Origin of the sequence: Streptomyces sp. NPDC091649 (assembly GCF_044756785.1) — a bacterium.
Taxonomy (GTDB): domain Bacteria; phylum Actinomycetota; class Actinomycetes; order Streptomycetales; family Streptomycetaceae; genus Streptomyces.
Genome location: NZ_JBIVTR010000006.1, coordinates 14,637 through 72,307 on the forward strand (window position 1 = coordinate 14,637; position 57,671 = coordinate 72,307).

20 protein-coding genes and 3 pseudogenes (1 of these 23 only partly in view) are annotated in these 57,671 nt (G+C 73.4%); 5 read left to right on the forward strand and 18 right to left on the reverse strand.

The annotated features are described in order from the left end of the window. Positions 1-122 precede the first annotated feature (122 nt). The 10 genes and pseudogenes from ACIQMU_RS13275 to ACIQMU_RS13320 all read right to left on the reverse strand — a co-directional run bounded on the left by ACIQMU_RS13275 (position 123) and on the right by ACIQMU_RS13320 (position 45,521). Positions 123-1,235, reverse strand: coding sequence for a MupA/Atu3671 family FMN-dependent luciferase-like monooxygenase (locus ACIQMU_RS13275; protein WP_402688876.1), 1,113 nt, complete (start codon positions 1,233-1,235; stop codon positions 123-125). Continuing rightward, positions 1,232-15,676, reverse strand: coding sequence for an SDR family NAD(P)-dependent oxidoreductase (locus tag ACIQMU_RS13280; RefSeq protein ID WP_402688877.1), 14,445 nt, complete (start codon positions 15,674-15,676; stop codon positions 1,232-1,234). The genes ACIQMU_RS13275 and ACIQMU_RS13280 overlap by 4 nt, the downstream gene beginning before the upstream one ends. Continuing rightward, positions 15,673-26,019: an SDR family NAD(P)-dependent oxidoreductase gene (locus tag ACIQMU_RS13285; RefSeq protein WP_402688878.1), complete on the reverse strand. Its 10,347-nt coding sequence runs from the start codon at positions 26,017-26,019 to the stop codon at positions 15,673-15,675. The genes ACIQMU_RS13280 and ACIQMU_RS13285 overlap by 4 nt, the downstream gene beginning before the upstream one ends. Positions 26,020-26,021: 2 nt before the next feature. Beyond that, on the reverse strand, positions 26,022-39,104 hold the full coding sequence (locus tag ACIQMU_RS13290; protein ID WP_402688879.1) for an SDR family NAD(P)-dependent oxidoreductase: 13,083 nt from the start codon (positions 39,102-39,104) through the stop codon (positions 26,022-26,024). A 29-nt stretch (positions 39,105-39,133) separates the two neighbouring features. Then, positions 39,134-40,000: an ACP S-malonyltransferase gene (fabD, locus tag ACIQMU_RS13295; RefSeq protein ID WP_352243413.1), complete on the reverse strand. Its 867-nt coding sequence runs from the start codon at positions 39,998-40,000 to the stop codon at positions 39,134-39,136. 46 nt (positions 40,001-40,046) lie between these two features. Further along, on the reverse strand, positions 40,047-41,468 hold the full coding sequence (locus ACIQMU_RS13300; protein ID WP_402688880.1) for a PfaD family polyunsaturated fatty acid/polyketide biosynthesis protein: 1,422 nt from the start codon (positions 41,466-41,468) through the stop codon (positions 40,047-40,049). Positions 41,469-41,551: 83 nt separating this feature from the next. Further along, the gene (locus ACIQMU_RS13305; RefSeq protein WP_352243415.1) at positions 41,552-42,295 is read right to left on the reverse strand and encodes a 4'-phosphopantetheinyl transferase superfamily protein; all 744 of its coding nucleotides are present in this window, start codon (positions 42,293-42,295) and stop codon (positions 41,552-41,554) included. 134 nt (positions 42,296-42,429) lie between these two features. Beyond that, complete coding sequence (locus ACIQMU_RS13310) at positions 42,430-42,945, reverse strand: hypothetical protein (RefSeq protein ID WP_352243416.1); 516 nt, start codon at positions 42,943-42,945, stop codon at positions 42,430-42,432. A gap of 251 nt (positions 42,946-43,196) precedes the next feature. Continuing rightward, positions 43,197-43,944, reverse strand: a pseudogene (locus ACIQMU_RS13315) (transposase family protein); the annotation flags it as partial. 218 nt (positions 43,945-44,162) lie between these two features. Further along, positions 44,163-45,521 (reverse strand): hypothetical protein, encoded by a 1,359-nt coding sequence (locus tag ACIQMU_RS13320; protein ID WP_402688881.1) that lies wholly within the window; start codon positions 45,519-45,521, stop codon positions 44,163-44,165. A 197-nt stretch (positions 45,522-45,718) separates the two neighbouring features. On the opposite strand from ACIQMU_RS13320, the pseudogene ACIQMU_RS13325 reads away from it, so the two are divergent. Next, positions 45,719-45,869 (forward strand): annotated as a pseudogene (locus ACIQMU_RS13325) (IS5/IS1182 family transposase); the annotation flags it as partial. Between the two features lie 6 nt (positions 45,870-45,875). Here the strand turns inward: ACIQMU_RS13325 and ACIQMU_RS13330 are convergent. After that, positions 45,876-46,691 (reverse strand): annotated as a pseudogene (locus ACIQMU_RS13330) (IS5 family transposase). A gap of 408 nt (positions 46,692-47,099) precedes the next feature. Here ACIQMU_RS13330 and ACIQMU_RS13335 point away from each other — a divergent pair. After that, a complete protein-coding gene (locus ACIQMU_RS13335; protein WP_352243432.1) occupies positions 47,100-48,878 on the forward strand; it encodes an FG-GAP-like repeat-containing protein in 1,779 nt (592 codons plus the stop codon). 164 nt (positions 48,879-49,042) lie between these two features. Then, the gene (locus ACIQMU_RS13340; RefSeq protein WP_402688882.1) at positions 49,043-49,198 is read left to right on the forward strand and encodes a hypothetical protein; all 156 of its coding nucleotides are present in this window, start codon (positions 49,043-49,045) and stop codon (positions 49,196-49,198) included. A 68-nt stretch (positions 49,199-49,266) separates the two neighbouring features. Here ACIQMU_RS13340 and ACIQMU_RS13345 read toward each other — a convergent pair whose 3' ends face one another. Next, positions 49,267-49,938 carry a hypothetical protein gene (locus ACIQMU_RS13345; RefSeq protein WP_352243418.1) on the reverse strand — a complete coding sequence of 224 codons (672 nt, stop codon included), beginning with the start codon at positions 49,936-49,938 and terminating at the stop codon, positions 49,267-49,269. Positions 49,939-50,139: 201 nt separating this feature from the next. On the opposite strand from ACIQMU_RS13345, the gene ACIQMU_RS13350 reads away from it, so the two are divergent. Then, a complete protein-coding gene (locus ACIQMU_RS13350; protein ID WP_352243419.1) occupies positions 50,140-50,649 on the forward strand; it encodes a hypothetical protein in 510 nt (169 codons plus the stop codon). 55 nt (positions 50,650-50,704) lie between these two features. On the opposite strand, the gene ACIQMU_RS13355 is transcribed toward ACIQMU_RS13350, so the two are convergent. The 6 genes from ACIQMU_RS13355 to ACIQMU_RS13380 form a co-directional block, all read right to left on the reverse strand. Beyond that, complete coding sequence (locus ACIQMU_RS13355; protein WP_402688883.1) at positions 50,705-52,066, reverse strand: TfuA-like protein; 1,362 nt, start codon at positions 52,064-52,066, stop codon at positions 50,705-50,707. Then, on the reverse strand, positions 52,063-53,241 hold the full coding sequence (locus ACIQMU_RS13360) for a YcaO-like family protein (RefSeq protein ID WP_352243421.1): 1,179 nt from the start codon (positions 53,239-53,241) through the stop codon (positions 52,063-52,065). The genes ACIQMU_RS13355 and ACIQMU_RS13360 overlap by 4 nt, the downstream gene beginning before the upstream one ends. 139 nt (positions 53,242-53,380) lie before the next feature. Then, positions 53,381-54,277, reverse strand: a complete 897-nt coding sequence (locus tag ACIQMU_RS13365; RefSeq protein WP_352243422.1) for a hypothetical protein — start codon at positions 54,275-54,277, stop codon at positions 53,381-53,383. A gap of 114 nt (positions 54,278-54,391) precedes the next feature. Beyond that, entirely contained in the window at positions 54,392-55,480 is a 1,089-nt protein-coding gene (locus ACIQMU_RS13370; protein WP_352243423.1) for a trypsin-like peptidase domain-containing protein, read from the reverse strand. Positions 55,481-55,554: 74 nt separating this feature from the next. Further along, positions 55,555-56,247 (reverse strand): methyltransferase domain-containing protein, encoded by a 693-nt coding sequence (locus ACIQMU_RS13375; protein WP_352243433.1) that lies wholly within the window; start codon positions 56,245-56,247, stop codon positions 55,555-55,557. 98 nt (positions 56,248-56,345) lie between these two features. After that, positions 56,346-56,945: a DUF3043 domain-containing protein gene (locus tag ACIQMU_RS13380; RefSeq protein ID WP_352243424.1), complete on the reverse strand. Its 600-nt coding sequence runs from the start codon at positions 56,943-56,945 to the stop codon at positions 56,346-56,348. A gap of 318 nt (positions 56,946-57,263) precedes the next feature. On the opposite strand from ACIQMU_RS13380, the gene ACIQMU_RS13385 reads away from it, so the two are divergent. Beyond that, positions 57,264-57,671 carry the 5' portion of a PspA/IM30 family protein gene (locus tag ACIQMU_RS13385; RefSeq protein WP_103531870.1) on the forward strand. The gene runs 378 nt beyond the window's last position, so only the first 408 of its 786 coding nucleotides appear in the window; the start codon lies at positions 57,264-57,266; its stop codon lies off the right edge, out of view.

Genomic DNA, 57,671 nt, shown 5'->3' on the forward strand with positions numbered 1-57,671 from the left:
GGGGGGGGCGGGGCCCCGCCCCGGGGGGGCGGGGGGGGGGGGGGGGGGGGGGGGGGCCCCCCGGGGGGGGGGGGGGGGGGGGGGGGGGCCCCCCCCCCCCCGCCACCACGGACCGGCGGACGTCAGGTGCGGGCGTAGTACCAGGACAGCGCGGGATCGGCGGTCTCCGGAGGGGCGGTGGAGACGTGTCCGCTGACCGCGGATGTCGCGAAGCGCGCGCGCAGTTCGTCGAGCTTCGGCAGCATACCGAGGACCGTGTCGAAGGGGACGCCGAAGTCGACGAGACAGGCGATCTCGCTCACGCCGATGTCGCTGAGCCGCTGGACCACCCTGGCGCACTTGTCCGGTGTGCCGAGCAGGGAACGCCGCTGGTAGAAGTCCTCCGCCGCGATGTCGACGAGAGCCTTCTGCTCCGCGTCGCTCATCGACGAGGACTCGCCGTCCACGGCGGCGTCGTTGCGCTTCTGGGTGACGAAGGAGGAGAGGTAGTTGCGGACCGGGTCGTGCACGATGCCCTTCACCTCCGCCTCGTCGTCACCGACGAACGTGTGCAGGCCGACCGTGACGGTCCCGCCGGCGGGGTCGAGCCCGGCCCCGGCGCGCGCGGCCCGGTAGGCGGAGATGTTCTCCTCCAGGCGCTCCCAGCTGTCCAGGAGCGTGAGGACGTTGAGCCCGGCCTGCCCGGCCTGTGTCCACGTCTGCGGGTTGGAGGTGTGGACGAGCCACAGCGGCAGCTCCGGCTGCCGCGGACGCGGATAGGTGCGTACGCTGAGCGGCTCGCCGTCCGGGCCGGGGAACTCGACCTGCTCGCCGCGCCACAGCGACCGCAGCGTCTCGATGTGCCCGAAGGTGTACTCCCGGCGGGCGTCGAAGAGATCCGGGTGGAAGACGAAGTCGCCCTTGTGCCAGCCCGTGGCCAGGCAGATGCCCACCCGGCCGTCGGACAGCTGGTCGACCAGGGCCCACTCCTCGACCACGCGCACCGGGTGGTGGTGCGGCAGCACGACGCTGCCGGCCCGCAGGTGCAGATTGCTCGTGGCGACGGCCAGGGCGGCGCTCAGCACCGACGGGTTGGGGAAGCTGCCGCCGAACTCCTGGAAGTGCCGCTCGGGGGTCCAGATGGCGCTGAAGCCCTTGTCGTCGATGTAGCGGGCGACGTCGAGGATGAAGCGGTAGCGGTCCCCGAAGCCGTTGTCGTCGTTGGAGGAGAAGAAGTAGACGCTGAAGTCGGTCATGAGCGCGGTCCGTTCGGCGTGAGGGCGGGCAGGGTACGGGTCACGACCTCGGCGATGGCACGGAGGTTGTCCTCCAGGACGATCGTGAAGTGGTCGGCGTCGAGGGCGTGGACGGTCACGTCGTCGCCGGCGAAGGTGCCGAGGCCGTTGGTGGTGTCGGAGTCGTCCCGGCCGATGGCGGGCATGCCGTAGGGGTTCTCGGCGGCCGAGAAGCCGTTCGTGGCGTGGAAGACGGTCGTCTGTACGGGGCGGGCGAACGGCCGGGCCTCGTAGTCGAGCAGCAGCTTGCCGTTGAGGTCGAGCAGTGCGAAGCGGGTACGGATCAGGCGGTGCACCTCGTCGGGCGACAGCTGCGCCGGGGAGCCCTCGACGACGTGCCGGGTGATGTGGTCGATGGCCTCGTCCGGGGTCAGGCCCGTCAGTTCGTCGATGCTCAGGCTCGGGTCGGCCTTCCAGAGCTGGGAGGCCGAGTTGCCGATGAGCATCAGCGTCACCGCGTCCTGGTTCTCCTCCGTGATCACGGAGTTGTCGACGCCGCTCCAGGCGCCGGTGCCGGGCAGCAGCGCGTCGACGAGGTAGAGGTGCGAGACCTCCTCGCCCGCCTCGACCAGCTGGCGTGCCATCTCGAAGGCCAGGATGCCGCCGAAGGAGGCGCCGCCCAGGATGTAGGGGCCGTCGGGGTGCTCCTGGCGGATCTCCGCGACGTAGCGGGCCGCCATGGCCTCGATCGAGGCGAACTCCGTGAACCGGAGGTCGGAGTCCAGCTGCTCCAGGCCGTAGAACGGGTGGTCCATCCCGAGGTAGCGGGAGAGGTAGATGCAGTAGCTGACGTCGCCGAAGAGGTGGTGCACCCAGAACGAGGGCGCCTTGTCACCGCTGCGGTTGATCGGGACCAGGAAGCGGCGGTCCTCCGCCGGGGCCGTGCGGATCTCCCGGTCGGTGATCACCAGGGGGGCGGGGGCGGAGCGGGCCGTCCCGTCGGCGCGCGCGGCGAGTTCGGCGGCTCCGGCGGGGGAGACGGTGCCGCCCGCGGCGGTCACCGGGGCCAGGATCGCCGGCGGGGGCACCAGGGCGCGGTCCCACGACGTGGCGTCGGAGGTGGCCAGGACCGTGGTGCCGCCCGCGAGCGCCAGCGGCCGCACGGCCGTGTCACCCGCGGCCCGGCGCAGCGCACCGCGCCAGTCGGCGGCCGAGGCGAGGAGCCCCGCGAGGTCGGCGCCCCGCACCGGGGTGCCCGGAAGGGCCGACAGAAGGTCCGCGGCCGAGCGCAGTGCCGTCTCGCGGTCCCGCCGGCCCCCCGCCGGAGCGAGCTGGGCTCCCGTCCACACGGTGGCGAACTGCTCGGCCACCGCGCGTACATCGGTCGCGTCGTCCTCGGTGTGGGTGGCGTCCGGTTCCGGTGCGTCGAGAAGGACCAGCTGGGTGACCTCGTGGCCCGCGTCGGTGAGGATGCGCGCGGTCTCCACCGCCAGACGTGCCGCGACCGAGTGCCCGGCCAGCCGGTAGGGGCCCTGCGGGCGGTCCGCGAGGACGGCCTCGGCGCAGGCGCGGGCGAGCTCGGTCAGACCGTGGCCGTTGTTGGTGCCGCGCGGCGCGGCAGAGGTGAACTCCACGCCGCGCACCGGTCCCTCGACGCCGAACCAGGTACGCAGGTGCAGCAGCCAGGTCAGCTCACCGGTGGCCCCGGGCAGACCGTGCAGCGGCACGCCCGGGCCGTCGTCCCCGAAAGGGACGGTGACGGCCTTCGGGGCCGCGGTCCCCGTACCGGCCGCGGGGGCGGCCGGCTCCGGCCTGCCCGCGGGCGCGGTCCCGGCCGGGCCGGCGGGCGAGGAGGTGTTGCCGTCGGGGGAGACGCCGTACTCGTCGACCAGGTGCTGCACGAGGCTGTTGAGCGTCGTGCACTCGAAGATCGCCGCCATCGGGATGTGGTCGCCGAACGCGGCCTGCAGCCGCTGCATGATCCGCAGTGCGGAGATCGAGTCGACGCCGTAGGCCGTGAGGTCCCGCTCGGGGTCCACGGAGTCGGGCGCCAGACCGATGCCCTCGGCGAGCAGGACCCGGACCTGGGCGGCGAGCCCGTCCCCCGAGGGGGCGGCCTCGGCGGCTCGGCCGCCGTTCCGCGGCGCCGCGTCGGGTGCGGTCGCCGCCGTGGGCGGGGCCGGGGCGGCGGCCGTCTTCGGCTTGGCGCCGGATCCGTTCAGCGGCGTGGTGGTCACCGGGGCGCCGATGGGCGGCGTCGAACGGGACACCGGGGGCTTCGGAGCGGCGGGCGCCTTCGCGGTGGGCCGGACGGCAGGGGCGGAGGGAGCCGGGGCGAGGGCGGGGGCCGGAGCGGGCGCCGCCGGAGCCGCGACCGCCTTCGGGGCGGGCACCGGCGGCAGCCAGTACCGCTCCCGCGCGAACGGATACGTGGGCAGCCCCGCCACCCGCCGCAGCGGTGCGCCGCGGTGGAGTTCGGCCCAGTCGATGTCCACTCCGCGCACCCACAGGGCCGCGGCCTTGTCGAGGTCACCGCCACGGGCGAGTTCCAGCACCCGCACGCGGTCGTCCTCGTCGAGCAGCCCCGCGGCCGTGCGGTCGGCCTCGGCCGGCGTGGTGTGCAGCGGCGTGTCGCACGCCTCGCCGGCGGCGAACGAGCGCAGTGCGCCGGCCAGCTGGGCGGCCGAGTCGGCCACCACGGCCAGCCTGCGCTTCAGGGCGCCACGGCCGCTCTGCAGGGTGCGGGCCACCTCGGCCGCGTCGAGCCGGCCGTCGGGGCCACGGAGCGCGGCCCGGTCCAGGTGCTCGGCCAGCTGCCCGGCGTAGGTCCTCAGCTGGTCGTCGGAGTGGGCGCTCAGCACGAACAGCTGGGCCCCGCCGGAGGCCGGTGCGATCGGGCGCGGGTCGGCGAACTCCTCCACGACCACATGGGCGTTGACGCCGCCGAAGCCGAAGGAGCTGATCCCGGCGAGGCGCGGCGCCTCGGTGCCGGACGCCGTGCGCGGGCGGTCCCACGGGCGGGCCGAGTCCACCAGGTGGAAGGGGCTGTCCGCCAGGTCGAGGAGCGGGTTGGGGCGCTCCACGTGCAGGGTCGGCGGAAGCATCCGGTTGCGGATCGACAGCACGGTCTTGATGAGACCGGCCACGCCCGCGGCCGTCTCCAGGTGCCCGACATTGGTCTTGACGCTGCCGAGGCCGATGAACTGCCGCTTGTCCTCGGGCACTCCGAGCTCGCGGAAGGCCCGCGTGAGGCCGTTGAGCTCGACCGGGTCGCCCAGCGCGGTGCCGGTGCCGTGGGCCTCGACGTAGCCGACGAGCGAGGCGTCGGTACCGCCCCGCCGGTGGGCCGCCGTGATGACGGCCGCCTGGGACTCGGAGTTGGGCGCGGTCAGGGAAGCGGCGCGCCCGCCGTGGTTGATCGCGGTGCCGCGCACCAGGGCGTACACCGTGTCGCCGTCGCGCAGCGCCGCGGAGAGCGGCTTGAGGAGCACGGCGCCGACCCCCTCGCCGCGGACGTAGCCGTCGGCGCGGTGGTCGAAGGTCTTGCAGCGGCCGTCGGCGGCGAGCATCCCGGACTTGCCGAAGGCAAGGTAGCCGGTCGGCGTGAGGGTGAGGTTGACGCCGCCCGCGAGGGCGGCCGTGCACTCGCCGTCGTGGATGGCGCGCACCGCGCGGTGGACGGCGACCAGGCTGGAGGAGCAGGCGGTGTCCACGGGCTCGCTCGGGCCGCGGAGGTCGAGGAGGTAGGAGACGCGGTTGGCGAGGATGCTGTGCGCGTTGCCGCTGGCGAGCTGGCCGTCGATCTCGGCGCCCGACTCCAGGAGCAGCGACGCGTACTCTGTGGAGCCGCAGCCGACGAACACCCCCGTGTCGCTGCCCGCGAGGGAGGCCGGGTCGTGGCCGGCGTCCTCGATGGTGCGCCACGCCGTCTGCAGGAACAGCCGGTGCTGGGGGTCCATGAGCCGTGCCTCGCGCGGCGAGATGCGGAAGAAGGACGGATCGAACAGGTCGGCGTCCGCCAGGAAGCCTCCCCAGCGCGACGGCACCTTCTCCGGGTCGGTCTTCGGGTCGCCGTAGATCTCCCGCCAGTCGAACCGCTCGGCCGGGATCTCCCCGACGAGGTCGCGTCCCGACAGGAGGTTCGTCCAGTACGTCTCCACATCCGGGGAACCGGGGAACGCGCCGGCCATGCCCACGATGGCGATCGGCTCGTGCCGCCCGTCGGCCGGCGGCGTGACGGCCGCCGGAGCGGGCGCGGCCGACGGCGCCGGAGGCGCGGGCGGGGCGGGCGGTGTGACGGCCGGGGCCGGAGCGGCGGCCACCGCGGGCTTCCGCTCGTCGGCGAGAGCGGCGATCAGCGCCGCCACATTGCGGAAGCCGTACAGGTCGGCCGGGTTGAGGTGGGTGGCCAGTTCGGCGTTGACGCGGTCGGTGAGGTCCACGACGGTGACCGAGTCGAACCCGAAGTCGCTCAGGTGCTCGTCGAGGCCGATGTCGCCGGGCAGCACCCCGAGGACCGCGGCGACGGCGTCCACCACGGTCGCGCGTATGTGCTCGACGGCCTCGGGGGAGGGGCGTCCGCTGGTCTGTGACACGTCGTTCTCCTCGGTGTGGGAGGGCTGCTGGAGGTGGGATTCGGGCCCCGGGGACGCCGGCGCGACGCCCGCGGCCCCGGTCGCGGTGCCCGCGGGGAGCCGGTGCGGGATGCGTGCGAAGGGGTAGCCGGGCAGTGAGACGATCCGCCCGTCGGGCCGGCCCAGCGCCGCGTCGGCACCGGACAGCTCGGCTCCGCCGGCCCAGGCCGCGGCCGCCTCGCCGAGGGATGCCGCGCCGGGGGGCGCCGTCAGGACGTGGGCGGCCGCCTCGTCCGCCCCGACCCGGCCCGCGTGGACCGCGGAGGCGTTCTCGCCCGCCAGGTGGCGGTCCAGGGCGCGGACCAGATCCGGCACGTCGTGCGCGACCACGGCCAGTCGCCGGGCAAGCGGCTCCCGGCCGTCGGCCAGCGTCCGCGCGACGTCCGCCAGATGCGGTGCGTCGTCCCCGAGCTGTGCCAGGTGGTCCCTCAACCGGACCGCGTGGTCACGCAGTTGCTCCTCGCGGCGGGCCGACAGGAGCACGAGCCGGGGCTCGTCCCGAGGCCGTGTCACCCGGTCCGGTGCGGGCGGCCCCGCCACCACGACATGGGCGTTGGCGCCGCCCGCTCCGAACGAGCTGACGGCGGCGATCCGCTCCGGCGCCGCTGCACCGGCGGGCCACGGAGCGCGCTCGGCCACCAGGCGCAGCGTACGGCCGTCGAACGCGCCGACAGGACGGTCGCAGTCCAGCGTGGCGGCCAGCTCGCCGTGGCGGAGCTGGAGCAGCACCTTGGACAGCTGCGCCATCCCGGAGGCCGCCTCCAGGTGCCCCAGGGAGGGCTTGACGGAGCCGACCGCCGTGCCGCGCCCCCCGAAGACCCGCGCGAGCGCCTCGGCCTCCACCGGGTCGGCCAGCGGGGAGCCGGTCGCCTGCGCCTCCACGTACTGCACCGCCTCGGCGGTGACGCCCGACCGGGCCAGTGCCCGGCGGATCAGCTCCTCCTGGGCGTCGGCACTCGGCGTGACCATGCTGGTGGTCGCGCCGTTGGAGTTGACCGCCGAACCGAGGACCAGGCCGTGCACACGGTCGCCGTCGCGCCGTGCCGCCGACAGCGGCTTGAGCACCACGGCGCCCACGCCCTCCCCGGGCACCATGCCGTCGGCGTCCTGGGCGAAGGAGCGGCTGACGCCGTCCGGGGAGAGCATGTTCATCGCCGACAGAGCGGTGTGGTGCGAGGGTTCCAGGATCAGGTTGACGCCACCGACGACGGCCGCGCCGCAGTCGCCGCGCCGGATGGCCTCGCACGCCAGGTGCAGCGCCGTCAGCGACGACGAGCAGGCGGTGTCCACGGCCAGGCTCGGTCCGGTGAAACCGAAGGTGTACGAGGTGCGGTTCGCCGCCGACCAGTGCGAGGAGTGGGCCTGTGCCTCGGAACCCGCACCCCTCAGCTCGGCGGCGAGCACCTGGTAGGGGCTGTGCATCAGGCCCACGAACACCCCGACGCCGGCTCCGCCGGTCCGCCGGGCCGCGCGCTCCAGCGCGCGCCGGGTCGCCCCGGCGTCCTCCAGGGCCGTCCACACGGCCTCCAGGAAGAGGCGCTCCTGCGGGTCGGTGCGCTCGGCGTCACGGGGGGACATACGGAACACCAGCGGGTCGAACGCCTCCACGTCCTCCAGGAAGGCGCCCCAGCGGGCGGCGGGCACCGCGCCTGCCGGGTCCCAGCGCTCGTCGGGGATCTCGGAGACGGCTCGCCGTCCCTCACGCAGGTGCTCCCACAGGGCGTCGATTCCGTCCGCACCGGGGAAGCGGCCGGAGATCCCGACGACGGCGATCGGCTCGTCGGCCGGCGCGGGAACGTCCGCCCCCGAGGCCACGGTCGCGGCCGGCGCCACCGCCGGTGGGTCCACCGGCGCCGGCGCGCTCGCGGCCGGTGGCTTCGCCGGTGCCGGCGCGGTCGCGGCCGTGGTCGCCGTACGACGACGCAGGGGAACCGTCGGCGTGCTCCGGTCGACCAGACGCGCCAACGGCTGGGCCGGGTCGTCCAGCAGCGAGGCGACGACGCCGCTCAGGGAGGTGGACTCGTAGGGAATGGTGCGGGGAATGGGCCCGAGGTCGGCCTCGATCCGGTCCACGACCTCCATGCTGACCAGGGAGTCGCAGCCGTAGGCGGCCAGGGGGGAGTGCGGGTCCAGCTCGCCCTCGTCCAGCTTGAGCACGTCGCTGAAGATCCGCGTCAGGTAGGCGAGCGCGACCTTTGCCGGCTCAGGACCCGTCTCCGTGGCCGCTTCTCGCGGAACCTCCGCGGAGACGGGCCGCACGCCGGCGAAGCGGGCGAACGCCTCGGAGTGCGACGCCAGGAGCGCCTCGACCACGCCGTTCAGCGAGGTCGACTCGAAGGGAACATCGCGTGGCGCGGACCCCAGGTCGGCCTCGATCCGGTCGGCGGCCTCCATGCTGACCAGGGAGTCGCAGCCGTAGGCGGCCAGGGGGGAGTGCGGGTCCAGCTCGCCCTCGTCGAGCTTGAGCACGTCGTTGAAGACCCCGGTCAGATAGGCGGTCGCCTCCTGGTCGAGGGCGGGAGCCGAGTCGAGGGCGGGAGCCGAAGCGGCCCGCACGCTCGCCGGTGTCTCCGCCGGCGTCTCCGCCGGTGTCTCCGCCTCCGGCTCCGCCGCCCGGACGGGCTCCGCCCGCACCCGGCGGGTGGGCACCGGCCAGCCGTCCCGCTCGGCCAGCAGCACGTGCTGTCCGGCGGCCGCGTCGTCGGGCCCCGCCGTACCCACCACGCGTACGCCGCGCAGCCCGGAGTCCAGGAGGACGGACCGCCACGTGCCCGGGGTGAGCAGCGGGGAGAACGGCTGCCGCAGTTCCCCGTCGTCGTAGGCCCACCAGCCCTCGGTGAGACCGAAGACCATGGTCACGGCGTCCAGGACGCGCGTGCCCTCGTTGATCAGGAGCAGCCCACCGGGCCGCAGCAGCCGCGCCGCCGCACGCACGTTGTGGCGCACGTCGGGCGTCGCGTGCAGCACGTTCGCCGCCAGGACCACGTCGTACGACCCCTCGGAGAAGCCCTGCTCCTCCGGGTCCCGCGCGATGTCCAGAACCGAGAAGCGCGCCTGCCGGTACGTCTCGGAGAACCGCTCGCGGGCCTTGCGGACCAAACCGGGGGACAGGTCGGTGAAGGCGTAGTCGAGCCGGTCGCCCAGCGGCTTCAGGGCGTCGAGCACCGGCCGGCTCGTCCCTCCGGTGCCGGCGCCGACCTCCACGATCCGCAGCCGCCCGCCGTCCACGGCGGCATGCCGCGTCGCGTACGCCGCGACGGCCTTCGCGCTCACGGCGTTGAAGTGCTCCGAGCGCGGGTCGTCGTGGTACAGCGGCGCCAGCTTGTGGTCGCTGCCTCCCGGGAAGAGCACCGACAGGCCGTTGCGGCGGCCGCACAGCACGTCCGGCAGGACCTCGGTGCACTCGCGCAGCAGGTCGGCGAGCGCACCGGCGTGGGGGTACGCGCCGACGAGCCGTTCGCGCATCGCGGCGGACGCCTCCGGGTCCGGTACCTCGGCCTCGTCCGCCGGAACGCTGAGCGTGCCGTCCGCGTGCGTGACGATGTGGCCGCCGCGGGCCAGGGCGAACAGCGCCGCGTCGAAGAGGCGTTCCTGCGCGGGCAGTACCCCCAGACGTCCGGCGAGTTCGCCGCGGGAGACGGTGGTGCCGGGCGTCGGCCAGGCGCCGTGGCCGAGGAACGCGTCGCGCAGCAGGACCCGCGCGTACGGTTCCAGGGTGTCGAAGAACTCCGCGCCGGTGAGCCGGGCGTCGTCGGCGGTCCGCACCCGGGCCGCCGCCTCGGCCGCTCGCACCGCGGCGGAGCGCGCCTCGGACGTGGCCTGCGGGCGGTCGGCGGCCTCGTCGTCGGCGCCGGTCAGGCGGACCGGGGCGACCTGTACGACGGGGCCGGCCAGGACGCGGCGGAAGGCGTCGAGGCCCGCGGTGTCGCTGATCGGCTCGACGCCGAGCCGCGCGGAGACCCGGGTGCGGTAGTCGTCGGTGGCGACCGAACCGCTCTCGCCCCACAGGCCCCAGTTGAAGACCTTGACCGGGCGCCGCAGGCGGGCCGCGAGGAACCGCCCGTAGGCGTCCTGGAGTGTGGAGGCCGCCGCGTAGTTGGCCTGGCCCGCGTTGCCGTTGTGCGAGATCGCCGAGGAGAAGACGGCGAAGAAGTCCAGCGGCTCGTCCGCGAGGACGCGTTGCAGCACCACGGTGCCGTATGCCTTCGGGCCGAAGGAGGAGCGCAGAGTCCGCTCGTCCATCCGGGACAGCGTGCGGTCGTTGAGGACGAACGCGGAGTGCACGACGCCGTCGACGCCGCCCCAGTCGTGGCGCATACCGGCGACGACGGAGCGCAGTGCGGCCTCGTCGGTGACATCGGCGGAGGCGTACGTCAGTCGTTCCGGCAGTTCGGCCAGCAACGACCGTATGGTGCCGGGCAGTTCGCTCTCCTCCCGGCGGCCGACCAGCCGGACTCGGGCACCGTGCTCCCGCGCGAGATACGCGCCGACGGTGACGCCCAGGCCGCCCGCTCCACCGGTGATCAGATAGCGTCCGCCCTCCCGCAGCGGCAGTGCGTCGTCGGGGCCGGACAGATCGACCCGCTCCAGGCTGCGGGCGTAGCGCACCCCGCCCGAGAGTGCCACCGAGTGCGCCGGGCGCGCGGGCGGCTCCGCCGCCAACTGCCCGATCAGACCGGAGTAGTCGCCTGCGCGGGCCGCGTTCAGCAGGTCGTCCCGGGTGACGTCGGCACAGCTGACGGAGAGGAACCCCAGCTCACGCGATGCCGAGGCGGCGAGCCCCGGAAGGCCGCCGGCGAAGGGGTTGCGGGCCGCGAGGGCCTCGTCGGTCTGCTGGACCCCCGAGGTGACCACGTGCAGCCGTACGCCGCCGTGGGGGCGTCGCGTGTCCAGCGCCTTGAGCAGGTGGAACAGCGCCACCGGCCCCTCGTCGACCGCCAGGTCGAGCTGTCGCAGGTCGTCCGCCGAGTAGAGCCGCTCCTCGACGCCGCCCAGGAACCAGATCTCGGCGGGCTGCCGGGCGGTCCCCAGGAGTGTGTCGAACTCCTCGGCGCCGGAGGCGATGTCCTCCAGGAGGGCGTGGTGGACCGGGCGTCCGGCCGCGTGGTGGTGTGCGGCCAGGGCGGCGCCCAGGCCGTGGTCGTGGCCGGTGCTCAGGACGAGGACCGGCCCCTCCGCGGCCGGCGCCGGGTCCTCCAGCGGCGCGGGACGCCATACCGAGCGGTAGAGCGGCACGCCCTGTCCCGTCTGCTCCGTCTGCTCCGCCTGTTCCGCCTGTCCCGTCTGCTCCTTCGGCTCCTTCGGCTCCTTCGGCTCCGTCTGGTCCGGGTCCGGGGAGGAGGGGCGGGCGATGCGCAGCCCCTCGAAGCGGACCAGGACCGTGCCGTCGGCGGCGGCCAGTTCGACGTCGGCGCGGGCCGTGCCGCGTACGGAGTCGAGCGAGACCAGCCTGACGTGGGCGTGGCGCGCCTCCCGGGCGGAACCGTTGACCGTGATGCGGGCCACCGAGGCGGGCAGCGCGGTGCGCGAGTCGTCCTCGGGCAGCACCCCCTGAACGGCGTGCAGGGCGCTGTCCGTCATCGCGGCCTCGACGGCCCACTCGGGGGCGTCCGCGGCCGGCCTGGCCAGTTCGGCCAGCGCCTCGCCGTCCCCGCGATGGAGCACGGTGAGGCCGCGGTAGAGCGGGCCGTAGCGCAGCCCGGCGGCCTCCGCCGTGGCGTACACCTCGTCGGCTCCCGACCGGTGTGCGCAGCGGGCGCGCACCGCGTCGGCGTCGATGCGGCCGAGCGGCCGCCCCGTACCGGCGCCGAGCGCGCCGGTGGAGTGCACGGTGCCGGTCCCGGCGTCACGGAGCTCGTACGAGGACCCCTCCTCGTCGAAGTCGACGGACACCTCCAGCGTGTCGTCCCCGACCTCCAGGGGCACGCGCCAGCGGACGTCCTCGAACACCACAGGGGTGCCGGGGCGCAGCGACGCGGCGGCCTCGCGGGCCAGCGCGAGATGCACGACGCCCGCGACGACGGCACGGTCCCGCACCAGGTGATCGCCGATCACGGTGTCGGTGCGGCGCAGCAGGGAGGAGGGGCGGCCGGCGGACTGCGACGCCGCCGTCCGGTCGGTCTCGTCGGTGAGTTCCACCCAGTAGCGCTTGGTGCTGAAGGGGTAGGCGGGCAAGGGCGCCGGAAGCGGCCGAGGGCCGTCGCGGAAGACCTCGTGCCACGGGACGCGGGCGCCGCGGACCCAGGCGTCGGCGAGCTCGTCGAGACGGCCCTCGGTCAGCGACGCGCCGACGTCAGCAGCCGGTTCGGCCTGGTCCGCGCGTCCGGACCGGACCGTCGGAGCCGGGGCGCCGTCCAGGTGGGCGCGGAGCGCGCTCACGAGCTCCGCCGTCGTGGCGGCGACCACCGCGAGTCGGTGGTCCCACTCCTCACGGCCGGTCAGCAGGGTGAAGGCGATGTCTCGCAGCGGGGGCGCGCCCTCGCGGTCGAGGTCGTCGGCCAGGCGCCGCGCGGTCTGCTCCAGCTGCTCGGGCGTGCGGGCCGACAGACCGGCCACGTGGGGGCGGCCGTCGTCGGGAGCCACCTCCTGGCGGGGCCACTCCTCAAGGACCACATGGCCGTTGGCGCCGCCGGCGCCGAAGGAGCTCACGGCCGCACGCCGGGGCGCACCGTCCACGGACGCCCACGGCTCGGCCGTGCGCTGCGGGTAGAAGGGGGTCGACGCCAGGTTCAGCTTGGGGTTGACCGGCTCGCTGTGCAGCGTCGGCACCAGCGTGCGGTGCGCGAACTGCAATACCACCTTGGTGATGCCGCAGACCCCCGCCGCCGCCTCCAGATGGCCGAGGTTGGACTTCACCGAGCCCAGCGCGCAGAAGCCGGTGGCGTCGGTGTGCTCGGCGAACGCCCGCTTGAGGCCCTCGACCTCGACCGGATCGCCCAGCGAGGTGCCGGTGCCGTGAGCCTCGACGTAACTCACCGAGCGGGCGTCGACGCGGGCCGCGCGCAACGCGTCGGCGACGACGGCGCCCTGGGCGCGGGGGGTCGGCACGGTGTAGCCGTTGCTGCGGCCGCCGTGGTTGACGGCGGTGCCCCGCACCACCGCGTGGATGCGGTCACCGTCGGCGATCGCGTCCGAGAGCCGCTTCAGGATCAGCGCGCCCGCCCCCTCGCCGGGCACGAAACCGTCCCCGCCCTCGCCGAACGCGCGGCAGCGGCCGTCGGAGGCCAGCAGCCGCATGTCGGTGAGCGTCGCGTACTTGATGGGGTGGATGTTGACGTTGACGCCACCGGCGACGGCCACCTTCGACTCGCCGGACAGCAGGCTGCGGCACGCGAGGTGCAGCGCGGTCAGCGAACCGGAGCAGGCCGTGTCCAGGACCATGCTGGGGCCGTGCACGTCCAGGACGTAGGAGAGCCGGTTGGCGATCGAGTAGTCCATGGAGTGCGCGAACACCTTGTTGCCGCGGCCCCACTGCTCGGCGCCCACCAGGCCGTACTGCGATCCCGTGACGCCGACGAAGACGCCGACGGCGTGGGTGTCGCCGGTACGGCTGGTCTCGTGCAGCTTGCGCCGCGAGTAGCCGGCGTGCTCCAGGGCCGACCAGGCGACCTCCAGGAAGATCCGCTCATTGGGGTCGAGCTTGGCCGCCTCACCGGGGGAGATGGCGAAGAACAACGGGTCGAACCGGGCGACGTCGTCGAGGAAGCCGCCCCAGCGGCCGGTGATCGCCCCGGGCTCGCCGCGCTCGGCGGCCAGGTGACGGGCGTTGTCCCAGCGGTCCCGGGGGACCTCGGTGATCAGATCGGCTCCGCCGCGCAGGGACTCCCAGAAGCGGGTGAGGTCGGAGCCCCCCGGATAGCGGCCGCCGATGCCGACGATCGCGACAGCCTCGTCGTGGGGCAGGCCGCCTTCGAGCTCGGCGGCGGAGGGGGAGGCGGACGGGGACGCGGCCCGGGGGGCGCGGGACGCCCCGGTCGCCTCGGCCGGAGCCGGGGCGGCGTCCGGGGACCCGTCGAGCCCCAGCACCCGACGGAGAGCCTCGGCGTGCTCGTCGGCCAGATGCCGGGCGAGCTCGCCGACGGTCCGGTACTCGAAGAACAGCGTGACGGGCAGCTCCCCGAGTCGGTCCTGGAGCTGTGCGGTGAGCTTCTTGATCAGGATCGAGTCGACGCCGAACGTGGAGAACTCCTGGTCGCCGCGGAGCCTCCCCTCCGGAAGCCTCGCGGTGGCGGTGACCAGGTCGAGGAGGTACGTCTCCGTCGCGGCCACCAGGTCCTCGCCGGCGACGGGCGCGCCCGCCCCGACGGGCTCCTGGACGGGGGCGGACGCCTCGGCGGACAGCTGGGACACCCAGGGCCCGATGCGCCCGGCGTCCCCGTGCACGACCACGGTCTCGGGGTCGCCGGACGCGATCGCGTCCGCCAGGGCCCGCAGGCCCGTTTCGGTGGGCATGGGGACCATGCCCTGCATCTCCTTGAGCACCGAGCGGTTCTCGACGGATATCTCCATGCCGCCCTCGGCCCACAGGGGCCAGGCGACGGCGACCGACGCACCGCTGCGCGAACCGGCCGCCACCCGCCGGGAGCGGGTGTCCGCGAGCGCCCCGAGGGCCCGGTTGGCGGCGGCGTAGTCGGCCTGCCCCGCGGCACCGAAGTACGCCGACGTGGACGAGAACAGCACGAAGAAGTCGAGCGGCACATCGGACGTGGCCCGGTCCAGGTGCGCGGCGCCGTCGAGCTTCACCGACAGCACCCTGCGGGCCGATTCGGCCTCCTTGTTGACCAGGTAGGCGTCCTCGTTGAGCCCCGCGGAGTGCAGCACCCCGTCCAGCCCGCCGAACTCGCGCCCGGCGACGGCGACCGCCTCCAGGGCGTCCTCGTAGCGGGTGATGTCGCCGCGGACGTACACGACCCGCGCACCGCCCCGCTCCATGTCCCGGAACTCCGCGAGCTGCCCGGCGTCCGCCTCGGAACGGCCGGTGAGCAGGAGGCGGGCCCGGTGGTCGCGGGCCAGGAGCGCCGCGATCCGCAGCCCGATGCCCTTGCCGCCGCCCGTGATGAGATAGCGGCCGCCCTCGCGGAACACCGGGGCGGACGGCGCGTCCGGCGTACGTTCCCGGGGGCGCAGTACGCGCACTTCGCGGCCGGCCGTGCCGTGGCGCACTTCGGCGAGGCCCGGGCGGGCGGCGGACAGCTCGGCCAGCGCCACCTGAAGGGGCCCCTCCGCCCAGGCGGGAACCTCGTCGACCTGGACGGACACGGCCCGCAGCCGCCGGTCCTCGCATGCCGCGACCTGAGCGAACGCACCGAGCGCGGGGGCCAGTTCGGGGCGCGCCCGGCCGGTCACGAGGAACGCGACCGGCAGCGGACCCGCCGTCTCCCGGTCGGCGATGAGCGCGCGCACGGCCGGAAGGGCCAGTTCCACGGCGCTCTGCGGGCGCGTCGTGCCCGCGGGAAGGTCGAAGACCAGTGCGCGCGGGTGGATGCCGCGGGCGCGGAGGTCCGCCAGATACGCGGTCCAGGACGCGGCGTCGCCCGCCAGGTCGTGGCCGACCCGCGCCACCCGGACTCCGGTGGGGACCCAGGCCCGGCCGGTGTCGTCGGCGGCCACGACGAGCAGCACGTCGCGGGCGGTGACCGCGGCACGGCCGGCGGGGCGGGCGGCGGCCGGTTCCCAGACGGGGGCGAAGGAGACGAGCTCGCCCGGCAGCGCGGCGGCAGAGGTCTCGGTGGTGCGGGCGAGCAGCTGGGCGGCGGCGGCCGGGTCGAGCTGCCCGTTGCGGACACGCTCCAGGACCAGGCGGCGGACCGTTTCGGTGTTCGGTGTCATCGTTCCATCCCGTCGTTTCGGACCAGTCGCAGGTCCACGTCGTCAACGGTCAGTTCGCCCCTGCTCAGTGCTTCGAGCTGGTCGACCAGTTGCTGTGTCCCGTCGTCCCCGGTGGCCGGGGCTGCGGGTCCGTCGGTGGCGTCGGCGTCGGCCTCGGCCCAGTAGCGGTCGGGTGCGAAGGGGTAGCCGGGCAGGCCCACCCGGCGGGCGCCGGACCCGGAGGCCAGGGCGTCGAGCGCCGCAGGTCCGGCCTGGCCCTTCGTCCATCGGCGGGCGAGCGCGCGCGGATCGCCGGTGGGCGCGGCGGCGGCCGGTGTGCCCGACGCGCGCCCGGTGAACAGGCCGTCCACGGTGTTCCCGCGGACGTACGAGCGCAACGCCGCCACCAGCCGGGGCAAGTCCTCCGCGACCACGGCCAGGCGCCATTCCATCGCGTCGCGCCCGGTGCGCAGGGTGTGCGCCACGTCGGCCGCGGTGAGGGCGGGGTCACCCTCGATGTGGTCCGCCAGGGCCCGGGCGGCCTCCTTCAGACGCTCGGGGCCGCGGGCGGACAGCACGTACAGCTCGTCCCGCTCCGTCGTGTCCCCGGCCGCGGTGGCCGGGGCGTGCGGCGGGTACTCCTCCAGGATCACGTGCGCGTTGGAACCGCCGAATCCCATGGCGCTGACCGCCGCCCGGCGCGGCAGCCGGTCGCCCCGCTCATCGACGGGCGGCGCCCAGTCGCGGAGCCGGCCGGCGACCTCGAAGGGGCTGCCGTCGAGGTCCAGGAGCGGGTTGGCCTCCCGGAAGTTGATGCTCGGCGGGATCACGCCGTGGCGCAGCGCGAGCACCGCCTTGGCGACGCCCGCGAGGCCGGCGGCCGCTTCCAGATGGCCCATGTTGGACTTGATCGAGCCGACCGCGCACCAGGCTTCTACGGGCCGCTCCTCCGGAACACCGCTGACCTCCGCGAACGCCTTGCGCAGGCCGCGCAGTTCGATCGGGTCGCCCACCTCCGTGCCGGTGCCGTGGGCCTCCACATAGCCGATGGTGCGCGGGTCGGTGCCGGAGTGGCGCAGCACCTGGGAGATGAGCGTGGCCTGCGCCGTCGGATTGGGAACCGGCAGCGACTGGGCGCGACCGCCGTGGTTGACGCCGCTGCCGCGCACCAGCGCGTGCACGGTGTCGCCGTCGGCCAGCGCCCGCGACAGGGGCTTCAGGTAGAGGGCGATGACGCCCTCGCCACGGCTGAAGCCGTTCGCCTCGCGGTCGAAGGCATGGCACTTGCCGTCCGGGGACAGTGCCCCCATCTGGCCGAGGGCCACGTACATGTTGGGGTTGAGCAGCAGGTGCACACCGCCCGCGACGGCGGTGGCGCACTCGCCGTCCTGGATGGCCCGCACCGCGCGGTGCAGTGCCGTCAGCGAGCTGGAGCACGCGGTGTCGACGGCCTCGCTGGGGCCGTGCACCCCGAGTTCGAAGGAGATGCGGTTGGCGAGGACCGTCTTGGCGTTGCCGTTGACGGCGTACGGGTCGCGATAGCGGCCGACCTCCGCCAGATGCGCGGTGTAGTCGTGCGAGGTGGCGCCGATGAAGACGCCGGTGTCGCCGCCGTGCAGGGACGACGGGGCGTGCCCGGAGTCCTCGACGGCGTGCCAGGCGGTCTGGAGCATCAGGCGCTGCTGCGGGTCCATCGACTCGGCCTCGCGCCCGGAGATGCCGAAGAACTCGGCGTCGAACTCCGTGACTCCGTCGACGAAGGCGCCCCACTTGCTGTTGGTCTTCCCCTCCTCGCGGTGCGGATCGCCGAACAGCGGCCGCCAGTCCCAGCGTTCCTCCGGGATCTCCGTCATGTGGTCGGTACCGGCCAGGAGGTTGTGCCACAGCTCGCCGCTCGTCCGGGCGCCCGGCATCCGCACGGCCATGCCGACGATCGCGACCGGGTCGTGCCCCCGGGCGGCCGGGGCGGGGTCGGCGGCGGGCTGCGGCCCGGGCTCCGGCACCGCCTCGCCGGCCAGGTCGGCGCACGCCCGGGGGGCCCGGACGGCGAGGTCCTGGGCCAGCGCGGCGACCGTGCCGGCCTCGTACAGCAGGACCTTCGGGAGCTTGCCGAAGTCGTGCTCCAGCTCCCGCACCAACTGGATGGTGCCGAGGGAGTCGACACCGAGATCGGTGAAGGAGGCGTCGTCGTCCACGCTGTCGGCGGGCACGGAGAGGAACGAGGCGACGACCTCGCGCAGATGCGCGCGTACGGCCGCGTCGGTGTCCAGGACTTCGCCCGAGGCCGTGGCCGACGGCGCCGGTGTCCGTTCCCCGGGTGCGGGGACCGCGGCGGCCGCGTTGCGGCCCGAGGGTCCGGCCGTGCCGTCGGCGCGTGCCACGATCACGCACTGGTCGTCCTCGCCCGCCACGCCGTTGTCGTGGGCCTGGACCCAGCTCGCCGCGAACTCCGCGCGCCCCAGCACCTCCTGCCACCGTGAGGGGGCGAGCAGCGGGGCGCCCGGCAGTCGCTCGCCGTCCTTGCACGTCCACCAGCTGGGGATCATCGCGAACAGCAGGAACTGGTAGTCGATGTTCGAGGTGATCTCGTTGAGCAGGAGCAGTCCGCCGTCGGACAGCAGGCGGCGCAGATGGGCGGCCGAGGTGGTGATGTTCTCCGTCGCGTGCACCACGTTCGACGCGATGAGCAGGTCGTACGCGCCCGTCTCGATGCCCTGGCCGGCGGGGTCGTGCTCCAGGTTGAAGGGAGTGAAGACCATGGGCACGCCCGCCGCGGCGAACGTCCGCTTGGCCTGGCGGAAGTAGGAGGCGGAGATGTCGGTGAACGTGTATTCCAGCCGCTGCCCGTAGGGGGCGAGCCGCTGGAGCACCGGGCCGGTCGTGCCGCCGGTTCCCGCGCCCACCTCCAGGATCCGTACGGGCTTCCCGGGACGCTCGGCGAGGCGGTCACGGATGTAGCCGTCCGCGAGGTGCGCGACCACGGCGTTGTAGTGGTCGGCGATGGCGTTGCCGGTGTAGATGCGGCTGAGCAGCTCGTCGATCTCCCCGCCGAAGTACAGCTCCAGGGCCGAGGAGCCGCCGGTGACGACGTCCGGGATGTTCGGGATCACGGCCCTGGCCAGCGCCACGTGGTCGGCCACCTCCGGGTGGTCGGCGGCGAGCTGGGCGAACTCCCGCTCGATCTCCCGTCGTTCGGCCCCGGCGTCCGGCAGGGGGCGGGGAGCGCCGGTCACCACGTCGGCGAGCCGGGTGACGAAGCGCCCGTAGGGCTCGACCGCCGGCAGCCCGCTGAGGACGTCGGCGCCGGACAGTTCCCCGGTGACTCCGAGGTGCTCGCGCACCGCGAGCGCCGCCAGCCGGGACCCGACCACGCCGAGCCGCTCCAGGCCGCGCCGTACGCCGGTCGCGTCGTAGGCCGACGCGTCCATGAAGGAGCGGGCGGCTGTCAGGGCGCCGGCCGCCGGACCCGCGGCGTCCACGGCCGGGGCGGGCAGAGGCGCGGAGGCCGGGGCGGGCAGTGGCGTGGACACCGGTGCGGAGGCCGGGGCGGGCCCCCGCTCCGGCTCGGCCTCACGGAGCCAGAAGCGCTCGCCCCGGAAGGGAAGCCCGGGCAGGTTCAGCCGGGAGACACCCCCCGGGGAGGTCCGGTCGAGGTCGCCGCCCGCGGCCCAGCGGCGGGCGGACGCCAGGGTCCGGGCATTCGATCCCGCCGCCGCGCGGACGGTGCCGGGGGCCACGGCTCCGGCGAGGAGCGCGTCGAGCTCGGAGCAGAGTTCACCGGCGGTGCGCGCGACGACGGCGACCCGCGCGGAGTGGTCCTCACGGCCGTGCTGGAGCGTCACGGCCACTGCCGCGAGCGAGGAGGCTCCGGTGAGCACGGCGCGGTGGCGGCGCAGGACCTCGGGCAGCCCCTCGGCGGACGGGGCGGAGAACGGCACGACCAGGCTGCCGTCGTCGGCGCGCTCGGGGCGGGCCGGCCGCGGGGCCTCTTCGAGCACGATGTGCGCGCCCGCACCGCCGAACCCGAACGAGCTCACCCCGGCCCGGCGTACGGAACCGGCCCTGGGCCGCCACTCCTGCGTGGCGGGCGGAACGGCCAGGAAGCCGCTGTCCAGGCCGAGGTAGGGGTTCTCGCGGGTGAAGCCCGGCATCGCGGGGACCAGACCGGTCTCCAGCGAGAGGATCGCCTTGATGACACCGACCACACCCGCAGCGCCCTCCGCGTGGCCCAGGTGGGCCTTCGCGGTGCCGAGAGCGACCGGCGGCAGTCCGGCCGGGCTGCCCGTCATGGCGCCGCGCAGGCCGTCCACCTCGATCGGGTCGCCGAGCTTGGTGCCCGTGCCGTGCGCCTCCAGGAGGCCCATGGTGTGCACGGGGACCCCCGCGTCCCGCCAGGCCCGCTCGATGAGCCCGGACTGCCGCCCGGGGCTGGGAGCGGTCACGGCGCCCGCGTGCCCGCCGTGGCCGACCGCGGCGCCCTTGATGACGGCACGGATCGGGTCGCCGTCGGCGAGAGCCGCCCGGAGCGGCTTGAGCAGCACCGCTGCGACCGCCTCGGCCGGCACGTACCCGTCGGCGCTCGCGTCGAAGGCGTGGCAGCGGCCGGTGGGCGACAGGGCGCCGGTGCCTGAGAGGGAGAGGTAGTGGCGGGGGCCGAGCATCAGGTTGGCGCCCGCGGCGAACGCCATCGAGCACTCGCCGCGGCGCAGCGACTCCACCGCCAGCTGGAGGGCGTACAGGGAGGAGGAGCACGCCGTGTCGACGGTCAGGCTCGGACCGGACAGGTCGAAGTAGTGCGAGGGCCGGTTGGCCGCCATCGTGGTGGCGATCCCCGTGGCGTCGTACGGACCCGGCTCGCGGCCCCGGGCGATCATCTCGCCCTCGTAGTCGCGGAAGCACTCCCCGACGAAGACGCCGGTGTCCGAACCGCGCAGCCCGGGCAGCACGGCCGCGTCCTCGGCGGTCTCGTACAACACCTCCATCAGCAGCCGCAGTTGCGGGTCCATGGCCTCGGCCTCGGCGCGCGGGATGCCGAAGAAGGCGGCGTCGAACCGGCTCACGTCGTCGAGGAAGCCGCCCGCCGGGCACTCGGTGGTCCCGGCCGCGCCGTCCGCGTCCAGGAAGCGGGAGTGGTCCCAGCGGTCGCCGGGGACGTCGCGGACCAGGTCGCGCCCGGCGACGAGCGCCTCCCACAGCTCCCGGACGCCGGCGGCGCCGGGAAAGCGCCCCGCGAGCCCGATGACGGCGATGTCGCGCTCCGCCGCCGGCTCGGCGCTCACAGGCTCCGGAGCCGTCGCCCCCCGAGCGGCCGGAGGGCTCGCCGGCTCGGCGGTGAACGAGGCGTACCAGGCGCTCACCGCCCCACCGTTCTCCCGGGCGAGGTGAGCCGCGAGCTCCGGGACGCGTGTGCAGCGGAAGAAGAGGGTGGGCAGGATCTCGACGCCGAGCTGAGCGCCCAGCACCTCACCGAGCGCGACCACGTCGACCGACGTGAGCCCCAGCTCCATGAAGGTCCAGGTGAACAGCTCCTCGGAGAGGCCCGCCGTCTGCGGAAGCATCCCCGTCACCGTCTCGGCGATCATCGCCTCCAGCTCGGCCGCCGCGTCCGCGCCGACGGAACCGGCCGGTTCCGGCTCCGGTTCCGGCTCCGGTACGGCTGCGGGCAGTCGGGTGCGTGCGCGCTCCGGCCAGATCACCGCGAGGAGCCGCTCGATCCTCGTCCGGTCGCCCTCGAACACCGCGAGCTGCGGGCCGTCGTGGGCCAGGCCCGCCTCCAGCGCGGCCAGGCCGTGCGCGGTCTTGAGCGGCACCAGGCCGGTGCTCTGGAGGACCTGCGCCTCCACGGCCGGGTTGATGCGCATACCGCCGTCGTCCCACAGGGGCCAGTTCACCGAGACGCAGCGGCCCCGGCGTTCGCCGCGCGCGGCCAGGTCCCCGCGCCATGCGGCGAAGGCGTCCAGGTAGGCGTTGGCCGCGGTGTAGTCGGTCGTGCCGATGGAGCCGAGCACGGCCGAAGTGGACGAGAACAGCACCAGGTAGTCCAGCGGCCGGTCAGCGGTGGCCAGATCGAGATTGCGGGCGCCGTCGAGCTTGGGGGCGAGGACACGGCGGATCGAATCGGGCTTCTTGTTGATCAGCAGGCCGTCCTCGACCACACCCGCCGTGTGGATCACGCCGGTGACGGTGCCGAAGCGCTCCTCCGCGCTCGCGACCAGACGCCGTACGTCCGCGAGCCGGGTCACATCGGCCTGGACGTACGCGGCACGCGAGCCCAGCTCCGCCAGCTCGGCCAGGAACTCCCGCTGCCCCGCGCCCTCGGGCGAGCGCCCGAAGAGCACGATGTCCGGCTGCGCGGCGAGCGCCATGCGGCGGGCCACATGGCGGGCGATGCCTCCCGTCCCACCGCTGATGAGATACGTCCCGCCCGCGCGGGCCAGCGGCGTGCCGGAGGGCAGCGGGGCGGCCGGGGCGAAGCCGCGTACCTCCCGCAGACCCGTCGCCGTGTAGCGGACCTCCAGGTCACCGGGGCTGCCGGCCTCCGCGAGGAGCAGCTCCGCCGCTTGTACGGGGTCACTCTGAGCGGCGGCGAACCGGATCGTGCTGAGCGGCAGTTTGGGCTGCTCCAGGCGCAGACCCCGGGCGAGGCCGCCCACCGAGGCGTCCGGCGGGCACTCCACGGGCGCGTGGTAGGCGTGCACCACGGGCAGCGAGGTGCGGCGGCCCATGGCCCATGCCTGGCACAGCGAATACACCGAGAGGAGACCGGTGGGCTCCTCCGGGGGGCCCGCCGGATCGGCGCCGTCGAGGTGCCACAGATGCAGCACCGCGCTCGGCACCAGGCCCTCCGCCCGCAGGGTCTTGCGCAGCTCCTCGTGGTCCGCGGGGGACTCGGGGGCGACGGTGAAGTGCTCGGCGGAAAGCCGTGCGAAGCCCGACCCGGGCGTCACGAGCACGGCGGCGGTACGCGCGCGGATCGCCCGGAACCGCTCCTCACCGGTGTCGAGCACCAGGACCGGGCCGCTGTCGAAGCCCACCGTCGGGGCGGGCGCGGCGCGGGGCGCCCAGGCCGGCTCGTACAGCATCACCCGCTCCAGGTCGGCGAGCGGCACGGTCCCCCGGCCGGGGACGGTGTCCACGGCCCCGGGCAGCGGAGGGGCCGCGGGGGCCGCCTCCGGTGCGGCGGAGGCCGCCGCGGGCGAGGTCACCCAGTGCCGGTCTCCGGCGAACGGATAGGTGGGCAGGGCGATCCGCCGTCCGCCGGGCACCGGCGCAAGGGCGTTGACCGTGCCGTCCGCCCACGTCCCGGCGATCGCGTCCGGGGTGGCCGACGGCGACGCGAAGGCCGTCGAACCGGCCGCCGCCCGCCGCGCCGCAGCCCGGAAGTGAGGCACGGCGGGGGTGCGGCCGGCCGCGAAGTCCTGGAGCGCGTCCACGAGTTCGGCGGTGGACGCGACGACGAGGGCGAGCCGCTCGCCCAGATGCCTGCGCCCCACCGCGAGGGTGTGCGCCACATCGGTGAGCCGCGTGCCGGGCTCGGCGCGCAGGGCGCCCGCGAGGTCGCTCGCCCGCCGCGTCAGCTGCTCGCCGGTGCGGGCGGACAGAGCGACGACCCGGTGGGCGGGCGGATCAGGGGCGGTGCCGTTCTGCGTGGGCACGTATTCCTCCAGGACGACATGGGCGTTGGCGCCGCCGAACCCGAAGGCGCTGACCGCCGCGCGCAGGGGGAGGGGCCGGCCGGTCCCCGGATCGGTGAGCGGGGCCCACGGCTCCTCGGCTGCCGGCAGCCGGAACGGCGACGCGGCGAAGTCGATGTCCGGGTTGGGGCGTTCGGAGTGCGGCGTCGGCACGAGCGTGCGGTGGCGCAGGCACAGCAGGATCTTGGTGAGCGAGGCGAGGCCCGCGGCGGCCTCGGTGTGGCCGATGTTCGCCTTCACCGAGCCGATCGCGCAGAAGCCGCGGGCGTCGGTCTCCTTGCGGAAGGTGCGCGTCAGCGCGTCGACCTCCAGCCGGTCGCCCAGCGCGGTCGCCGCGCCGTGCGCCTCCAGGAGCGTCACGGTCGAGGCCGGGACCCCGGCCTGGGCCAGGGCGTCCTCGACGACGCGGCTCTGCGCGTCGGGGCTCGTGATGGTGTAGCCGGGAGTGCGGCCCGTGTGGTTCACGGCCGAGCCCCGGACGACGGCCAGGATCCGGTCGCCGTCCGCCTCGGCGTCGGCCAGCGGCCGCACGATCAGCGCGCCGACGCCGTCCGCCGGCACGTAGCCGGACGCGCCGTCGCCGAAGGGCCGGCTCGTACCGTCCTTCGACAGCAGGCCGTTGGCCGCCGAGCGTACGTACTTGTACGGGTGCAGCGACAGGCTCGCCCCGCCCACCAGGGCCGCGCGGCACTCGCCGCGCCGGATGGACTCGCACGCCTGGTGCAGGGCGGTCAGCGAGGACGAGCAGGCGGTGTCCACCAGAACGCTGGGACCACGGAAGTCGAAGGCGTGGCTGGCCCGGTTGGGTATGCCGCCGAGCCAGCTCAGCGCCACATCCGCCCCGCCGCCCCGGACGCTCTCCAGGCCGTGCAGGTGATAGTCGGCCCACATGGACCCGGCGAACACCCCGACCGGGCCGCGGGCCGCCGAGGAGAGCGACTCCGGCGTGTACCCGGCGTCCTCCAGCGCCGACCAGGCGACCTCCAGGAACTGCCGCTCGTGGGGGTCCATCAGCTTCGCCTGCTGCGGGGGGATGTTGAAGAACAGTGAGTCGAAGCGGTCCACGCCGTCGATGAAGCCGCCGCGCTTGAGATACGTACGCCCGGGAACGCCCGGCTCCGGCGCGTACCAGTCGTCCGCGTCCCAACGGTCCTCCGGGACCTCGTCCAGACAGTCGCGTCCGGAGCGCAGCACGTCCCAGAACTCCTGGAGGTCGCGGGCGCCGGGGTAGCGGCCCGCCACACCGACGATCGCCATCGGGGCGTCGGCGGGGGCCGGCGCGGGTGCGGGGGTGGTCACGGGGGCGACTGCGGGTGTGACTGCGGGCGTGGGCGTGGGCGCGGGCGTGGGTGTGGTTGTGGTGGTGGGGGCGTGGATGCCTTCTTCGTGGAGGTGGGTGACGAGTTGGCTGATGGTGGGGTGTTCGAAGAGGAGGGTGGGGTAGAGCTCGGTGTTCAGTGCGGTTTCGAGTCGGCCGGCGATGTTGAGGAGGTCGACGGAGGTGAGGCCGAGTTCGTCGTAGAAGCCTTGGTCGGGGTGGATGGTGGTGGTGGGGTTGCCGGTCTGGTCGGCGATGAGTCCGGTGATGAGCGCGGTGAGGTCACCGGCCGGTGCGGACGCCACGGCAGGAGCAGGGGCCGGGACTGTCGCCGGAGCCGGAGCCGGAGCCGGAGCCGGAGCCGGAGCCGGAGCGGAAAGGGGCGTGGTGGGAAGTGACCGTGCCGCCTTCGCGGCCGCGAGCCGCTGCCCTTCCTCCGCGTGCTTGCGGATGTCCTCCGTGGTCCGCACCCGCTTGGCCCGGTAGCCGCTCAGCCGCACCGCGACCTCACCGTCCGGCGTGCACAGGTCGATGTCGGCGACGACCGCCTGGGTGGTGTCGTCCACGTGGAGATCCGCCAGCTGCGGCGAGTGCACCAGTGTGCGGGCCTCCAGCGATCTGCGGGCCCGGAAGGAGTCGACGTAGATCGGGATGAACGGCTGGACGATGCCGCGCCGCACCGGCTCAGGGAACTGCAGGAACGGCACCAGGACGGAGAAGTCCATGAACACGGGGTGCACGAAGAAGTGGCCGAGCTGCTCGACCGCGCTCGGGTCGAGGTTCACGTCCGCGACCGAGAAGTCGGCGCCCGCGCCGACCCGGCCCTGCACCTTCATGAAGGGGCCGTGCTCGATGTCGAGCTGACGGGCGAGGCCGTACAGGTCGTCCGCGTCCAGGGAGTCCGGGCCCGACGCCACGTCCAGCCGGCCGGCGGGCACCGGCAGCGGCTCCCAGGGGCCCGACGCGTGGATCTCCGCCCGGAAGTTGGTCTGCCACTCCTCGTCGGCGACCTCGCCGCCGAGCAGGGGGCGGCTGCGCACCGTCACGGGGACCGCGCCGCGCTCGCCCCGCTCGCCGACCGTCACCTGCAGTTGGCGGTCCAGGTCGCCCACGGCGATCAGGGGTCGGATGAAGACGCAGCGCTTCAGCTCCACCACGGACGGGTCGACTCCGAGGTGGCGCACCAGGCGCAGCACCAGGTCGAGGTGGAAGACGCCGGGCAGAACGGGCGTGTGGTGGACGAGGTGGTCGCGTACCGAGGCGTCCTGCGCGGTCACCCGGGTGGCGAAACGGTGGCCGCTGAGAGACCGCAGCACGGCCTCCGCGTCAAAGGACCGATGAATGTCGGACATCGTCAGTTCAGCTCCTCGAGCGGCAGGATCGGGCGGCCGGCGGCGATGCGCTCGGCGGGTGCGGGGGAGAGGGAAGGGGCCGAGGCGGGGGAGAGGGCGAGCGGGGGAGGCGCGGGGACGGGCGCGGGCCGCTGTGCGTCCCGGTCCACCCAGTGCCGGGTACGGCGGAAGACCGCGGGCGGCAGGCTCGGGCGCTCGCCCGGACGCACGGCGAGCTCCGCCGCGCTGGGCTCGCGCAGGATCGCGTGGCAGTTGACGCCACCGAAGCCGAAGGCGCTGACACCGGCCCTCCGGACCCCGTCGATGGGCGCGAAGTCACGCAGCTCGGTGTTGGGGTAGAACGGCGAACGGTCGAAGTTGAAACGGGGGTTGGGCGTCTCGCAGTGCAGGGTCGGCGGGATCCGGCGGTGCCGGAGCGCCAGCACGACCTTGTGCAGCCCGGCCATGCCCGCGGCCATCAACGTATGACCGATGTTGGACTTGACGCTGCCGACCGCGCAGTACCCGCGGCGGTCGCCGGCCGATCCGAACGCCCGCGTCAGAGCGCGCAGTTCCATCGGATCGCCGATCATCGTGCCGGTGCCGTGGGCCTCGACGTACCCGATGCCCGAGGGCGCGACCCCGGCCAGTTCCTGTGCGCGGCGGACCACTTCCTCCTGCGCGTCCGGGTTCGGAGTGGTCAGGCCCATGGTGCGGCCGTCGTTGTTGACCGCCGCCGACTCCAGGACCGCGTACACCCGGTCGCCGTCGGCGAGCGCCCTGTCCAGGGGCTTGAGGAGGAGGGCTCCCGCGCCCTCGCCGAGCACGAGGCCGGCCGCGCGGGAGTCGAAGACCCGGCACCGGTCTTCGGGGGAGAGGGCCCCGGAAGCGCTCAGCTTCAGATACGGCATCTCGTCGAGCAACAGGTCCGCCGCCGCGACCAGCGCCGTGTCGCACTCGCCGAGGCGCAGCGACTGCTCGGCCATGGCCAGGGCTGCCAGCGACGACGAGCAGGCCGTGTCGAGAACGAAGTGCGGGCCGCGCAGGTCGTAGACCTGGGCGAGGTGGGCGGCGAGGAAGTTCTGGTTCAGGCCCGTGACGGTGTTGCGGTGCGGAACGCGGATGCGGGAGGCGTACGAACCCGTCTGCGCGGCCGCGAACACCCCTGTGCGGGTGCCGGCCAGCGCGGAGCGCTCGTAGCCGGCGTCCCGGAAGGTCTGCTCGGCGCACTCCAGGACGAGCCTGATCAGCGGGTCGACATGGGCGGCGTCCTCCGGAGCGATCCCGAAGGGCTCCGGATCGAAGTCCTCGATCCCGTCGAGGAACCCGCCCCACCGGGACAGTGAACGGCCCGGCCGCTGATCCGGCGCGTACAGGTCCGCCGTGTTCCAGCGGGACGCCGGCACCTCGCGGATCGCGCTGCGGCCCTCCGCCAGGAGCTTCCAGTAGGCGTCCGTGTCCGGCGCCCCCGGGAAACGGCTCGCCATCCCGATCACGGCGAGCGGACGCGGGCCGGGGGGCGGCCCCGTGTCCCCGGCGGGGCGGGGACGGGGCGCCACGAGCGGCTCGACGGCCGGTTCGGGCGTACGGCCGACGCCCTGGCCCGCGGCCCACCGTTCGACCCCCTCGGGGAACGCGTCCGTCAGGAAGCCGGCGAGCCGTGCGGCCGTCGGGTTCTCCAGGACGACCGACGGGTCGAGCGGGGCGCTCGTCAGCTCTTCGAGCCTGCCCACCATCCCGGCGATCAGGATGGAGTCGACGCCCAGATCCGCGAAGGAGGCGTCGGCGGTCACCGCGTCCTTCGCGAGCATCAGCTCCTGTGCCATGAGGTCGAGGAGGAATTCCTCGACCGCCGTCCTGACGGCAGCGCCGTGGGCGCCGTCGGAGGTCGTCACCTGGTGCTCCTTCTGCTCATCGGTCCGGCCCCTCGGGGGGTCCGGAATGTCGTCGGTGCCGCGTTCGCCGCACGGCGTGCCGGCCGGGCCCCGGGACGGACCCGGTGCGGCGTCCGGTCCTGCGCCCGGTCCTGCGTCCGGTGCGGGCGGGAAGTCCTCGGGGCGTACGGCGGCCGCGACGGCCCCCTCGATCCGCCCTTCGATCACCCGCTCCAGCAGGCCGAGCCCGCCTTCGCGGGTCAGTGCGCCGAAGCCGGCCGTGCGGTAGGCGCCCGCCGTGACCTCCCCCATCCCGAGGCCGGTCCAGCTGCCCCAGGCGACGGAGAGGTAGCGGGTGCCCTCCGGGCCCTCGGCGGCGTTGCGCTCGGCCGCGTACGCCTCCAGATGGGCGTTGGCCCCGGCGTAGTCGCCGAGTCCGACCCCCAGGTGCGGCAGCACCGCGGAGACCGACGAGTACAGGACGAAGAAGTCCGGCCGGTCGGCCCCGACGAGATCGTCGAGGACGCGCAGCCCGGAGATCTTCGGCTCCCAGGTGTCGGCGACCGCCTCGGGAGAGCGGCGCACGAACGCCGGGTGCCGGCGGTCGACCGACCCGGCGCAGTGCAACACCCCTGCCACCGGGCCCAGGTCCGAGCGCACGCGCCCCAGGAAGGCGTCCAGCGCGGCGCGGTCCGTGAGGGCGCCGGCGTGGATCTCCACGCGTACGCCCAGGGCTTCCAGGGCGGTGACGGCGCGCACCAGTTCGGCGGTCCTCGGGTCCGCGGGGCTCCCGGAGGCGTCCGAGGAGGCGGCGATCGCCGCCCACCGGTCGCGCGGAGGCACGGGGCGCAGGCCGAGCAACGCCAGTCTGCGTGCGCCCAGGTCGGCCAGGCGCCGGGCCGCAGCGAGGCCGAGGCCCGCGGTGCCGCCGGTCACCAGATAGGTGCGGTCAGGGTCCAGGGAGGGACGCGCGGACCCTGCCGCGACGGTGCGCAGCGGGCCGGGGACGTAGCGTTCGGTGCCGCGCAGGCACACGTCCGCCGGCGCCCCCGATGCCGCCGCCAGCTCCTCGCGCAGGGACGCGAGCACCTCCTCCGGGGAGGTGGTGAGCGGATCCAGGTCGACCGACGCGGCGCGCACCGCCTTGTACTCGGCGCCGACCGCGCGGATCAGTCCCGCCATCGCCGCGCCCCGGGCCCGTGGCCCGGAGTTCCCCAGCCGCTGCCGTCCGCGTGTCACCTGCAGCACACCGAGCTCGTGGCCCGCCGCGGTGGAGCGGCGGATCAGTTCCTGGAGCAGGCCGATGCGGGCGGCCTCGCGGGCCAGCGGGGCCCCGGCCTCGTCGGCCGAGCCCTCCGAGATGTCCGTCAGGTCGACCACGGCGTCCAACTGGCCATATCGCGCACACAGTTGCTCGGCGAGCAGCCGCCCTGCCGCGTGATCCGCGAGGTCCATGTCGTACTCGTCGGGACCCAGGCGCGGCAACAGGCTCCGCTCCCGCACCAGGACCCAGCCGCTCTTGTCCGCACCCGAGGCGTGGGCGGCGGCCTCGGCGAACCCGAGCGTGTCCCGGGTGCCGACGATGAGCACCCCGAGCATCCTGCGGGCGGGGCCGGACGGTGCGGGCAGAGGCGCGCGCGCCCAGTCGCGGGTCAGCAGGGCCGGGACCGCGTCGTCCCCGCCGGCCGACGGCTCGGTCGCGGGGGCGACGGCCGTGGCAGGCGGTGCGGCCGGGGCCGACGAGGCCGCGGCCGTCCGGGCCGGCACGCCGGAGGGGCCGAACTCGGCACTGTGGTCGAACGGGTAGCCGGGGAACGGTATCCGTCGCCGGGGGGTGGTGTGCAGGGCGGCCCAGTCCACCGCTTCGCCCGCGGCCCAGCGGACCGCGGCGTCCGCCGGATCCGTCGGACGCACCGGCGCGGCCGCGGCGGCCTCCCGGTGCGGTCCGCCCAGGTGCGCGGCGGGGCTGCCGGCCTCACCGGTGTCGTGGAGATACGCCTCCAGGCGCTCGCGCAGCTCGGGCAGCGAGGACGCCACCACGGCGAGCCGTTCGGCCAGCGGGGTCCGGCCGGTCTGCGAGGTCCAGGCCAGGTCGTCGAGCCGTACGTCCGCCTCGGCGGCGAAGTCGTACACCCGCCGCGCCTGCACCCGGAGCTGGTCACGCGTACGTGCCGACAGGACGAGGACCTGGGGGCCCTGCTCCACGGCGGCCCGTGCCGGGCGGGCGGGCGGCTCCTCCAGTACGACGTGGGCGTTGACCCCGCCGAAGCCGAACGAGCTGACCCCGGCCCGCAGCGGTCCGCCGTCCGGCGCCTTCCACGGCTGCGCCTCGCGCAGCACCCGGAAGGGCGAACCGCCCAGCTCCAGATACGGGTTGAGTTCACCGAGACCGGTCACCGGCGGCAGCGTGCGGTCCCGCAGCGCGTGCACCGCCGAGATCAGCCCCGCGACGCCGGCCGCGCTCTCCAGGTGTCCGACGGACGCCTTCAGCGCGCCGAGGACCGTGGCGCCCTCGGACACCTCGTGCTCGGCCGCCCGCTCGAACGCCTGCTTGAGGCCCTGGACCTCGATGGGGTCGCCCAGCTTGGTGCCGGTGCCGTGCGACTCGATGTATCCGATGGACGCGGGGCCGGTCCCCGCGTCGCGCAGCGCGGCGACGATCGTGTCGGCCTGGCCGCGCGGCGTCGGCGCGGTCAGCGAATGTGCCCGCCCGCCGTGGCCGACCGCGGAGCCGCGCACCACCGCGTGGACGGTGTCACCGTCCGCGAGCGCCCGGGAGAGCGGCTTGAGCAGGACGGCGCCGACGCCCTCGGCGCGTACGTAGCCGTCGGCGCGGGCGTCGAAGGTGTGGCAGCGGCCGCCCGCCGACAGCATCCCGCCGCGGCCGAGCGACACGTACCAGGTCGGGGTCATCACGACGTTCACCCCGCCGACGAGCGCCGCGTCGCACTCGCCGGCGCGCAGGGCGGCCAGGGCGTGGTGCAGGGCGACGAGCGAGCTGGAACAGGCGGTGTCCACGGTCTCGCTGGGGCCGCGCAGATCCAGCAGGTACGACACCCGGTTGGCGACGATGGCGTGCACGTTGCCGGTGACGGTGTGGCCCGCCACATCGGTGCCGTGCTCGCGCAGCACTTCCAGGTAGTCGTGCAGCGTCGCGCCGGCGAAGACGCCGGTGCGGGTGCCCGCGAAGGACCTGGGGTCGTACCCGGCGTTCTCCAGCGTGTGCCAGCAGGTCTCCAGGAAGAGCCGCTGCTGCGGGTCCATCAGCGACACCTCCCGGGGCGAGAGCGAGAAGTGGGCGGCGTCGAAGGCGGTGACGGAGTCGAGGAATCCGCCGGTCCGGCAGTCGGTGGTGCCGGGCTCGCGGCGCGGATCGCCGTCGTAGCTCCGCCAGTCCCACCGCTCGGCGGGGACCTCGGTGACCAGGTCCCGGCCCGTGAGGAGGTTCTGCCAGAACGTCTCGGCGTCCGGCGCCCCGGGGAAGCGGCCCGCGAGGCCGACGATGGCGACGGCCTCGCGCTCCGGGTCCGCGGCGGCCGGAAGGCTCCCGGCGTCACCGGCGTCACCGGCGTCACCGGCGTCACCGGCCTCACCGGCGTCACCGGCCTCACCGGCCTCACCGGCGTCACCGGCGTCACCGGCCTCACCGGCGTCACCCTCGGCGGGCGCGGCAGCCCGGGCCGGCACCCGCGCCTGGGCCGATACCCGCGCCTGGGCCGATACCCGCGCCGGGGCCTTCAACCGGTCGGCGCCGCTGCCGGGGGCCGGCACGGTGTCCGCCGCGGCCAGCGTCGCGTGGACCGCCGCGCCGTGCCGCCCGAGCAGGTGCTCCGTGAGGGCGTCCGCCGTCGGGAACTCGTAGAAGGTCACCGGCGTCAGAGCCGTCCCGAACGCGTCGTTGAGCCGATTGGCGAGGGTGGTGAGCAGCACCGAGTTGAAGCCGTAGGCGCCGAGTTCGGTGGCCGGGTCGAGGCGCTCGACGGCCACTCCGGCGACCTCGGCGATGCGGGCGAGGACGAGCGTGCGGACCCGCTCAGGGGTGACCTCGGCCGCCGGGTGCTCCGGGGCCCTGGCCGACGCGTGCTCTGCGGCCCCCGGGGCCGTGGCGAGTCCGGCGCGGCCCAGTGCGGCCACGGTGCGGCCGGCCCCGGCGCACGAGACGTAGAGGCGGGGCTCGTGGGACCGTACGGCGTCCTCCAGGACCCGCATGGCCTCCGGCGTGCCGACCGGTACCAGACCGATCGCCGTGACCGCCATCTCGGCGGCCTCCGCGTCGAGCCGCATGCCGCCCTCGGCCCACAGCGGCCAGGCGAGCGAGGCGGTGCGTCCGCTGCGCCTCCCCGCCGCCACCTGCTGTGCGCGGCGTACGGCGAAGGAGTCCAGGTAGGCGTTGGCCGCCGAGTAGTCGCTCTGCCCGGTGTTGCCGACCGTGCCGACGACCGACGAGAAGAGGACGAAGACCCCCAGCCGGTCCTGTGCGGTGAGCTCGTCGAGGAGCGCCGTGCCGGTGGTCTTGGGTGCGAGCACCCGGACGATCGACTCGTCCGCCTTGTCCTGCAGGAGCGCGTCCTCGATGAGCCCGGCCGTGTGCAGGACGCCGTCCAGACCACCGAAGCGGGAGCGCGCGGTGCGCAACGCGGCGTCCAGCGCCGCCCGTTCGGTGACATCGGCCCTGACGTACAGCCCGTCGCCACCGAGGGACCGCAGTTGTGAGCAGAACCGCTCGTGCTCGGGCCCCGGAGCCGAACGGCTGATGAGCGTCACCTTCGCCTCGTACTGCTCCGCGAGGTGCACCGCGATCAGCCGGGCGATGGCGCCGGAGCCGCCGGTGACCGCATAGTGGCCCCTCTTCTCGAAGCCGGGTCCGTCACCGCCGGAGAAGCCGGTCTCCGCGAACCGCAGGACCCGGCGCCCGTCGCTCCCCAGGCGTACCTCCGCGTCGGCGCTCTCCGCCTCCGCGACCAGGGCCGGCAGCGACGGGGCGACCCCGTCGGCGAGTTCGACCCGCACATGCCGGTAGCGGCTGGTCTCCCGGGCGACGGAGCGCCCGAAGGCGGCCACGGCGGCCTCGGCCGGGTCCGCGTGCTCGGCGGAGGTGACGTGTACGTACGTGAACGGGGGCAGCGCACCGACCGAGACGGCCCGCCCCAGATCCGCGGGCAGCCGCTCCGCCACGGCCGCCGCCGTGTCCTCGGCACGCTCCGCGCGGCCGGTGAGACCCCGCCGGTCGACCAGGACCACGGGCCCGTCGGCACCCGCCCGCTCCAGAAGGGCACGCAGGTCGTCGGCGTTCCCGCGGCGGACCACGGGGGCCGCCGGGTCGTCCGGGACCTCGCCGGGCGCGCACTCCACCGCGCGCAGGCTCAGCCAGGGCTGCTTAGGGCCGGCGCCGGGCAGGGGCGGGGTCTCGGCGGTGTCGAGGACCAGGACCGTGCCCGGGGGGCCGGCGTCGACGAGCGCGCGTTCCGGGGCCGCCTCCCAGTGGGGCGTCCACGCGGTGGCCGCCGCGGCGCTCCCCTGAACCGCAGTGTCGTCCGGAGCGGCCCCGGCGCCGGTGTCGGAGATGTGCAGGGCGGCCGACGGCAGCCAGTACGGCACCCGCTCGAAGGGGTACGCGGGCAGCGGCGTACGGCGTGCCGGGGGCAGCAGCGCGGTCCAGTCCAGCGGGGTGCCGTGCACCCACAGCCGCGCCGGCGTGGCCCACTCGCCCCGGGCGGCGAGCGACGCCAGGAACTCCTGACCGCCCGCCAGGTCCTCGAAGAGCCCGGAGAGCGGCCCGCCGCGTGCCAGACGGCCGCTGTGGATCGAGGACGACGACTCCGCCGTGCCGTCCGCGATCTTCTCCAGCAGACCGATGACCGTCTCGCGGTCCGACGCCGTGAACGCGGCTCGGACGTCGAGGGCCTCCCGGCCGGCCCGCAGCGTGTGCGCCACGTCGGCGAGCCGCGCCCCCTGTCCGGGGCCGCGCAGATGATCCGCCAACCGGCGTGCGGTCACCCGCAGTCGCTCGTCGGTGTGAGCCGAGAGCACGAACAGTTCGGTACGCACCACGTCCTCCTCCGGTTCCGGGTGCGGTGCCTCGTACGCTTCGACGACCAGGTGCGCGTTGACGCCGCCCGCTCCGAAGGAGCTGACTCCGGCGCGCAGCGGCGGGACGCTCCCGTCGGCCTCCAGCCCGACCGGCTCCCACGGAGCGGCGGCGGACTGAAGACGGAACGGGCCGCCGTCCAGCTCGACGAAGGGGTTGGGGGTGTCGGCGTGCGGGGTGGGCGGCAGCGTCCGGTGCTTCAGCTGCAGCAGCACCTTCGTCAGACCGGCGATGCCGGCGGCGGGCTCCAGATGCCCGATGTTCGCCTTCACGCTGCCCAGCGCGCAGCTGCCCACCTGCTCACGCGGCCCGAACGCCCGGGTCAGCGCCCGCACTTCGATCGGATCACCGAGCGAGGTGCCGCTGCCGTGGGCCTCCACATAGCCCAGCGTCGCCGGAGCCACGCCCGCGCCGCGCAGCGCCGACGAGACGAGGGCCGCCTGCGCCTCCGGACTCGGCACGGTGAACCCGCTGGTGCGGCCGCCGGAGTTGACCGCGGTGCCCCGGATCAGGCCGTACACGTGGTCGCCGTCCGACACCGCCCGCGAGAGGGGCTTCAGCAGAACGGCGCCCGCGCCCTCGCCCATCACGAAGCCGTCGGCGCCGTCCGCGAACGGCCGGCAGGTCCCGGCCTTCGACAACATGCCCATCTGCGCGTACTGGATGTGGCGCACCGGGTGCAGCACCAGGTTGACGCCACCGGCGATCGCTGCCCCCACGTCGCCGCGCCGGATCGCCTCGCACGCCAGGTGCAGGGCGACGCCCGAGGCGGAGCAGGCGGTGTCGACGACCATGCTGGGGCCGGTCAGGTCCAGGAAGTACGAGACCCGGTTGGCGATCGCGTAGTTGTCGGCGTACGGGTAGGGGGAGTGGCCGGTGGGCGCCCCGTTGGCGCTGAACGTGCGGTAGTCGTCGGCCATCGCGCCGACGTACACGCCCACCTCGCGGCCCAGTGTGTGGCGGTCGTACCCGGCGTCCTGGACGGCCTCCACCGCGGTCTGCAGGAACAGCCGCTGCTGGGGGTCCATCTGTTCGGCGTCGCGCGGGGCGATGCCGAAGTACAGGGAGTCGAAGTCGGCGACGCCGTCCAGGAACGCGCCGATCCCGCTGTAGGTGCGGCCCTGCCCGCCCTCGGGGGCGTACACGGCGCTGTGGTCCCAGCGGTCGGACGGCACCGGGCGGGCGGCGCTGCGGCCCGCCAGGATGTTCTGCCACAGCTCGTCCAGGCTGCCGGCTCCGGGATAGTGCCCGGCCAGGCCGACCACCGCGATCGGGTCGTCCTCGGGCGGCAGGGCGGGGGCGCCCGCCCCGGGGGAGGGGGAGACGGTCCCGGCCGCCACCGGCCGCGGCGGCGCGGGCCGTGGGTCCTCGGTGCCGCCGGAGTCCGCCCGGGGCTCCTTCGCCCCCGCGCCCCCGTCGCCGTCCTGCTCCTCGTCCACCAGCGTCGCGGCGATGTCGCCGAGCGTCCGGTGCTCGAAGAACAGGGTCTTGGGCAGTCGCCCGTACCGCTTTTCGAGGCGGATGATGGCGTCCACCACGGCGAGCGAGGTCATCCGGATCGCTTCGAGCGGCGTGTGCGGACCGATGTCCGCGAGCGGCAGCCCCAGGACGTCCGCGACGACCGCGCAGACGGCCTCGCGCGCCTCGGCCAGGGTGCCGGTGGCGGGCGCCGCGGGCGTGGCCGGCGCCGTGGAGGCGCTGGTGGTGAGCCGCGCCGAGGGCTGGGTCGCCCGCAGGACGGTCGACAGCGGATCCGTGTCCTGGGCCAGATCGACCAGTGCCCGGCGCCGTACCGTCTCGCGCACTCCCGCGTCCGACGGCCTGCCCGCGGGCTTCCCGGCGGGCTCGGCGGCCGTGTCGGCGGTGTCGTCGTCCGCCTGGGGCTCTTCCGGTTCGAACGCCACCGAGGCGACCGCGGACGTGGGCGCCCGGTAGACGACACCGCCGTCCTCACCGGCCCCGCCCGCCTCGGCGAACGCCCCGAGCGCCGAGTCGAAGAAGCGCCGCACCGGGGTGTTGCGCTCGCTGGCGACGTACGGCGCGACGAGCTCGCCGACTCCGGCGTCGTCCAACTCGGCGGCTACGGCGGCCAGGAAGGCGTGCTCCACGCCGCGGCCGAGGACCCGGCAGCTCATCAGGAACGTGTCGAGCGTCGCCGAGTCCCCCTCGGCGTCCTCCCGTGTGATCGCCAGACCCACCAGGCCGTAGTCGCCGAAGCGGTCCTTCGCGTGGGCGGTGCGGACGCGCACCCTCGGGTCGCAGAGCAGGGCCTGCATCGCGGACTCGCCGCGCCGGACCGTCGACAGGTTGAACTGATTCGTGCGGTACGTGAGTTGAGAGATGCGCGGGTACTGCTCGGGCGTGGGCGGCGCGACCTCCACGGACAGTTCCAGGCCGTTGATGAAGTCGGTGAGCGAGGCCGCGCTGCGGCGCATCGCGTCACGGTCGCCCCGCGCCCGGTAGAAGTCGGTGCGCCGGCGGTCCTCGTCGGTGACGGTGAGCCGGTCCAGCGACCAGATCCGGTCCAGGAAGCCGGGCACGTCCTGGCCGTTGACCGGCACCTGCAGCGACAGCACCTCGGGGTGCGCCGAACGGACGGCGGCGACCTCCACCGGGTTGTCGTCGAGGAAGACGAAACTGTCCAGCCCCAGGTCGAGTTCGGCGGCGAGCGCCGCGATGTTCAGCGGCTTCGGGTCCCAGTTCACGCGCCGCGCGGTGATGTGCTCGGAGCGCAGCGGCATGTCGTCGCGTACGGCGAAGACCTCGGCGACGTCCGCCGCCTCGTTCTTGCTGGCGAGGCAGAGCAGCACGCCCTCCCGCTGGCGGGCGACCGCCCATTCCTGCACGGCCAGATGGGCGGCGTCGAGCCGGATTCCCCGGGGCCCCTCCTCCCCGACGACGCCGCCCCACAGGGTGTTGTCGCAGTCGAGGACGATCACCTTCGAGGGAGACGTCAGCGCGGTGTGCGCGGCGCGCGCCAGGCCCGCCGCCAGGGCGACACAGCCCTCCTGGGTGAAGGGGATGTGGGCGGCCTCGTCGCGGGCCTCGTCGTAGTAAACCCGGCCGGCCGGCGCGATCCCGCCCGCCCACCGCTCCCGGCCCAGGACGTGGACGCCGGAGACGCCGGCGAGGGCTTGAGTGATCAGCTCCTCGGCGGCGGTGAGCTCGGCGTCCCGGCCCCGGCCGTCCCGGTTCCGGGGAGAGGGCGGGCACAGCGACACGAGCACGGGCACGGAGCTGCGTCCCGCGTGTGCGCGCACCGCGTCGGCGAACTCCTCGGCGGTACGCCCGCTCTCCCCGGCGGGCCAGTCCTCGCTGCGCACGAGTACGGCCTTGAGCCCTTCGTCGACGGACGCGAACACCCCGTCGGGGGCGAGCAGTTCCTGGAAGACCTGCGCGTAGTCGGCGGCGGCCGCCCGCAGGCCGAGACCCAGCCGGTCGCACCAGTGCTGGAGGGGATCGAGCAGGGGGTCGAGCGTGAAGGTCGCCACCAGGGCGAGGGTGGACGGACGCTGTTCCGCGGGATCGTCCACGGGCTCGGCCGGCGCCTCGGGCGCGGGCACCGGAGCGGCCGCGCCGCCCCGCGGCCCGGCGAGCGCGCTCCCCGGCTCCGCGAGCTCCGCGCCCTCCTCGGTGAAGGCGAGCACCTCGGCCCGGCCCGGCGCGGCGGGCGATGCGGCGGCCCGGGCCACCGCGGCGGCCACGGGCTCCACCGCGGCGCCGCGGTCGCCGCCCAGCGGCGTGGCCGTCATGGCGGTACGCAGCCGGGGCGGGCGGACGATGGTCCACGAGGCCCCGGTGTGCTCGACGGCGGCCGCGTGCACGAGCCCCTCGACGGCGGACTTCGCGGTCACGTAGGCCGACCAGCCCGGCTGGGGGTCGGCCGTCCACGCGCTGGAGACGGCGACCACACGGCCGCCGCGGCCCGCCACCTCGGCGGCGACGGCGGCGAGGGGTTCACGGGCGAGTGCCACCGCACGGGCCAGATAGTCGGCGGCGCGCCGAGAGGTGGCCGGCTCCAGCGGCAACTCGGCCGGAGTGGGGCAGGCGTTGAGAACGAGGAGGTCGAGACCGCCGTGCTCGTCCCGGATGCGCCGCAGCACGCTCGCGGCCCACGTCGGGTCACCGGCGTCGCCGGGCGCCGGGTGGATCCGGACTCCGGCCGCACCGAGCTGACCGGCCATGGAAGCCGCGTCCTCGCCGCTGCGGTGGAACCCGGCGTACACCTCGGCCCCCTGGAGGGCCAGCGCCTGCGCGATCGCGGCGCCCAGGCCGCGGCTGGCGCCGACGACGAGCGCTGTGCGCCCGGCGAGCGGCGTGCCGCCCGGCAGCAGCGCGGTCAGCGCCTCGACGTCGCCGGCGGCGACCTCGGCCCGGTGGAAGGCGCGCACCTGTGCCCGGGCCCGCACGCCCAGCACGGTGGCGGTGCCCTCCAGGCGGAGCATCCGGAACCGCTCCTGCACGTCGGCGACCTCGGCGTGCCCGGTGAAGGGGCCGGTGCCGGTCGCGTCCTCGAAGGCCACCTCGAAGTCGGACAGCAGCGCGGCCCGGCCGGGGGCCTCCATGCCGACCAGATAGCTGATCCAGGCCAGCACGCCCACCGGTACGGGGCCGAGGCCCCGCTCCCGCAGCCCGAGCCGCTCCACCAGTTCCTCGACCCCGTCCCAGCGGGGCGCGTAACCCTCGCCGAGAGCCAGTCCCGGGGTGAAGGCGCCGAGGTCCGCGTCGCGCGGCTGCCCGGCCACGGCGGATCCGCCGTCCTCCGGCACCGCTCCCGCGTCTGCGCCGGGGCCCTCGCGGAACTCCGCGGTCACCTCCAGCAGGGTGCGGCCGCCGTCCCGCAGCTGTACCACCGCGCGGGCCGCCGAGTCCTCGACGACCTCCGGGGTGTAGTCCTGGTCGGCGTAGACGGGCGCCTGGAAACGTGCGGTGATCCGGACCGGGCTGCGGCCCGGCCGCGGTGCGAGACCGGACAGGGCGACCAGGGCGCCGAGCACCCCGTAGACGACGGGCTCACCGAAGGCGGTGCGCCGCGCGTAACCGGCGTCGACGTGCAACGGATTGTCATCGGCACTCGCATGCCGGAACGTCTCGACCACGGCGGCTTTGGCCCGCACCCGGGTCGGCGTCGTGTGGACTTCCATGATCGCCTCTCGACTCAATCGCTCGTGGGTCACGCGGTGGGGGACAGTGCTCGGTGGGCCGCCCTGACCTGGGCGACCAGGCCGGTCAGCACCTGGCCGGGCCCGAGCTCGCGGAATTCCGCGTCCGGGTGGCCGAGCAGGTACTCCACGCTCTCGGTCCAGCGCACCGGCGACGCGATCTGCCGGGTCAGCAGACCGGCCGGCTCCTCGGAGCCGTACGGCCGCGCCGTCACGTTCGACACCACCTCGATGCGCGGCGGTCCGAGCCGGTACTGCGCGAGGAAGGCGCCGAACTCCTCGGCCGCGTCCGCCATGTACCGGGAGTGGAAGGCGCCGCCGACCTTGAGCGGTACGACCGCCCTGGCCTCGTCGCCGAACGCCGCGCCGAGCCCCTTGATCTGGTCGCGGGGGCCGGCGACGACGGTCTGGCCGGGAGCGTTCAGGTTGGCGATGTCGACACCGGGCGCGTGCCGGGCGAGGACCTCGCGGATCCGCTCCGGCTCCGCGCCCATCACCGCCGCCATGCCGCCCTCGGGCGCCTGCGCCATCAGCTCACCGCGCCGGACGACGATCTCGAGTCCGGTGAGGAAGTCGAATGCGCCTGCCGCGAACAGCGCCACGTACTCGCCCAGGCTGTGGCCCGCGACGGCGTCGGGTACCTGCCCGGTCTCCCGCACGGCGTCCAGGTAGGACAGAGCGCCCACGACGTACATGGCGGTCTGGGTGTTGCGGGTGTCGGTCAGTTCCTCGGCCGAGGCGTTGAGGCACAGGTCCGTGATGGACCGCCCGAGCACCGAGTCGGCCTGCCGCACCAGGTGCGGGAACTTGGGGAACAGGTCCTTGCCTATGCCGGGGCGGTGCGAGCCCTGGCCGGGGAACACGTGGATGAGCGTCATGTCCGGGTCTCCGATAGGACGGTGGCGGTCTGGGGGCTGGCAGTCCCTAGGCCGCGGCGACGGTCTTGGGCGGGGTGGGGAGGTGCGTGGCGCGGGACAGCAGCTCCGCCGCGCCGGTCATGATCAGTCGGGCGATGTCGTCGGGGTGCCGGTGGCGCCAGTCCTCCTGCGGGGTGCCGCGCAGCCGCTCGTTGAGCGCGCCGAGCGCGGGGCCGCACGGGATCTGGAAATCGACGCGGCTCTCGGCGTCGCCCTCCATCGCGACGCGGGTGGCCTTGGCGAAGTACCAGGTGAAGGTGAGGGCCATCCGACGCTTGGGGTCCTGCTCCGCCCGCTCGATGACGGCGGGCCTGCTGTCGACGTAGCGGGACTTGATCTCCTGCCACACCTCGTCGAAGGAGCGGCCGAGGATGCGCCTTTGCACGTGGTCGGCGGTGTCCTGGTCCAGCTCGTCGAGCGAGTCGTGCCGCAGCCACAGTTCGTACAGCTTGTTGGCGCGGGCCGGGAAGAACAGGCCCCGGCGCAGGACCTGCGCCTTGGTGCCCATCTCGAACATGTCGCCCGCCGGGACCAGGATGGTGTCCTGCACCTGTGCGCGCTGCAGCAGATCCTTCGCGGCGTCCGACGTGCCCGCCTCGACGGTGCACTGGTTGACACTGCCGGTGAGGACGAAGTCGGCGCCCATGACGAAGGCGGCGGCCGCCGCCTCGGGCGTTCCGATGCCGCCCGCCGCGCCGATCCGCACCCGGCCCGCCGACGGCCTGGCGAACGCCATCCGCTCGCGCAGGGTGAGCATCGCGGGCAGCAGGGCGGTCATCGGGCGCTGGTCGGTGTGGCCGCCGGAGTCCGCCTCGGCGCAGAGGTCGTCGCACATGGCGACCGCGTCGGCCAGCTCCGCCTCGTGGGGGGTGATCCGGCCGGCGGCGGCCAGATCGCGGACGATCGCGGCCGGCGGCGGGGAGAGGAACGCCTCGGCCACCTCCTGCCGTGACACCTTGGCCATGATCAGGTTCGGTGTGCGCACCGAACCGTCGTGGCCCCGGTGGGCGCCGGTCAGCCGGTAGCGGACCAGAGCCGGCGAGACCTGCACGTAGGAGGCGGCCTCGATGCGGCGTACTCCGTGGGCGAGATAGACATCGACGCTGCGTTCCTCCCGCTCCGGGCGGGAGGACAGGAGATTGACGCCGAAGGGGCGGTGGTCGCCGAGCTCCGCGCGGATGCGCCGGATCGACGCCTCCAACTCGGTCTCGCTCAGACCTCCGGTGCCGAAGTAGCCCAGAAGGCCGGCGCGCCCCATCCGGACGACGAGGTCCACCGATGCGATGGCCTTGTACATCGAACCCGTCGCGTAGGCGTACGCGACCGAGTGGTCGGCTCGGAAACCGGCGCTGCCGAGTTCCTCTGGCCGCAGTCCCGGGCCGGGAAACGGGGCGGCCCGTGTACCTGACGTGCCGTCGGGCGAATGCACGGGAGTCCTCCCAGGGCGTGAGTGGATGGCGGCGCGACGAGCCGGCGGGGCCGTGTGCCGTGATGACAGTGCGGTGCGGGGCGCTACAGCTGGGCCGGCTCGCGTACGACGAGCCGGAGCTCCTCGTCGCGGCGGCGTCCGATGCAGATGGCCGCGTGGAAGTCGGCCGGGACCTTGATGAAGTCGTAGAGCCAGTTGTCGGGCCGGTCGGCCAGCGAGGGCTTGAGCGCCAGCTCGGGGGTGCGGCCGTCGGGGAAGAGGAAGGAGATGTCCTGGAGCGGCAGGGAGATGCCCTGGCCGCGCGCCTTGGCGTACGCCTCCTTGAACACCCACACGTCCAGGAAGCGGCTCTTCCAGGCACGGGCGGGCAGTCTGCGCAGTTCCTCGATCTCGGGTTCGGACATGACCTGGTGGATCAGGTCGGGCAGGGAGATCCGGGCATCGCGCTTCTCCACGTCCACCCCGATGGGGCGCTCCCTGGTGACGCCGAGCATGCACATCCCCCGCGAGTGCGAGAGGTTGAAGTCGAGGTCGACACCCAGCCGGTGGTGCACGGCGGGTTTGCCGAACGCGTTGAACTCGAATTCCCACGCGGACGGTTCGATGTCGACGTACTGGGACAGACAGCGGCGCAGCAGCGACCGAGCCATCACGAACTGGGCGCGGTCATGCTGGAAGTAGAACTGGTCGGCCCGGTTGCGCTCCTCCGCGGAGAGGACCGGCTCATGCTCGCGCAAGCTGCTGGGCTCGCCGTCCGGTCCGTCGGAGGACGCGATCCACAGGTGCACGTCGGTCCTGCTCAACGTGACGCGGGGTTCCCTGGTCATGGTCCCTCGGTGCTCTCCGGACTGCGGTGTGGTTGCGACCGTCGCCCTGAAGGTGGTGGCCGGCAGTGGACGGGGGGCGTCCCCGGGGCTCAGCGCCCCGGAGACGCCTCAACGGGATTGCTGCGGGCACTTGTTCAGGAGGCGGACGCCTTGTTCCGGTGCTCCTCGAAGACGTCGAAGACGCCCTCGATCTTGCGGGAGATGACGCCGTACAGCTCCTCCATGCGCGCCAGACGCTCAAGCCGCTCGGAGGGCTGGTCCTTGAGGACCTCCAGTCCGTGGACCACGGCCGCGTGGAACTCGGGAATCCGGCGGAAGGAGTGCTCCACGGCGTTCGGCCAGGCGCTGTCGTTGAGCGTGATGTAGTAGTCGTCCGTACCGGGAATCGCCTCGCGGGTGTACACGCCCGGCGGGGTCAGCAGGTCGGCGATCCAGTCCACCGGCTCGCGCGGGATGTCCAGGGTCTTGGCGATGTCGTCGGCGCTCTGCTTCGCGGGGTAGTTGATGATCATCCACCCGATGACATAGCCGCGCTCCCACTCCATCCCGTCGGTGATGTGGTAGTGCTCGGCGATCTTGTGGACGAAGCTCTTCTCGGCGTCACTGAGGGTCGAGCGCTCTGAAATGGCGCCCTCTGCTTTTTGTGTCATGCCCCCAAGTATTGGCGTCCAGAATTCCTGGTCAAGCGTTCGATCGAATGCTGATTTTGGTTCCGGATGATTGCCAGACGGTATTCTCCTTACCTCAAGTGCCCTGCTGGCCAGCGTAGTTGTGGAAGCTTGCGATTCTCCTTACCTTCTCCTCGCATTCCGTTTTACCTTCCCTTTCATGGGTGGTGCCGCAACCGTGGTGCCCTGCTCCCGCATTCTTGTCCTCCGAAAAAGCGCACTGTGCTTCTTCGGCGTCGCCCCTCCAGCGTGAGGATGGTCTTGGCGATTGGCCTCATGCGGTTGGGGTTGCATCGGGGTCTGCGGAAGGCCCACCAGGACTGCACCCTCGTGACGCCGCGTCCGACGAGTGCTCGTGCTGCGGCCAGTGCCCGGGTGCGGGGCCTTTCGGTGGGGGTGAGTTCCTGCAGAGGTCTGCGTTTGACACCGGTGGCCGACCATGGACCGTAGCTCTTGGGCGCTGTCGGCCAGGATGGGAACGCCCTGGCGTTCGCAGATCCGGATGATCCGGTGGGTACGGGCGGCGGTCAGGTCGCGGCTGCGGCCCGGCAGGGCGGGCGGGAGCCACAGCAACCGGCCGCCGAGAACGTGATGATCTGCACGTTCACGACGTGTGGCGCCGAGGGCGTGGGAGTAGCCGGCCCGGCCGTCGCCGCCCGGTCGCACTCGGCACGGGTGCCGTCGAGCAGGATGAACTCGGGTTCGTGCTCGCGCAGCGTCTTCAGCAGGCCCGGGGCGCGCGTTCGGCGAGGAGGCCGATGACCGAGCTCGTGCAGGTGTGGGCGGTGGACTCGCTGACCTCGAACCGGCGGCGGTCCTGGCGAGAGTGGCGTACTCGCGCGGGTGCGCCAGTGCCACCATCGCGCGCTGGGAGGGGCAGAGCTTGCAGCGCCGGTCGCCGCCCTCACGGGTGATGATCAGCGTGGTGACCCACTCCACGAGTGTCTGCGGCAGGTCGAGTGCGGCAGGATGGATGACCAACGAGGCCCCCGAGCCACGTGATGGAGACGTCAGACGTCTCGATCAACAGCCCGGGGGCCTCGCTTGTTGCGCTTCACGGCTCATCACTCGATCGGTGGCCAACTCGAAGGAGCTCACTGATCTGCAGAACCGCCCAATGCAGGTTCGAGTCCCGTCGCCCGCTGCTACAGCAAAGGCTCAGGGAGAGGCACTTCCTCTTCCTGAGCCTTCGTCGTGACCTACTTCGAAGGGTAGAAGCTCGCCGTGAAGCCGTCGGTCCACGAGTGCTCTCCGTACTCGGGGGTGTATGCGGCGACTCCCTCGGCCACCCAGGCTGGAGGAAGGACGTCCGGGTTGAGCGCGGTGACCTCGTCGCCGGCGAGATTCACCTCGACCGGGAGATCGGGCCTGGAGTTGGCGGCCGGAACCGTTCCGTAGGCGATTCCGCGCTCGGCGTCGACTGCCGTGAACGTGACTCTCTTGCGGGCGTCGGTGTCCTCGAAGCAATAGCCCTTGTTTTCACGCAGGTCCAGCACGGCGGAACCTGCCGACACGTATCGGTCGCCGGACATCGTGGGCTCAGGGGGCCCGCTATCCAACTCCGGGCGCTTCCCTTCGCAGCGCACCGCGAACCGTACATCGCCGCTGCCGGGGTCGCGGATCTCGTAATGCCGGATCGCTCCATGCCTGTCGACCGACCAGTTGGCGACGATCACGCCACCGAGGTAGTAGGGCTGCACCATGGGGAAGACGCCGTTCGGCTGAGCGTCGGGGGGCTCGCTGTTCCCGCTGTGCCAGCTGCCGCCGCCAAGCCAGAAGGACTTGCTGCCCTCGTACGCCAACGGCCCTTGGGGTGAGACACCGAAGATCATGGCCTTCTCGTCGCAGTCGGCCCGCCCGACGATGCGCTCCTCGGTGCAGCGTTCAACTCCCGGTGGGGCCGCGAGCTGCCGCTGTGTGTACGTGGTCTGCTTGCCCGAGACAACGTCTACCGACAGCGGCTGTGCATGCTCATCCTTCAATGAGGCATTCATACGAACTACGCCTTCGCTGTCCTGGGCGGCGAATGTCTCCCTCTCGTAAGGGAAGTCGAAGGTATGGCCAGCCTCCACGCTGCCTGAACCGCCGGCCGGGAAGACGGTGAGCTGTGTCGTCTCCCTTGGCTTGGACGCTCCGTCGCCGCCCTTCTCGCCCGAGAACTTCACCACCGCGTAGTCAGTCTCGCCATCGGTCGACACGAGCAAGGACACCGTGCCGTTCACCGTGCCGCCCTGCCCCGACACTGGAAGTGCCACCGGCGCACCGGTCCAGTTCACGGCGCCGGTCCGCAGGTCACGCGCCACCACCTGTGTGGACTTTCCGCCCGGGGCCTTCTTGAGGAAGAGGACTTCCTCGGCATGCGGCGCGTACACGGGGTTACTGAGCCCTTCCGAAGTCTTCACAGCCCAGCCCTTGGTAGCGTCGAAGGCGGCGGGCACCGCTACCTCGGGCGCCCGATCCTCCTCGGGTGCCGCGCGCTCCGTGGCCTTGCGGTCCTTGCCGTCAGGCTTCTGCCCGCCGTCGCCGCAGCCCGCCAGCAATAACGCCGCGGCGATCACTCCGACGGCACTTCTCGCCGTGCGACTCTCTGTCCTCAAGGCTTCTCCCCCGGGCGGATCGTCCAACTCTCTTCCTCGGTAAACTAGTTGTAACACTATCGCGCACTCTCCCGTACGGCTCGGGGCAGGGTCGTTTCCCATCCGTGGTGATCTTGCTGCCGTGCTGTTCAGTTGATGTCCAGGAGCTTGAGCGGGCGGTTGAAGGGATCACGGAGCCCGGCGGCCGGTTGCTGTGGCTCTCGCCCGCCCTGCCGGGCCGCAGCCGCGACCTGACCGCCGCCCGTGCCCACCGGATCATCCGGATCTGCGAACGCCGGCGTTCCCGTCCTGGCCGACCTCGCCTTAGAGGACAGCTCATTCGGTGAGTCCGCGATAGCAGATCAGGGTGCAGGCGCTGCTCGTGAGGGCGAGGAGGTGGTCGGCTTCGCGTTCGTAGCGTCGGTGGAGTCGTGGGCAGCCGGCGAGCCAGGCCATGGTGCGTTCGATGGTCCAGCGATGACGGCCCAGTCGCTGCGAGGACTCGACGCCCTTGCGAGCGATGCGATGGGTGATACCGCGCTGGCGGAGCCGTCGCCACAGGTGGGAGTAGTCATAGTCCTTGTCGCCGTGGAGCTTGCCCGGCTTGCGCCGCCTGCGTCCACAGCGGGACCGGATGGGCGGTATGCCCTTCACCAGTGGGATCAGGGCCTGGCTGTCGTGCGGGTTCGTCGGTTCGTCGCCGAGATTTCGACAGGGATGGGCAGACCGGCCCGCTTGGTGATCAGATGGGTTTTCGAGCCGTACTTGCCCCGGTTCGCAGGATTCGAACTGTCAGGTCCCCCTTTTCGGGGCCCACATGTTCACCGGGTCGGTCGCACAGCGAGACCAGTCCGACTCGCCTCGTGACCCGAGCTCGTCGAGGACCAGGCGGTAGAGCTTGGCTCACACTCTGGTCTTCGTCCACTCGGTGAAACGCCTGTGGGCTGTCACTCCCGATGGCCCGAGCGACGCGGACGGCAGCTGCTGCCACGTGCGGCCCGATGTGGCCACGAACACGATCGCGGCCAGCACCTCTCGGTCGCCATGCCGCTGCCGGCCACCACCCTGAGGCCGCGATGGAGCCTCCGGCACCACCCGTTGAAACAGTTCCCACGACTCGTCCGGCACCAGCCGTTCAATGATCCCGACCATGGCCCGCAGCCTACCGAGCCAGCCACATGAGATGACTTCTAAGAAGCCGAAGCGGCGCACCACCACCGTCGTACGCCGTGGCGGGCGTGAGCCACTCGGGCTGGGCAGCGCGATCAACCGGATGATGATCGAGCGCTGCATGGCCGCCCCGGCCGCCGTACCCGTGGAGCGCCGGACGCCGCCGGAGGGCTACCGCCGCGCCCTCGAAGCGCACCGCGAGGCCGCGGTGTCGTCCCGGGCATCGAGCAGTGGCAGCAGCCGCATAACCCGTGTCCAGGATCCGGGGTCGAGGCGCGCTGTCGAGGATCACGTGGATCGGGACGACCTGGCCTCTTCGCGCTTGAGATGATCTGCGGGAGTCCGGCACGCGTCAGACCGGACATCAGGGGAGGAACGGTGTTGAAGAGAGTGACAACGGCACTGCTGGTACTGGCCGTCACCAGCGGCTTGCTGCTCGATGCGCCGGTACAGGAGGCGTCGGCAGTCGAAACGACCGCGGCAGCCCAGACGGCACAGGCGACCTCGCCGTACCCGGGGGAGACGCGGGTCATCACCTGGAACATATGCGGAGAGGCCGGCAGCCCCCGCGGCGAGTCGGGCTACTGTGCCTTCCGTAACGAGCCCGACCGCAAGGCGGAGCAAGTCGCCCAACTGGTCACCGAGCACCAGGCGAACGTGGTGATGCTTCAGGAGGTCTGCGGTTACGACGAGGCCACACCCGAAGCCGAGCGCCGTGCCAACTGGCGCAAGAGCCACATGGCGCTCCTGAGGGAACGTCTCGGTGCCGGATGGTCCTTCGCGCACGCGCCCGGCAACCGCGAATCGGACCTGGACAGCCGCTGCCGCGGTGAAGCGCTCGGCGGCGACCTGGGAGTCCTGCTCGCGGTCAAGGGTACGTTCGACGGCCCCGTCGAGCGGGTCGAGACGGTGCCAGCCGACCTGTCCTCACGCAACCTGCCCATGGTGTGCGCCCGGGGAACCGGCCTGACCGACAAGTTCTGCAGCGTGCACCTGATCCCCGACGAGTCGGCGATCGCCAAGCGCCAGTCCACGACCATCGCCGCTCACCTTCAAGACGACATCCCGGTCGGTGTGGTGATCGGCGGCGACTTCAACCGTAACGCCGCGTCCGCCGACCTGGCCCCGGTCACGTCGAAGCTGGACCGTTGTGTCAACGGCGACCACACCTACCAGTACTGGGCGTCCACTGCGGCCGCGCCCAGCCGCCACTGGCTCGACCACCTGTTCACCACCCCGCGCGCCGACGGCCCCCGCTTCGTCGCCTGCACCGTCGACCAGTCCCGTATGGACCGGACCCGGAACACCGGCACCGAGGCGACCAACCTGCCGAACGGCTACTCCGACCACGCCCCCGTCATCGCCTACCTCCGCGACGCACCCGTCCCCGGCGACATGACCGGTGACGGCAAGCCGGACCTCCTGGCCATCGACGACCTGGGCAAGCTGCGCCTTTACCACGGCGAAGGGACCGGCGGTGTGCCCGGCGCCCACGACATCATCGGCACCGGTGGCTGGGGGAGTGCCTCCGTGACGCACCGCGGCGACTGGACGGGAGACGGCGTGGAGGACGTCGTCGCCCGGGTAGGCGGCGACCTACGCGTCTACGCCAACCGTGGGGACGGCTCGTTGGCCGCCCCCGTCACGGTCGCCGGCGGCCTGCCCATGGACGCGAAGGTCGTCAGTCCCGGAGATGTCACCCGGGACGGCCACCCCGACGCGGTTCTCTCCTACGACGACAAGCTCTGGCTCTTCGCGGGCGTGCGCGGCGCCGTCCCGGCCGTAGCCGCTCCCGTCCTCATCGGCAACGGCGGCTGGGACGTGATGACCCTCACGGCCCCCGGTGACGCCGACCGAGACGGCCGTCCCGACCTGCTGGCCCGCAACACGTCCACGGGTGACCTTTGGCTCTACCGGGGCCGCGACGGTGGAAGTTTCGACGACCGCACCCTCTACGGCCACGGTTACGGCCTTGTCAACCGTCCCTTGATCTCGGGGGCAGCGGACGCCGACGGCAACGGCGTCGCCGACATGTGGACCACGACGAACGAGGGCACCGGCACCCTGCTGTTCTACGCCGGCGCAACCAGTGCAGGGGGCCGCCCGGTGGACGGCGAGCGTACTACGGTCGGTGCGAGCAGCTGGAGCACCATCCGGTCCGTCAGCTGACCCCGCCACGGTCCGCGCCGCCCGTTCCCTGTCGACGGCGCCGACGCGAACGGCTGTCGTGTGATGTCGAAAAAGCCAGTTCGACCTTGCCATTGGTATGCGGCCGTAGACGCGGGTCAGTTTGCCGGTCGTGCCGAGATCGGCCCATGAGTCGTTTCTGCAGCTTGACGTCGCTGACCGGACGACTCACGGCCGAACGGTTCGAGAAGAGCCTGCGAGTGGTGATCAACTCGGCGACTTTCCGTTCGTCCGGCCAGATGCGACCCCAACGCATGACGCCGATCGCCAAGACCGTCCTCACGCTGGAGGGGCAACGCTGAAGAAGCGCACTGCTCCAGCGTCGAGACGCTGGAGCACCTGAGGCGGGTCGCCGGCGCGTGCGGCCGGGTCAGACGGAGACGCTCGCGGATCGCGTGCCGACGTCGGGCAGGCCGTGGTTCCGCAGGCGAAGCGCCCGTTGGTTGAGTGCCATGAACGGCTGTATCAGCCCGTCGACGAAGATCAGGAAGCAGAGTGTGCCGACGCCGACCGGGCCGCCCAGTACGTATCCGAACCCCAGGAGCACTGCTTCTACGCCGGCCTTGGCGGCCCAGAACGGCCACTTCCAGCGCCGGGTCATGGAGATCACGAGCAGGTCCATGGCGCGGATGCCGATGCCGCTCATGATGATCAGGGCCGAGCCGTACGCGCACAGCGGCACCGCGGCCACCAGTGAGGGCGTTCCGTCGATCCATGACAGGTCGGACAGGAGCAGGAGGTCGATCAGGCTGCCGCACAGGAAGAACGTGATGAACGGGGCGATGACCGGGCGCCGTCGATTCCAGACGGACCAGATCGCGATGCAGACGACGGCGATCCCGGCCTGGGCAATGCCGATGGTGACCGGGATGTGGCTCTTGATGCCGAGGGCGAGGACGTCGAGCGGGTCCGTGCCGAGGTCGGAGTGGATGAACAGCGTCGCCCCGGCGGCGAAGACGACGCAGCCGGCCAGGTACATGCCGAGGCGTGCGGTCAGGTCGCGTGGCGGCAGCACGGTGACGAGTGCGGGCAGTCGAGGCATGGCGGTCCTTTGGTCGGGAGCTGATGGTCCACTGCGCTCCGCCTCACCTTATGAATGCCAATGCAAGCCACTTATCAGGGCAATTGAAGAAGAAGTGCAAGATAAGGTAAGAGGCTTGCCAAGTGCCGCGAGTGTCCCGAAGGGGGTGTCCGACTACTTTCGGGATCGCCCAGTTCTTGATGTTCGGTGTATCCTGAACAAATGGAACAGAGTGCACAGAGTAGGACCGTTGTCACGGAGGAAGAGCTGGCCTTCGTCGAGGACGCTGCCATCAGCCTTGAACGGCAGGGGCTGTTCCGCATGGCCGGCCGCGTCCTCGCCTGGCTGCTGATCTGCGACCCGCCGGAGCAGACCGCGGGCGATCTCGTCGAGGTGCTCCAGGCCAGCAAGGGGTCGGTGAGCGCGGCCACCCGCTTCCTGGTGCCGAGCGGCATGGTCGAGAGGATCTCCCGCCCTGGCGAGCGCAGGGACTACTACCGCATCAAGGAAGGCGTGTGGCCGACTCTCGCCAAGAGCCAGTCGGACCACTACCAGTCGTTCGTCGACATCACCGAACAGGGTCTGCGAATCCTGGAGGACGCCCCGGCACGGCGCAAGGAGCGGCTGCAGACGATGCACGACTTCTACACGTGGCTCGCCAAGGAGATGCCGATGCTGTGGAAGCGGTGGGAAGCGGAGCAGGGCGCCCAGGAGGGGACCCGCGGCGCCTGAGCGCCGGGCGCGCGGAGCGTGCGACGCCCCTTTGCCGCCGGGCCCGGGCCCGGCGTCAGGCGGAGGCGGGCCGGGGCGGCGCCCCGGCCCGGTGCAGCAGGACGAAGGGCCTGGCGGCTTCTTCCGCCTCGGCCGCGGAGAGGAACCCCCGGTCGCGTGCCGCGGCGTCCAGGGCGTCCGGCCCGTCCGCCCGCCAGGCGTCTTCGAGGTGGCCGCGGACCGGGGCCGGGGGCGGCTGCCGGAGTGTGCCGTCGGCGCCCGTCCGCTCCATCCGCTCGTTGAGGCCGGCCGCCGCGGCCACCGCGTCCGCGCTCGCCCGCCACGCCTCGTCACTGCCGCGCAGCTCGTCCGGTGCGTCATGGAAGGGCGCCGTGCCGGGCGCGCCGCGGAAGGAGCGCACCAGCAGGGTGATCAGGCGCCGTTCGGCGCTGAAGTCGCGCCGCTCCTCGGGCGTCAGCCAGTACGACCACGCCTCCGCCGGCAGCGCCTCATGGGTGATCCCGCGTTCGCCGGCGGCCGCCAGCACCGCGTGCGCGAGGCCGCGGTCCTCGGCAGCGAGGCGGGGGCCGGCGATGCGGGTCAGCGCGAACCGGCGGTAGCGGGCGGGGAAGTCCGGCGCGTACAGCTGCTGAAAGCGCAGCACGTCCAGTTCGGACACCGCGTCGTGGCGGCCCGGGACCGCGGGACGGAAGGCCCGGCGCCAGTGCTCCAGGCGCATCGTGCGCGGCACCATCCAGGCGGGTACGGGCGTCACGGAGGCGGGACGGCCCTCCAGGGAGTGCGACAGGGCGGCGAGCGCGTCCCTGCGCTTCAGGTCGGACAGCTCCGGCCGGCGCCGGGCGAACTCCCGCAGGGCTCGGGCCGCTTCGGCCGAGGCGGGGTGCCGCTGCCGGGCGGCGCGGCCGAGGGCGGCCCAGGTGCGCTCGGTGTAGTGCAGGGTCCGGGCGGCCGTCAGCAGTGCTTCGCCGTCCGCTGCCCGCAGGACGTCCGCGGCGACCGCGTTGGTGATCGTCCAGCGCAGGCTGACCAGGGAGAGGCCCGACTGCCGGCGGTCCCCCGAGGAGGCGTGGCCGACGGCCACCTCGTCGTCGGAGTCCAGAGCGCCCTGGGCGTACATGCCGAAGACGAGCCCCACACCCTCCATCCCGTACGGCCACAGCTCCGCGGCCCGCAGGGCCCCCGTGCCGGAGGCGCCGAGGACCCGGGCGCCCCGGGCCAGTACGTCGATGATCTCCTCGTGCCGCACCGGAGCGCCCCGGGGGAACACCCCGTCGATGATCACCACGGTGTCGTCGGGCCCTGTGCGCAGGGCGAGCAGATCACCGTGCCGCACCGGGCCGTGGATGACGGCGCGGGGCGCCACCCGCAGGACGTCGTCCCATGTCAGCGTGGGTCCGACGTACACATGGAGAGTCACGAGGTCTCCTCGGGGGCGGGGGGCCGCCGCGCCACTGGCCGGGGTGTGCCGTGCCGTCCGTCGTCCGCGAGGCCCGTGGTGACGACCTTGACGACGCTGAACCCGTTGTCGGTGCTGAGGTCGACGACCACCGGTGGCCGGCCGGTCAGCTCCCGCACGCGCTCGGCCAGCCACCGCATCTCGTCCGTGTCCTCGGCGAACTCGCACGACGGGCCGGACACCTCCTGCCAGGACACGCTCTCCCGCTCGGTGGCCGGCGCGCGGCCCGTGCCCCGGCTCCCCGTCGTGAACGGCGTCCCGGCGAGGTCGTCACGGCATCCCGTGATCGCGGTGAGGCGGCTCTGCGCGGACCCGGTGACGGCCCGGCTCAGGGCGACGGCCGGGGAGCTGTGGACGCCTGATCCGACGGCCGGTGCGGGAAGGTCCTGGGACCAGGTGTACGCCACGAAACAGGGCAGGCCCCAGCGGTTGGGCACCTCCACGATCTCGGCCCACGCGCCGGCACCGGTGATCCTGCCGAGGACCGCGGCGCACATCGGGTCGTCGACGGTGGACGGATCGACGTGCCGTACGGCGGATACGGGCACGGAGCCGGCCGACGCCGTGCAGTCCCGCCCGATGACCTCGTAGAGGGCGTGCGTCACGGCCTCGCTGTAACTGTTCCCGCTGGCCAGGCCGTTGGTCGAGGCGTGCAGGAGGGGAGGCTGCCAGCCGTCGGCGACCTGGTGGTCGACGCTCACGTACGACTGTGGCACCCAGGTCTTCGCCCCGCTCACGGCCTCGGCGGCGGCCACCCAGTCCAACGGCGTCCGCTCGCTCAGCAGGCTGCCCGTGTGCTGACGCAGGCCGCGTACGTCGTACGGGAGACCGAGCTCGCACGCGGGGGTGCCCACGACCCCGGGGACCGGGCACGCGTACTCGGCATGCCACTGCTCCACGGACTCCATGACGGCCGAGACCCGGGCGAGGAGGGGGGAGGCGCCCGTGCCCGGGGAGACGGCGAGGGTCTTGGCGGCAGGCCGCACGGCCATGGCCACCGGCACGCCGAAAGAGTCGAGGCCGGTCACGTCCGCGACCCGCGTGACGCCGAACGTGGCGCGCAGCCCGTCGATGATCGTCCAGGTGTCCTCCGGACGCCGGACGCGATGTGTGCCGTCGAAATGGACCTTCTTCACGCGCCCCTCCTCCCGCTCGATGACGTACGGACAAGCATCGACGGTCCGGCTGAAACAGCCGGACAGGAACGGGTGAGTGCCGTTGCATCTCACCGGTAAATCTCCGTGAGGGCGCCGCGAGAAGTGCGTCAGGAGAACGTCAAGGGACGGTCAGGGCAACCCTGCTGACGCGTCGTCGACGCACGTCAGGCGGCTGGTGGGCCGCGCGTGCGGGCCGGCCGGACCGAGGTGGGCGAAGGAGCGGGAGGAGGGACGGCGACGCCGTCCTCAGCGGAGGCCGGGTGCCGCGGACCGGGGAGCGGGAAGCGCTTCTCGACGCACATCGCGGGGTGAGCGGAACTCTCCGCGGCCGGCCCGCGGCGCCGGGTGAGCCGGACGGCCGGATCGGCGCCGGGCCGGCCGGGGAGACGCTCCGCACCGCGGGGGACGAGAGGCCCGGCCCGGCCTCCGCGCCGAGGGCGCCGCTGCGGCGTACCGCACGGGCCAGAGTCGCGCTGATGGCGACGCCCGCCGAGGCGGAGACCGCGAAGCCGACCCAGCGGGTGTCGAACCAGTAGCCGTTGAGGCAGCCGAGCCCGACGAGGTAGCCCGCCCACACGAGGCCGCCCAGCGCCGACCAGCGCAGATAGGCGCGTCGCTGTCGCGGGGTGCCGTCGAGCACCAGCCCGAGCATCGTCCGCCCTCCGGGCACGAAGCGCGCCGCCAGCGTGGCGCGCCCCAGCCTGCGGGTGAGGGCGTCGCGCATCCGCTGTGCGGCGGCGGCCGCTCTGGCGTGCCGCGCCACGCGCGCGCCGATCCGGCCGGACCCGGACCGCGCGACGGTGACCAGGGCGAGGTCGCCGAGGAAGGAAGCGGCGGCGACGGCCAGGACGAGGGCGAGGGAGGCCGGTCCGTGGCCGAGGGAGAACGAGGCGGCCGCGAGTACCAGGCTGCCGCTCGGCAGGACCGGCACAAGCGCGTCGCCCATCACCGCGATGAGGGCGATCGCGACGATGAGCTCCGGCTGGAGGAGAAAACGGGCCGCTTCGATCTGCATGACCTGATCGTATCGAACGTTCAAGCATTTGTGAATATAGAGAACTGACGACCGACGCCTCCGGACACGCGCGGGATCCCGGTGCGCGACGCGCTCCCGGCTCCCCCGGGGCCCTCAGATCTCTCCGAGCGTGACCTCCGCCGTCCGGCTCTCGTCGTCGCGCGTGTACGTCACGGTCACCTTCCGGCCCGGCTTCTCGTCCGCCAGCGCCTCGGCGAGCGAGGTGACCGTGGTGACCTCGGCGTCCCCGACCTTCGTGACGGTGTCCCCGGGCCGCAGTCCCGCCTCGGCCGCGGCCCCGCCCCGGTCCACGCTGACCAGCGCCACCCCGGCGGGGCGGTAGTCCTCGTCGACGACCGTGCGGCCGGTGATGTTCAGCGCGGCCCGGCCCGAATCGGTGACCCGGCCGTCCTTGATGATCTGGTCGGCGACCGTCTTCACCATCGAGACGGGGATCGCGAAGCCGATGCCCGGCGCGGCGCTGTCGCCCAGCCGCGGGTCGGTCGCCGCGAGGGTCGGAATGCCGATCACCTCGCTGTCGAGGTTGACCAGTGCCCCGCCGCTGTTGCCCGGGTTGATCGCCGCGGACGTCTGCACCATGTTGGCGATCGTCGCGCCCGTGCCGCCGCCCGCCCGGCTCTCGCTGACGGTCCGGCCGAGCGCGGAGACGATGCCCTGCGTGACGCTGCTGGAGAGGCCGAGCGGCGAGCCCATCGCCATCACGATCTGCCCCACCCGGACCTTCTCCGCGTCGCCGAACCGCGCGGGCCTCAGCCCGTCCGGTACCGCGTCGAGCTTGATCACGGCCAGGTCCTGCTCCGGGTAGGAGGAGACCAGCGAGGCGCTCAGCAGCGCCTCCCCGGTGGCGACGCTGACCTTGAACTCCTTCTCGTCGCCGACCACATGGGCGTTGGTGACGATGTGTCCCCGGTCGTCGTAGACGACCCCGGAACCGAGGCTCTCCGAGGCGTCGATCTGCACCACCGACGGCAGCACGTCGTTGATGACGGCCTGGTAGGCGTCCTGAAGGCCGTCGGGGGCGCGCTCCACCGAACCCTGCACCGTCCCCGACGCGGTGGCCTCGGAGGCCGGGGCCGCGGGGCCCCCACCGGAACAGCCGCCCACCAGGGCGATGGCGCAGACGGCCGCGGACACGGGAAGCAGCAGCCTGCGCGCCCGGCCGCCGGAGGGGGATACGTCCATACCCGGAGTCTCGGGCCCGGCCCGCCCGGGCGCCCGTGCTGATGGGCCGAACGGACCCGCCGCCGCGAAACCCGTCAGCCGCGCACGCCGCACAGGTGCAACAGCGCCGCCACACCCCGGTAGGGGTCGGTGCGCCCGGCGCGGTCCTCCAGGGCCATCACCCGCTCCAGCTCCTCGGCCGGCAGCTCCACGTCGTTGCCCACGTTGTCCGTGAAGACCCGCACCCCGTACCAGGCGTGCAGCGGCGCGGCGATCCCCGCGAGTGTGGCCCGCAGCGCGTCGAGCCGGTCCGCCCGCACGGTCAGGCCGAGGCGGTTGGTGTACGTGGCGGTGTCGAAGGCGGTCAGGGCCGCGTCGAAGTCGCCGGCGAGCCCCGGGCGCATCGCGAGCGCGTCCGCGTTCCGCACGAGCAGGGAGAGCAGCCCGCCGGGAGCCAGCATCCGGGCGAGCCCGGCCAGCATCGGGTCCGGCTCCTCGACGTACATCAGGACGCCGTGGCAGAGCACCACGTCGAAGCTGCCCGGCAGGAAGTGCACGCCGGTGTCCCGGCCGTCGCCCTCGATGAGCCTGACCCGCTCCCGGATGCCCTCCGGCTCGGTCGCCAGGGAGGCGCGGGCCGACGCCAGCATCGCGCCGTCGGACTCCAGGCCGGTCACCGAGTGACCGGCCCGTGCCAGCCGCAGCGCCTGCGTTCCCTGGCCCATGCCGACGTCCAGGACGCGCAGCCGCCGCCCCACCGGGAAGCGCCCGGCTATCTGCTCGTCCAGCTGCCGTGCGACGAGCTCCTGGCGGACCTTGTTGCGTACGCCGCCGAGACCGGCCAGCCACGCCGAGGAGGCCCCGGCGAAGCCGGAGGCATCCGTGCTCAGGGCCGCTCTCCGCGCTTGACCTGCGGCTTCGGCAGCCGCAGTCGGCGCATCTGGAGCGTGCGCATCAGGCCGTACACCACGGCCCAGCGCTTCGGCGTGTCCGGGAAGCGCTCGCGCAGCTGCTTCTTCAGCCGCAACGACAGACCGATCCAGTCGATCACGATCAGGATGATCACGCCGAGCCAGAGCAGCAGCGAGATGCTCTGGACGTTCTGCACCTGGATCACGCTGAGGATCAGGATGATCACGGCGAGCGGCAGGAACCACTCGGCGATCACGAAACGCGAGTCCACGTAGTCGCGGACGTAGCGCCTGACCGGCCCCTTGTCACGCACGGGGAGGTAGCGCTCGTCGCCCGACGCGAGCGCCTCACGCTGCCGCGCCAGGTCGGCGCGGCGCGCTTCGCGCTGGCGCTTCATGGCCGCCTTGCGGTCGGTCGGCGCACTGGACGCGGCGCGACGGCGCTGCGTCTGGGCCTCGCTGCGCTTGGGGGTGGGGCGACCCTTGGGGGCCTGCGGGTCGCGGGGCTGCTGGGAGAGGTCCGCCGTCACCTTGCCGGTGGGGGCCTTCTCTGTCTTCGCACGGCTACGGAACACAAAACCCAAGGGTACGGGGTCGGCGCGCGGGCCCGACGACCCGGGCGGGCACGATCCGGCAACGGACACCGTCCCCACAGGAGCCACCTCGGGGCGATACGGGCGTTTACCGTCCGTTCCGGCGTCCGACACACGCTGTCCCGGGGCCTCACCTACACCCTGGGCGGGAGTGTTCACCGGGTGCACTCGTCCTTGGGGAGGAGCACATCGGGACTCGGACAGTGCGGTAATAGAGGCAGGCCCCGTACTGTGGGTTCTATCGGGAGTGCTGGAGCTCAGTCCGTCAGAAGGGGGCGCGCGAAGCCCATGAGCGGTGTCATGAAGCGTATGGGGATGCTTTTCCGCGCGAAGGCAAACAAGGCCCTTGACCGGGCCGAGGATCCGCGCGAGACCCTGGATTACTCGTACCAGAAGCAGCTGGAGCTGCTTCAGAAGGTGCGCCGCGGCGTCGCCGACGTCGCGACGTCCCGCAAGCGCCTGGAGTTGCAGCTGAACCAGCTGCAGGGCCAGTCGTCCAAGCTGGAGGACCAGGGCCGCAAGGCGCTGGCCCTGGGCCGCGAGGACCTGGCGCGTGAAGCGCTGTCCCGGCGCGCCGCCCTCCAGCAGCAGGTCACCGACCTGGAGACGCAGCACACCACGCTGCAGGGCGAGGAGGAGAAACTCACCCTCGCGGCCCAGCGGCTGCAGGCCAAGGTCGACGCCTTCCGCACGAAGAAGGAGACCATC

What these genes read in the sequence shown, in the direction of transcription:
- ACIQMU_RS13275 (WP_402688876.1), bottom strand. Translation starts at nt 1,235, where the DNA reads ATGACCGACTTCAGCGTCTACTTCTTCTCCTCCAACGACGACAACGGC.
- ACIQMU_RS13280 (WP_402688877.1), bottom strand. Translation starts at nt 15,676, where the DNA reads ATGACACCGAACACCGAAACGGTCCGCCGCCTGGTCCTGGAGCGTGTC.
- ACIQMU_RS13285 (WP_402688878.1), bottom strand. Translation starts at nt 26,019, where the DNA reads ATGTCCGACATTCATCGGTCCTTTGACGCGGAGGCCGTGCTGCGGTCT.
- ACIQMU_RS13290 (WP_402688879.1), bottom strand. Translation starts at nt 39,104, where the DNA reads ATGGAAGTCCACACGACGCCGACCCGGGTGCGGGCCAAAGCCGCCGTG.
- fabD (WP_352243413.1), bottom strand. Translation starts at nt 40,000, where the DNA reads ATGACGCTCATCCACGTGTTCCCCGGCCAGGGCTCGCACCGCCCCGGC.
- ACIQMU_RS13305 (WP_352243415.1), bottom strand. Translation starts at nt 42,295, where the DNA reads ATGACCAGGGAACCCCGCGTCACGTTGAGCAGGACCGACGTGCACCTG.
- ACIQMU_RS13310 (WP_352243416.1), bottom strand. Translation starts at nt 42,945, where the DNA reads ATGACACAAAAAGCAGAGGGCGCCATTTCAGAGCGCTCGACCCTCAGT.
- ACIQMU_RS13345 (WP_352243418.1), bottom strand. Translation starts at nt 49,938, where the DNA reads ATGCCTCGACTGCCCGCACTCGTCACCGTGCTGCCGCCACGCGACCTG.
- ACIQMU_RS13350 (WP_352243419.1), top strand. Translation starts at nt 50,140, where the DNA reads ATGGAACAGAGTGCACAGAGTAGGACCGTTGTCACGGAGGAAGAGCTG.
- ACIQMU_RS13365 (WP_352243422.1), bottom strand. Translation starts at nt 54,277, where the DNA reads ATGCAGATCGAAGCGGCCCGTTTTCTCCTCCAGCCGGAGCTCATCGTC.
- ACIQMU_RS13370 (WP_352243423.1), bottom strand. Translation starts at nt 55,480, where the DNA reads ATGGACGTATCCCCCTCCGGCGGCCGGGCGCGCAGGCTGCTGCTTCCC.